This is a genomic window from Candidatus Nitrotoga sp. M5 (genome assembly GCF_927904885.1).
In the GTDB taxonomy this organism is placed as follows: Bacteria; Pseudomonadota; Gammaproteobacteria; order Burkholderiales; family Gallionellaceae; genus Nitrotoga.
This window is the reverse complement of record NZ_CAKMNW010000012.1, coordinates 1-43,165: the sequence shown is the minus strand read 5'-3', so window position 1 is coordinate 43,165 and position 43,165 is coordinate 1. Positions and strand designations below refer to the sequence as shown.

The following is a 43,165-nucleotide window of genomic DNA, read 5'->3' as shown; positions in this document are numbered from 1 at the left end:
GTGAATTTTATCAAAAGTGCTTCATGAGAATGGGTTTTTCGAGGTGCCCCTTATTAGTAATTTTCATTATATTCACTCCTTATAAATTTAATATTTGCAAAGCCTCATACTCCTCAATATTAGCTTGAAGCACAGCAAACGCAGCAAAATTCATGCCTATTATAAATTTTATTATATTAATCAATATTTAATTGATATATAGACTCCGACAAATCTAAGAATCATCTATAGAATTGTAAAGAATTTCGACATATAACTTGGCTATTATTAAGATTCATCTATAAAACTGTAAAATATTTCAACATATTGCCTGGCTATTTTACAGAGCACGCATACACATTTAATATCAGATAGTTAGTTCTATTTATATTTGTATACCACGTTTTCCCATCACCTCCATGTGCCGTCAGTTTAGTTACTCGTGAAAATTCAATACGTCAGATTAGCTTGGTAGTTTTGTCTTTCACTGCCTCAGGCTGTCTATCAACGGATGCGTGGCAGCAAGCAAACGTATTTAAGATCATCAAATGTCTGGTAACTATTTCCCATAGCTGTCTTTACGATTTCATGAATGGAATGGGCACGCTCATTGAATGCAAATATCATGCACCTGGCCACTTATTGATGCAACCACTTAAAGGTCTGCATACCTAGCACAGTCATCAGCAATGAGCCACCTAGATGAGCGGCAATAATTGCAACACTCCAGGCGTATTGCCCGCGAGCTAGCAAAGTGACGGTTTCAGCAGAGAAGGTAGAAAAGGTAGTTAATCCGCCAAGAAAACCAGTTATAACGAATAAACGCCATTCGGGCGGCAGCGCTGGTTGCTGTAAAAGAAACGCCACAGCAATGCCAATGAGATAGCCTCCGATCAGGTTTGCGCAAAGTGTACCTAACACCAGTTCTGGGAGAGCGGGATTAAGCCATAGTCCCAGCCCCCAGCGCAGCCATGCACCGATGGCTGCACCCAGGCCAACTGCTATGAAGGCATAGAGTGTCATGCTCGCAATCTCATTCTAATCGATAACACGGACTGGCGCGAAACCACCGCCCACTGTGCGGAAGTTGGTGGTTTGCCCTTGATACAAGCGCGTGGCAATAAGCTGCACCTGGCCATCATAAACATAGCAACGCACGTCAGATTTAAGCGCAACCGACTCCTCACCTTCAGGGCATACCATGCGTTCACCGGGAGGTGCCATGCGCTGGGCAATATAGCCACCCTCTAAGATTTCAGCGAGTACTCGCTTCGTAATATTGGCACCACGATAGGTGCCCTTGCCACCATAACCGGTGGCGGGTTTGAAGAACCACTGCTTGCGCTGCTGTCTCCATTCATCATGCGATTGTGCGTCCGCTAGCATAGTCTGCGGTATGCCCTTGCTTAAAGTGGCAATAGTCGTCTCTGCCACACCCATCCCGAGTAAGCTGTCTGGTGCAGTGAAGAGGGCAAGATTGCGCTTGTCTGCATATAACGCATAACCATGAGGGTGCGGCGTGAGTACTACCTGATTACGCTGATAAGCAGTACTTATAACACTGTGTTGTTGTAAGAAAAAATCGGTCAGACGGTTGTAAATCAGATCGACTTTGCGTTCATGGAGATAGAGGCCATCCGTACGCGCCTCCAGCTCAGACGGGTCTGCAATGAACGCTGCAATGCCCGCACGTTCAAATATTTTCTGCATCAGTACAAATTCAGGAAAATAATATTGTTCGAATGGCTGCTCATCCACGATGACGATGGTTTGCAACGGCGCATCGCCTCGCTCTAAACGCCATTCATTACGAAACATATCGAGAAAGACCTGCTCCAAATTGTCAATCGCCGCAGGCTTGCCCAGCGCAGCTACGTTACGCTGACTGTACAACTCTAACGCATTGAATAGGGCACCACCTGCGTTAGTGTTGATCTCAATGAGATGCGCACCTTCGGCATTTAGATGAAAGTCGTAGCCGAAAAAAACACCTTTGGCACGAGGGATATATTGAGCGATGGCTGGTGTGTACTGCAATACAGCATCGCGCCATACAGATAGCTTTACAACCTGGTTGATAGCCTCAATGACTGCGTGCATTTGTTCCATCTCTTTACTGGAAATAAACAAAGAGACGGCAGCGAACAGGTGGGGACAACGCGCATTGATATCCTGGTGCCAATCCTCGCCCTGCTCATGCAAGGTGTGTTCCAGCGCACTACGATCCACAATGGCCGAATGACAATCGTTGTTTTTTTCTTTGGCAGTTTCAATACTCACAGAATAATTTCACTTTCCTAGCCAGTATGTTACATATGGGGCCCACAATTTCAATTGCGCAGGAATCTAGCTTACAGGGGATTTTCGAAGGCGCTATGTTGTTATTGATACTCCGGTTAAGCAACAAGAGCATGCTAATTTTCGAATCGTCCGGGCTAAAGTGCCTCGAAAATTCCCGCAGCCCCCATGCCGGTACCAATACACATGGTAACCATGCCGTATTTCTGATTGCGCCTGCGCAACCCATGCAGCAAGGTAGCAGTGCGGATTGCGCCAGTGGCACCCAGTGGGTGGCCCAAGGCTATCGCCCCACCCAGTGGATTTACTTTAGCAGGATCTAGTGCGAGCTCTTGTATTACTGCCAGTGATTGCGCGGCAAAAGCTTCGTTGAGTTCGATCCAGCCGATGTCGTCCAATTGCAAACCGACTTGACGCAGCACACGCGGAATGGCTTCTTTCGGACCAATACCCATAATTTCTGGTGGCACACCCGCCACCGCAAAACCGAGAAATTTTCCTATAGGCGTTAAATTGTAACGCTTTAGTGCAGTCTCGCTGACCAGCAACACTGCACCCGCGCCATCCGACATCTGCGAACTATTGCCAGCGGTAACCGAGCCATACTTCGCAAACACAGTTTTGAGTTTAGCCAGTGCTTCCAGCGAAGTGTCGGCACGAGGGCCTTCATCTTGCTCCACCAAGCTTGTAAGCACGCTCGATTCACGACGTAATAAATCCGGAACATGGTTTTGAATTTGATACGGCGATATTTCTTCCTGAAATTCATTATTCGTAATAGCTTGCAAGGCGCGACGATGGCTTTCGTAAGCGAAGGCATCCTGTGCTTCCCGGCTTATCTCCCAGCGCTCTGCCACCTTTTCCGCAGTCACCCCCATACCAAAAGCGATGGCGACACTCTCATCGTGCGCAAAAATGGCAGGGTTCATCGCAATTTTATTCCCCGTCATCGGCACCATACTCATGCTCTCGGTACCTGCCGCTATCATCACGTCAGCTTCACCGAGACGAATTCGGTCTGCCGCAAGCGCTACAGCCTGCAATCCTGAAGCACAGAAGCGGTTAACGGTCAGGCCAGGCACAGAATTTGGCAAGCCCGCCAGCAGCAATGCAATTCGCGATACGTTCATACCCTGTTCAGCTTCCGGCATGGCACAGCCAGCGATGACATCGTCTACTGCGGCAGGGTCAAGTGAGGGACATTGTCCCATCACACTTTTAAGAACGTGCACCAGCAGATCGTCTGGTCGAGTATTGCGAAACATACCTCGCGGCGCCTTACCCACTGGGGTGCGAGTGGCGGCTACGATATAAGCTTCCTGAATTTGTTTAGACATAAGTTACTCCTTTTGACGACCACCTTTACCCTAGATTTAAGGAAGGTTGGATTAGGGCAGAAAGATTAATTCCGCAATGGCTTGCCATTTCTCAGCATGTACTCAATGCGTTTCTGCGTCTTGTCCATTGCCAGCAACTCAAGAAAATTGCGCCGCTCCAGATCAAGAAACCATTGCTCATCAACCAAGCTGCCAACTTCCAAGTCTCCACCACACATTACCTCGGCCACTCGGCAACCAATATTGTAATCATGCTCCGAGATTAATTCCCCTTCCAGCATGTTCACCATAGACGCCTTTAAGGAGGCAATGCCCGCCCTGCCCGCCACCGGAATCTGACGTTGTGTCATGGGTGGGCGATAGTCCGTGGCTATCAGTGCCAACGCTTCTTGTTTGGCTACATGCAGCAATTCAAAGTGATTCATCACGATGCGATCCGAGGCTCGCAAATAGCCCATCTCTCGCGCCAGCTCTGCGCTCTTGGATACTTCGCCCATGGCGATATTCTGAAAATAGCGGCGCAGGAACGGAAAAATATCAGCGCCTTTTGCTTCCGCCGCCGCGCGTTGCGCCATTTCTTTGCAGCCGCCTCCAGAAGGTAGCAGTCCAACGCCGACTTCTACCAGCCCAATATAACTTTCCATCACAGCAACAATGCGTGTGCAATGTATCGAAATTTCACAGCCTCCGCCCAGTGCGAGACCATCTACCGCTGCAATAGTTGGCACCTGCGCATATTTCAAGCGCTGTGAAACCCGTTGAAATTTGATGATAACGTCTTCTACACGCGGCACATTGCCGGTTGCCGCATTGACGATCTTGCTTAATCCACCGCCGCCCGCCACGGTGTATTTGACGCGCTGCATCGCGCCTTTAAACTTGCCGAATAAGCTACCGGGTTGTTCTTCGTCAACTGTTTGCACCCCCTGCATCAGCTGCAGTAAATCGGCACCGGCAGAAAATGTTGGTTCGGTCTGCCAAATAATCAGTGCAAGCCAATTTTCTTCGGCTTCGTCCAACGCGCGCAAAATGCCATCCAGCAAATCGCTACTGATAATATGCATCTTGGATTTAAAGCTCAGGATGGCAATATCGTTACCGGTGTGCCACATTCGTACCGTTTCGGTCTCGAAAATTGTTTCGCCATAGTGGGTTGTATCACCGAGCAATCGGTCTGGAAACGCCTGACGGCGGTATACCGGCAACGTAGAGCGGGTTTGATACTGATTACTGCCCGGCGAGTATGAGCCCTGTGCGCCATGAACCTCATTACGCGTTACATCAGTTACCCAGTCTGGTAAAGGTACTGACGACATTGCCCAACCCGCCGTAATATCCTCGTCAAGCCAAGCCACTACCTGTTGCCAACCTGCTGTCTGCCAAATTTCGAACGGTCCATTATCCCAGCCAAAACCCCAGCGCATGGCGAAATCCAGATCTCGCGCATTGTTGGCGATGCCTTCCAAATGTACTGCGCAATAATGAAACAAGTCACGAAACATCGCCCACAGAAACTGCGCTTGCGGACGACCGCTAGCATGCAAGGCGGCAAGTTTTTTCGCCCAATCATGTTCGCGTAGTATGTCTTTTACTTCATCATCAATTTTATCTTCCGACAGACGATATACCTGCAAATTCAGATCAAAAACATGAATTTTTTTATCCTCTTTCTGATACACACCGCGTTTGGCTTTCTGCCCCAGCGAGCCTTCCTCTATCAGCTTACCGAGCCAGTCCGGCAGCGTGAAATATGCGTGCCAAGGATCGTCTGCAAGATTATTGTGCATGGTGTCGACCACATGTGCGAACACGTCCAGCCCAACCACATCCAGTGTGCGGAAAGTAGCGCTTTTAGGGCGCCCCAGGTAGCGGCCGGTCAAGGCATCCACAGTATCGAAATTCAGCCCGAAGCCCTGCGCATGATGCATCGTAGCCAACAGAGAAAACACACCTATGCGGTTGGCAATAAAATTGGGCGTATCCTTGGCGCGCACCACGCCTTTGCCCAGCGTAGAGACAAGGAACGCTTCCAATCTGTCCAGCATCGTAGCATCGGTGTCGACACAGGAAATCAACTCAACCAGATGCATGTAGCGCGGCGGATTAAAGAAGTGAATTCCACAAAACCGATCACGCTGTGCTTTTGGAAACGCCTGAGCCAACTCGTTGATAGACAACCCAGAAGTGTTACTGGCGAAAATGCAATCTGCGCCAAGATAGGGTGCGACCTTGCGGTACAGATCTGACTTCCAGTCAATTCGCTCCGCAATCGCTTCTATTACCAGATCACAACCACGTAACAATTCGAGGTGTTGCTCGTAATTTGCAGGCTGAATACAGGTCAGCTTGGTGAGTGATGTCAATGGACTAGGTTCGAGCTTCTTCAAGCTTTCTAATGCTTTGGCTGCATTGCCATTTGGATCACCCTCTTTGGCAGGCAACTCGAATAGTAGCGTTTCCACATTGGCGTTGACCAGATGTGCGGCAATCTGTGCACCCATTACTCCTGCGCCCAATACAGCGACCCTACGTATATTAAAATTCTTAAGCATAATCCATTTCCAAAAATCAAATCAAAGAAGGCACGAGTCTTACATTTCCCGCTCGAGCTTTAAAAGCTATTTGAATACGTCTTAACCAACTTTGCTATCGATGCAGCAAAATAATGCACTCATTCGTCTGGTGGCACAACACGTGGCCTGCGGTCCTCCCCCACTGCGACATAGGTCAACAGAGCCTCAGTTACCTTGACACAGGTCGGTTTAATCGGATCGCGCTGCACAAACACCTCGACCTTGACGGTGAGGGAGGTGCGCCCTACTTTGACAAGTTCAGCATAAAAGCTCACCACGTCGCCCATAAACAACGGCTGTTTGAATACAAATGAATTTACCGCAACTGTCACCACGCGTCCGCGTGCACGAATGAGGGCGGGAATGCTTCCAGCGATGTCTACTTGCGCCATCACCCAACCGCCAAACACATCGCCGGTGTAATTACAGTCGGATGGCATGGCTACCATACGCAGTGTAGGTTCACGTTGTGGCAAGAGGAGCAACGCGGGCTCATCCATATTCAGGTCACCTCATACATTTCAAATTTGCGTAACAATACTGCATCACTCGAAAATATTTATCGCTAATATGGCAAACATATTGCCGCGTCTTGCTTAGACAATGAATTTTTTGAGGCACACTTCAATGCCCTTGATAAAGCTGTTCAATTTCTTTAGCAAAGCGCTCCACTACAAATTTACGTTTGACCTTCAGGGTGTGTGTCAACAGTCCGTTATCTACACTCCACGGATCGACCAGCAGTAATACCCGGTGAACATTGGCATACCCCGGAAATTCTTTCGTCTGATCTGCGATACGCTGCAATACCTGTTCCTCGAGATGGGCATTGCACAACGATTCCGGCAGTTTCGGACTCACCCCGGCTTCCTGTGCGAAGATTGCCCAGCCTGACGGATTAACTACTGCCAGCACGACAAGGTAGGGACGACCTTCGCCATACACCATTACCAAATCGAACAAACGATCACGCAGAATGGCCTGCTCCATGTCCGCCGAAGAAATTTTTTCACCGTTAGACATCACGATAATTTCTTTCAAACGCCCCGTGATAGTGATCTGTCCTGACTCACTAATAGAGGCAATATCGCCACTGTCCAACCAGCCATCCGCATCAATCATGGCACGAGTAGCCTCGGTATTATTCCAGTAACCTAACATTACATTCGGCCCTTTAATCAGCAATGTACCCTGTTCGCTGATGCGCACCTCCACACCCGGCAGAGGAAGACCGATACTGGATGGAAAATTGTTGTTCAAGCTATTAGCGCTAACAATCGGACTGGTCTCGGTCAAGCCATAGCCTTGCAAAATAGGCAAGCCAAGTGCAATAAATACTCGTGAGACTTCCAGCTGCAAGGCCGCTCCACCACACAAAGTCATACGGAGTCGTCCGCCCAAACGCGCCATAACCTTGTTTGCAACCAAGTGATAAAGCAGTGGCCATAGCAGTAATATTAGGTGCCAACCAGCACGTCCCTGGTCGTGCTCAAAACGGCGCCACCCTACATTGATCGCCAAAGCGAATAACTTGCGCCGCAATGGAGACGCTTCTTCCAGCTTGGCGCGAATCGCTCCGTAGATACGCTCGAAAATGCGAGGCACAGAAACCAAAATAGTTGGACGAATGATTTGCAAATCTTCCGACAACAACGAAACGGAACGCGCATAGGCAACCGTGGCACCTGCCATCACGCAGATGTAATAACCCACCGTCCGCTCAAAGGCATGAGAAAGCGGCAAAAAAGACAGCATAGTGTCCGTTCCGGCAACAGGGCCGACCAGTAAGGCTGCATGGGCGTCAAACAAAATATTGTAGTGCGACAGCATCACTCCCTTAGGACGGCCCGTCGTACCCGAGGTGTACATAATCGTGGCCAGAGCATCTCGCTCGTGCCCTCGTTCATCGACCAAAGTCGCATGCGCGGGCAGCCACTCTTCAGCACATAGCAAGCGTGCTTCATCATGTCCGACTATTTTGTCCAGGCTGATCATGCGCTGCATACATGGCAGTTGCGCACACACGCTGCGCAACTCTTGCCATTGTATTGAATTATTAAACAGCAGCACCTTTACACCTGCATCGTTGATGATATAGGCCACGCTATCCTGCCTATCCTCAGAGTATAGCGGCACTACAACAAGCCCGAGCGACAAGGCTGCCTGATCGAACAATACCCATTGTGGGCAGTTTGGCAACATGATGCCGACGCGGTCACCCGCTACCAACCCTTCACGCATCAGTGCTGCTTGCCATCGCGCCGCTTGATCGCGTGCCTGCACCCATGTCATTGATAGCCAGGAATTATTGGTCGAATCAAAGTATCGATAGGCAATGGCCTCAGGCGTACGTTTCACACGCTCAACAAACAACCCATGCAAAGTTATTGCCTGTTGCGGCGTAATAATGTGCTCTTGACTACCCGGCATGATTACCCCCACTATCATTCAAACTATACTCGCCCCCGCCATCAGGTACATCTAAACTCCAAATTACATCGCAATTTGGAGTTAATCAAAAATTTCGCTTACATATGAATAATATGCTTCGCTCAATTTTTTCTTGTGTTTAGCAGACTGTCGGATTTAAAGAAAATCTGCTGCAAATTGAACTGTACGGTGACTATTTTTCCGCTTTATTTTGCCATAGGACAACGATTACCCTGCAAAGTCGTCAAGTGAGAAAAGCAGACATTTCACCGCAAGATGAAAGTTCACAAAATATATCCTCGCGCAGCTTAAATATCGCTAAGATTCTTTAAGTTCGACAGGCTGCTAGTCTTGCTTAGAAATTTAATTATTAAAAGTGCCCACCAGTTGATCCGGTGCAAAATCATCCACCATAATGACCTTGCGTTGTAACGCATAGTCACGTTCCAGCATCCGAACTTCTTCAGCAGTGATAACCTTTTTGCGATGTGCTTCTGCAATACACATCAACTCGGTCAGAGCTGTGACCTGACCGGATTTTTGGGCCGCGTTCACTTTTGCATGCACGGCATCGCACTGCAACGTACTGTGTAACGCAGCTTCCAGTGCACCAACCGCATCATTCTCATCACGGGGCAAATACATACCCGCTGTGAGGCGGTCACGCACTGCACCTGGTTGCTGTAACAGCACTGACACTTGATGTCCCAGCTCATCCGATGGTGGTGTCAGATATTTTCCCCTCGGAAAAATAAGCATACGTAAAAGCAGTGCAGAAAAACGCCTGGGAAAGTTTTCCAGCACGCCGTCAAACGCGACCTGTATCCTGTATAGAGCATCTTGCAACGCCCAGTCCAGCAGCGGCAGATCATCAGTGGGACGGCCATCATCTTCAAAGCGTTTAAGTGTGGCCGAGCACAAGTATAACTGGCTCAGTATATCGCCCAGCCGGGCAGAAATTTTCTCGCGACGCTTAAGATTTCCACCTAGCACCAGCATTGACACATCTGCCGCCAGCGCAAATGCAGCAGAACATCGTGTCAATTCCTGATAATAACGTTGTGTTTCCTTGCCTGCGGGAACCGAAAGACCGCGTCCGCCAACAAGACCAAACAAACAAGCGCGCATCGCATTGCTCAAGGTAAAACTGATGTGGCCAAGCAGAGCAGCATCAAAACTGCATAGTGCACGCTGCGCATCACTATCTTGCGCTGCTTGAATTTCCTTAAGTACATAAGGGTGAGAACGAATCGCACCCTGCCCAAAAATGAGTAAGCTACGTGTCAAAACATTCGCGCCTTCAACTGTAATCGCGATGGGATTCTGCTGGTGGGCGCGCCCCAAGTAGTTGCTTGGTCCGAGGCAAATCGCCTTACCACCATGCACGTCCATCGCATCATTTACAACTGCGCGCGCCCGCTCGGTACAATGATACTTAACGATGGCAGAAATTACAGACGGTTTTTCACCCATGTCCACTGCTACTGCCGTTAGCGTGCGTGCCGCGTCCATCATATATGCGTTGCCGCCAATTCGCGTCAGTGCCTCTTCCACGCCTTCAAATTTACCAATAGGAAGCTTGAACTGTTTGCGCACTCGGCTATATGCACCACAAGTTCGCACCGCCAGTTTCACTCCACCCGTTGCACTGGCCGGCAACGAGATCGATCGCCCCGCTGCCAAGCATTCCATTAGCATGCGCCAGCCCTGCCCGATACGATCCACCCCTCCAATAATATACTCCATTGGGATGAACACATCCTGGCCCGAAGTGGGACCATTCTGAAATGCAGAGTTGAGTGGAAAATGACGGCGTCCTATCTGCACGCCTGGTGTATCAACAGGGATTAACGCAAGGGTAATACCGAGTTTTGTTCTCTCGTCAAGCAGTCCATCCGGATCATGCAACTTAAATGCGAGGCCAAGCAACGTCGCTACTGGTGCCAAAGTAATGTAACGTTTTTCCCACGTTACGCGCATACCGAGCACATTTGATTGCCCGTTAAATTTGTCGTAGCACACGATGCCATAATCAGGAATCGACCCTGCATCGGAGCCGGCTGATGGACCAGTCAAGGCAAAACACGGTACCTCTTTGCCCTGTGCCAATCTGCGCAGATATTTGTCTTTTTGCTTAGACGTGCCATAGCGCACGAGTAACTCAGCTGGGCCCAATGAATTCGGCACCATAACGGTTACGGATGCAGTAATGCTTCGCGAAGCAAGCTTAGCCACCACAGCAGAATGCGCCAGAGCAGAAAATCCCAGACCACCGTATTCTTTGGGAATAATCATGCCAAAAAATCCGTTGTCTTTAATGTATTGCCATACCTGCCGCGGCAAATCCTGACGCACATGTGTAATGTCCCAGTCATCCAACATGGCGCACAAAGTCTCGGTTTCATTATTGAGAAAGGCTTGCTCTGCTGCACTGAGTGTCGGCTTGGGATAATTTAATAACTTGCGCCAGTTCGGATGGCCACTGAAGAGATCACCGTCCCACCAGACTGTACCCGCATCAAGTGCCTCCTGCTCAGTTTGCGAAATATGTGGAAGTGTCTTGCGGAAAATTTTTAGAATTCGACTGCTCACCAACAGGCGACGCAGAAATGGAATGCCCAGCACCGCAACAATCACGGCCAGCGAAATAGTGGCAACTTGAAACAGATCAGCAGAAAGTTTGCTTTGGATAGCAATGATGAATACGAAGACTACAATCGCCAACAACCATCCCCAGATGGAGGATCGAAAAAAAGCCAACAAAACCATTACAGCCAGCATCACCAGCACAGTCAATATTACCATTACAATCCTTTATCTTGTTCTCAGAGAACCTCTAGCAGCCTGTCGGATCAAAGAATCGTAGCGAAAATTTAGCTGAATGATGGGTAGTTTTGCTAGCTTTCACCTTGCAGCGAAATGCCTGCTTATCCCACTTGACGATTTTGTAAGGCAATGGTTTATTTATTGCCATACAAATCAATGAAATAGGCACCGTTCAGCCAAATTTGCGGCTATTTCCTTTACGTCGTCCGACAAGCTGTCGGGCAAGACAGGAGATGAGTCAAAAAATTACTGCGCGCCATATAGTTTATATGTAGGCGATAATTTTTTCGCGTAACGCCGCATTGCGACGAAATGGATTAAGCAGGCAAGCCTCACAGCCGCGGCTCGCAAATGGGATTTTATAGTTGCCTTACATTAAGTGCGAAGCAGTTCAATCCTTCGATCCCGATTTGAATCTTAGTCCAAATTCGTAGCGATCATTCATCAATTTGTGCGTACTCTCGCTTCTTGTATGATTGAAATACTCGACAAGTTTCGTCACTTGAAGATTACCCCCATTATTCTCAATCATCGCAATCGCACACATCGATGCATCAGTTCCATTGTCGAGCCTGACTTCCACCGGTGCCTGACCGGTTGCATTGATCGTGACCACGCCGTTGGTAACTGCCCAATTCGGTGCACCTTCATAAATAAACGTGAATATCAAAATGCGTTTAATCTTATTGAACTGGTCACCGTTAATAAACAGATTTTCTCCGTCAGTGTTGGTACCGGAACGATCATCACCTTCCAGATGAACAAAAGGTGGATTGTTGAAATCCCCCCAACTTTTGCCGAGTGCCTGTACACAACCGGCAGTGCCATCAAGCATTTGATACATACACCCCAAATCCAGATCGATACCGCCGCTTGATCGAGACTGCGCATTGCCCATAATTTTATTGAGGAAGCTCGGCTTTTTAGGCTCAGTGCTAGGAAGCGATGCCTGATTCCAGTTCAGATTGACGCGGATGCGCCCAAATCCTTGACTACTGGCTTTTTCAAGCGAGACCTTGTCGCCGCGTTTTTCGAGTGTAATCTTGGAAAGAGACACTTTCTTTGGCTCGGGCGCAGGCGCTGGTGTCGGAGAACTCTCTGCCTCAACACCGCCGAAATGCTTCAAAAGCATGGACAATCCACCGTTGAATCCCTGACCAACTGCGCCAAAGCGCCACTGACCATCACGCTTATAGATTTCACCGATTATCATGGCTTTTTCATCCTGAAAATCGGAACCCGAAAACTTGAATACCGTACTACCGAGACGCATCGAACTCGAACCTAACTTACGCATCGTCCCTTCGCCACCAATAGATGCTGCAAAAACCAGCTTGTGAATCGATTCCGGTAACCGGGATACATCAGTTGCGAATACCGATTTTTCGCCGCTGATCTCCAGTGCCACTCCACCACCCGGACAGGATTTCTGATTGAAGAAAACCATGTATTTATCATCGGATAGTTTGTCATTGGCATCCAGACCGAAACAAGCAACATCGATATCCATACCCTGCGCCGCAATGTCCAGTACGATCGAAAATGCGCCCGTACATTCCATATCAGCCAACTTTCCCTTTTGTCCCCGTGTAAAATCAGTCATTATGTCAAAACCTTATGTTGGTTGAGTTTGTTGTAAATAAAAGCGGTGACTTCATTGATCTCGTCACCTGCATGATGTATACCAAAGGCTCGTGCCTGCTCGGCAATGCCATGCGCCCACGCCCGATGCGTGGCAACTTCACACATGGAATTATGCATTTTGAATACTGCCGGACTTGCTTCATCCATGATCCGTAATGCTACTTCGACATCGGTGCGTTGAACACGGTATTGTTGCTCAATCAACGCGATTTGGCTGGGATGAATTGCAGTTTTGCCAACCATGCCGTGTGCCAGATCTTCCTCCACTTCCTGCGCCAGCAGTTCCGGATTGTCCAGATGTTCAAACACCGGTGCAGTCAATACAAAACCGTAGGGGCGAAATATCGTTACCAGTTTTGAAATAACCGGCCCAAGCGGCGTCCTGTAAATGGTCATGTTACGTGGCCGCCGTATCCCCAACAGCGCCAACAAATCATTGCCACCGATGCGTAGCGCAAGAATGTAATCACGCACCCCCGGTTTTTCCAGGCATTGGAGAAACATCTTCATCTCTGATTCGTCAAAGACCTCGGCAGTCTCAAGTGTCGGCATCAACATGAAGCTGGTCTTCCGTACTAACCTGAAATAAGCATCAAAATTATGACGCGTTGTTTTGGGTAACACGAAGCCGGTCAACTTCTCCGAGCCAGGCATCTCCAGTACGCGCTTCATCACGTCTGGGTTGCGAACACGAACAAAACGTTCTGTGGTTGGCCGCTCAATCATCTGCTGGAGCACTAGCGATAAATTGAACAGCGAGTAACTGAGTTCACTGTCAGTAATTGCATCTTCGGTGCAAAAGATAACTGAGCGTAGATAACCGAGCAATTCGCCATCGGCTATCTGCTGCAAATCCTTATGCGTTGCAGGAACGTACAGCGAGGCGCCAAGCATTTTTTTGTTAGCCATCTAATGTACTCCTTATAAGCGACACAGCCTGGTAAGGAAGATCTGCATCCACAATCAGCGGGACAGATTTCTCTGTAGCGAGCACCTTTAAATGTGCGACGTCCAACGCATCGGGATCACGCAGAATCAACAGACGCGGCACCCTGCGCAACAACACGCGGGTCGCTTCACCGATACCGGGTTTTACAAGATTCACATCGACGATACCATGCAGCGCCATCGTTGTGTGAAGGAATTCGGCAGAAACAGCCGCTACTTTCGTGCGGTCTATCGGCATCGCTTCTGGTATGCCATTACGATCAGCTTGTGCGATACCATCAGCAATCAATCCATCTGCAAATTCGCGCGACTGATCGTACGGTTCGAACTCGTCGTAATAAACACAGCCATGAAAATCACCTGGCCCAACGGATTCGTTCAGAACCGAACGGCTTACCAAGCCAGATACAGTTGCATTCAAAATGCTGGATGGAATCAGGTAGTCGGCGCACGACGCCGCACAAGTTGCGGATCCAGCGAGATCTGACAACACGTACAAACCGCTATCGATCGCAACACCATTACGTTGATTGAAATCACCCACTGCCTGCTCGAGCACGCGTGAAATCACGCCTTTACCTGTCCAGCCATCAATGAACACAATAGACTCTGGTGCATGGCCCAAGTTCAGAATATGGTGCAGCGCCACTTCGTCGATACCGCGGTCTCGAATAATGGACACCGAAAAGTGGGCAACTTGCCGACCTATCACTCTGCGTAACAGATGCTTGAGAATGACACCAACCGGCGTCCCTGCACGCACCAACGACACCAAAGTAATGGGGCCAGCACGCCGCGCAGCGATTAACGCCGCTAGCGACAAACAATCCTGTGCCATCCGTTTGCAATTAGCGGCGTAGGCATCCTTGAATATCTTCAGGTAGCGCTCTGACGGCAACAATTCCGGCGACAACATTTCACTGTAGTGACGCGCACCTGACTGAATCAAATCCTCCTTGTGCGCAATATCGACAAACGGTGGCTGCACTAGACGCTTCAGCAAAAAAACAACATCGTCATGCCGATAACTTCCGTAAAAGCTCATAGTGCTGCCACCGTCAGTGCAGCGAGTTGGCTTCTGCTCGGAACAATCGCGTAGTCGCATGCGGCCATGAAACGCGCATCCGATTCACTGTCGCCCATGCCCAGAGTCATAATCTCGCCATGTTCAACTTCCAGTCGCTTGCGCAAGTACTCTACGGCGCGCGCCTTGTTCAAGGTTTTTGGCAAGACCGCTAGATTGTTCCCATTGCGGTGGATGAAAAAATCCTTGCCGGCAGTCGCAATCCAGGGAGTGACTGCCTCGCGTTCTATTTGCTCGAGGCGTTCAGCTTTTTTTTCAGGATCCTTGACCACTATATAGAAAGGGATCGAACAATCTTCAATCAGGCGTGCACGACCATTCATACCTGCGCTTTCCGAGTACTCGTCAATAACCTGCATCGCTTCTCTCAAACCGGCCTGAACACGCTCCATGTCCATTCGCATCGTTTCAAGCCAAATGGCATCGACTGTTCCGCCTGGCTCCAGTATGACGCCACCATAATCAATAATGGCATAACTGGAAAACGGTAAATCCACTCTACTTAAAGCATCACGATTACGCGCTGTCGCCGGAATTAGCGTCATTTCACGGTGCATCAGTTCAAAAAAAGCACGCTGACGAGAGGTTGTGAACGAGCAAGCCGCCCCATTTTTCAGATACGCAACAGGACGCAAATCTTCTTCCTTCAAACATTTGCCTGGCGTTTGAAACAGGGTGTCATCAAGGTCAACGAACAGGAATTTCTTCAATATTATTCTCAGATAAAAAATGAAACAGCCGACCGCCGACGATGTGCGCGAGCTCATGTAACGCTGCGTTAGCCGGCGTCTCGTGGCAAATAAAGACGTGATCATACTGGCCGGGTGCAACGTTATAAATAAAATTCGCTACACCTTCTCCATAATTGTCTGGAAAGGTCAACACATGGCTGACGGCATCCCCTTTCAAAATGGGAGAACGGGTCGTCGATTGCAGCACGACATTGACGCCCAGTTGCTCAAGTCCAAGCCCCAACAGAAAAGCCATGTGCATGAATTCGCCAGTGCCCAATACTAGTACCCGCTCGTCAGGGCAAATTGTAGCGATCAGACGGCCGGCCAAATCGATCGGCACGGATAGTGAACGATCCACGCCCAGTCTGCCGAATGAAGCGCTTGCGCCGCGATCGGCATGTTCTTCGAACAACTGGGCCTCACCGGCCGCCGAACGCTGAAATTCGCTGGCGGTAAATGTATATTCTCCGCTGAGCACAGCGCTAATCGTTACATCAATACCGAATCGCTGGGACAACGCGTCATTGGCTGCCGGGCCCATAAAGTTGGTGATTGTCGCCAGATGAACGCGTTCTATCGACGAATTGAGTGCGCAGCACGTTGCAGTCAAATTCAGAAAAGTGTTGCCGGTACTGGCTTCATCATCGACCAACACCAGCGAGCGTGCGTTAAGAAAAAGATCCTGTAAAGCAGAATCAGCCGGCATATGCAGAAACTGCCGCGGCGCGTGGCTATGTGCTTCTTCAAACTCGATGATCGGTGTGTCGCCAACTTGGTAGCGCGATGTATGCAAAAAAAGTGCTGCACGACCCGGATTCGCGGCCTTGTACGATTCAAAAACGCCCTGCCCCAATCCGATCGCTGTTTCTGCCATGGCGATGAAAACCACTGGGCCCGGCAAATCTACTGGCACCTTCGCAGCTAGATCAACATGAATTTTGCGCATCAGTTGCGGCGTTACCGGCCAATGCTTGCCTAATACCTTACTGAGAAAAAGAAAACCGCGCTTGGCGTTTGCACGTGCAGCAAAACCAATCAAATCATCCAGGCTAAACTGACCAGTGTCGGCCTTAACCTCCATCAGACCGGTCGGCAACATGACGGTTCGCATTTCTGCTGGTAACAATTGCGACTGTTGGATTGCTGCGCTCACTTAAGCTCCATTGCTCGCGCTAGTTCTGCAACGCGTATACCGGCACGGATTGGCGGTATACGCAGACCGTCGAAACCGCGATCGAATCCAACCAAAGCCAGATACGGCAGATTGGGGCCGGCAAGGCACGCCATTGCAAGACCGCCTGACATGCGAGGATTAATCTCCAGCAGACAAATTCCATTTTGGCCTTCACGGAATTGAATATTGAATACACCGTTCAATCCATAGGTGGAGGTAAGTTGTCTTGTGCTTTCCAGAATGTCATCACGCAGCTCGATCATTTGCCCCTGACCGGCCATTTTGGCTTTCTTACGAGGAACCGCGCAAATCAGCCGCCCATTATCACCAACGCAATCAACACTGTATTCGTGCCCATCCAAATACTCCATTACCAGCATTGTACGGAAGCCATTCATTGTGGCAAATCCACGCCTCAGATCATCCAGGCCGATGTGGTACTGAATCCCATCAAGCAACAACTGCGCGCTGGAACGCTCTTCATCGACCACGCTGAAGCCAAGGCCATACACAGATACCGAAGGCTTGACGCACAACTTTTTATGCGCATCTCTTAGTTCACGGTAGGCGGCATCGAATTGTTCGACATCTTCAACTACGCGGAACGCAGCAGGCGGTGCGAGCTTTAAATCAACCGATTGATAAAAAAGTGCTTTGTCATGCAGTAGATGCAACACTTCCTGCAACGCCGCACACAATACTCGAGTACCTTGCGTCGCAAATTGTTCACGTGCTGCGCTGACCAGACTTGCTTCCTTGCCGGGCACAAAAATGTCGATGTTGTTCGCGCGGCAGAAATGAAGACACCAGTCCAGATAGTCTTTGCCTTTCAATCCACTGGGTTCAATGGATGATTCGTGCGCAAAGAAAAAACCCGGAGCATGCGGATTGGTGTTGCTACACACAATATGATAGTCACCAACAACATCAGCCTCACGAATGAGGCTGATTGCAGCGGCAACGGATGAAAATGTTTTATTAAACCAGACTCGCTGCATGAACTAACTTATAAGTGCGGCGTAATTTGCGGCATCAGTTCAGCAAAAGTGCGGCCATTGCCAATTTCGCCGATGGCATGCATTTTCCATTCGCCATTATGACGATAAATCTTGGCCATGATTTGCGCGTTATGAGATCCCAAAGCAGACAAATTGAATCGCGCAACTTCCATGTTGTTGCTTGCATTAACGATGCGACAGGTTGCATTCTCAATTTGAGAGAAATTTTGACCAGTAAAACTATTGACCGTAAACACCAAACTCTTTACGTTCTCTGGAACTTGCGTCAAGTCAACAATTATTTGCTCATCATCACCGTCTCCTTCGCCAGTGCGATTGTCGCCAGTGTGGGTCACCGAACCATCATTTGATTTCAACTGCCGAAACCATACTGCGTCGGTCTGAGTGCCCTGCTGGTCAAACATAATGCAAGATGCATCGAGATCGACATCCTGCGACTTACTGCCAAAGCCTAAGAAACCTTTTGACTTTATTGCATCCCAACCAAGCCCCATGATGATTTTATTTAATTTAACGCCAGCCTCTTTATCAAGGGATATTTTTTGACCTTTTTCCAGATTAATCGCCATACAGCTCTCCTTAAGAATAATTGAATTGTTGCTTGCCTGAAACCAGTTCAAACTATGCGATTCTTCTGCATCTCAAAATGGCATGCCGACACTGAAGATTAGCCCTCACGGGACACAAAATTACGATCATGATCAATGATCCGTCCGATTTACAAAACCATGAAAAATTTCAAGGCCTATCCTATAAACTACTCATAGTTAGCGCGCCGTAATATTTTTCTTACACAAATATTGAAGAGGCGTCCTGTGTTACAACTTACAAACTTTTTCGCGCCTTTTGTACTTTTAATAAAAAGCACTTTCCACCATTAGCAATGACAACATCGGATGCTTATTTTCTCAACAGTGCGGCAAATGAACTAGGATTGCGCGAACATATATACACCTTGCCCGAGCCACTGAAGCGAAGTACGACACCTTCTCCGCTGGTGACGCTATTGACCAAATTGCCTACCATGCCGCCGATGCCACCGCCGCCGCTACCACCATCGCCAGTGGTGACTGAAATTACATATTGCAAAGTGCTGTCCCAACAAACGACGTGGGAATTATCAATGATTACATCCTTACCGGGCACGACATCGAGTTGAAACATCGAACCGAAGCCAGATACGACAACCTGGCCATTACCGGAAGTTTCCATCACGAAGAAACCGCCTGACTGTGCAAACAGCGCATTTCCGATATTTTGCTTACGTACCTTCATCTCAGTGCCCGATGTAGCAGCCACAAACGCACCATCATTGAGTAAATACTGGCACTTTCCAACATCGATGATTTCCATCGCGCCAGGTAGTGCTGGTGATAACAGGCAATCGCCATCGCCACGTACCGCTTCGATGTGTTGCTGGAAGAACGATTCACCATTAGCAAAACGTCTCATTAAGGCACTGCCAATACCACCGTTCATACGTCCTTTGAGGTCCAGCGCAGCTTCCATCATCACCATCGCGCCAGATTCGCAATAGATCTTGTCACCCTTGGTCATCGCAACGTGCAGAAACGGATCAACATCGCCGGTTGAAGTGAACACTGTCATGTCGTGAATCCTATAAACTATAAAGAAGGAGGAAGTTATATGTGCGGCGACCCCGTTTATTAAGAGTCGCCACACTGGGCATCAGCTCATAAGAACAAAGATGCTTCATACTTGATACTTGATACTACACAAACCGATATAAATATAAGTATCAAAAAGAAGGATGGGCACGATAAAACTGTGCCCATCCAACAATTTGTTATCTACGCGAAAGTCCCTGAGGATATATTACGCGCTAATGCCGAATGACCGTGCCAAAGGGCCGAGACCACCTGCAAAGCCTTGTCCGACCGCCTTAAATTTCCATTCTGCACCAGCGCGATAGATCTCGCCAAAGATCATCGCCGTTTCAGTAGAGCTGTCTTCCGACAAGTCGTAGCGCGCGATTTCTTTGTCGCCATTGGCATCGAGACAGCGGATATAAGCATTGGCGACCATTCCGAAGTTTTGCTTGCGTGTTTCAGCATCGTGGATCGTGACGCCTATCGAGATTTTGTTGATATCAGCCGGAACTTTCGATAACTCAATCATGATTTTCTCGTCGTCACCTTCACCTTCACCACTTTTATTATCTCCTGCGTGAGTGACAGAGCCGTCGGCTGATTTTAGATTGTTGTAAAAAATGAAGTCAGCGTCTGATCGGGCTTTACCATCCGCCTTAAGTAAGAATGCGCTACCGTCAAGATCGAACTCTGTACCGTCAGTTGCACGAGGATCCCAGCCGAGTCCAATCACCATTTTGGTAAGAGATGGCGCTTCTTTACTCAGATTAACGTTACCGCCTTTTTGTAGACTAATTGCCATTAAATGTGCTCCTTAATTAAAGTTAACAACCGTGGTGACATTGTTACCGTACATACACGTCGTGATGAATTGCCAGCGCACGCAGGACGTCCGCATAGCCTTACACTACTGCCTTAAATTGCCTTTTTCGCTATTTTAACGATAGATCTCGCCGAAGACCAGCAACGCTTAAGCTGCTCAACCAGCATTTCGCTTCTACCTAGACAGTTATCGTTGTGATGCAAACATTGAAAACTGAGCATTCTCGATTTTTTCGTCCAAACATAAATTATTTAACTGGTTCTACTGCCGCATTTTGATTTCGATTGTAGCGAACTGATGACCATAAAGACAAGCCAATGAAAGCCACACCGGACAAGCCGGTGAACCATTCCGAAATATGAAATTTGACGCTTACCAGCATAATGAGCGCCAAGATACCGATCGCGTAGTGCGCACCATGCTCCAAATAAACGAACTCATCTAATGTGCCCTTACGCACCAGAAAGACTGTCATCGAACGTACGAACATGGCACCAATTGCCAAACCTAACATGATGATAACCACATCACTAGTGATTGCAAAGGCGCCTATAACGCCATCAAAACTGAACGACGCATCTAACACCTCCAAGTATAGAAAGCCGCCTATACTACCGCGCTTAACCACGTCGCCGACGCTCGGATCACCCACTTCATTCTCCAACAGGCCACTGAGGAAACTAACGGACAAATATACTGCGATACCACCGACACCTGCCATCAGTACCGACAGTTTCTGTGCTTCAGGAACCAATGACATACAGCCGAACACAGCTAGTAGAGTCAACAAATTAGACAGACCTTCAGTGCCGTGCGCGCCAAGCTTTTCCTCAATCCAGCCCAACCAATGCAACTCTTTATCCTGATCAAATAAAAAATTGAGGAATACCAAAAGTAAAAAGGATCCACCGAAAGTAGCAACTTGCGCATGAGTATCAGTCAAATGCTTTGAATACTCTTCGGGTGTATTCAAGGCCAGACTCATCACATCAACCAATCCCAGACCAGTTGCAATAGATACAATCAGAATAGGGAATACCAAACGCATACCAAATACCGCGACAATTATCCCGACCGTCAAGAACATTTTTTGCCAGAAAGCATCCCAATTGCGCAACACAGATGCATTCACGACTGCGTTATCGAAAGAAAGTGAAATCTCCATGATAGACAAAACACTCGCGATAAATAATGCCTGACCTGCGCCTGCCAGACCACCGATACTGTAACCCCACCATGTCGCGAGGACGAGCAGAACAAACGTAACTACAAATGACACCCTGAAATGCTTCATATTTGATTTCTTAACCGGAACTGTTGAAATTGACACGCACGAAATTTAAATTCGTCCTGCCCGCAAACTACTATGAATACGTCATGAATGATCACGACGTGTGAAAAATATGAGTATGTTATCTGCATACATATCGTGCATGCCTCCTGTTATATTGACACCTCCAACCATGAATGTTTCATATACATGGCCAAGTATAACCTTTTAGCCAGAATTTTGCATAAAACTAAAGGCAAATAACAAAATAACTATATGATTAATATTGTTTAAAAATAAAACTCAAAAAAAATGTTGACTGCTCATACACGCCTTACTGCTAATTCCATCCAGAACAACTCCGGTTTCCTCTTTCTACTGACGAATCGGCCTACTTTGACTTCACAGAAAGGGAAATATCCCATATTTACAGCGCGATCGCGCCGCTTTATCTCGACGCACCTTGATGGAGCAATACGGCTTTGAGGTGCTGATGTGCTACATAGTTCCAAACCAGACGCACATGATGCCTTTCTGGCAGAAGAAATTAAAGTTTGTCTGGCAACTTGTCGAACTTAAAGAATCATCTCGTAAATTGAGCGGAACGAAGGATAATTTTGCGAGCTTTTACCTTGCGGAGAAATGCCGGCTTACACCATTTGAAGTTTGATGATTGTCCAAGGTAGATAGTCATTCTATTGCCAAAAAATGCAGCGAAATAGTCACCGCTCAGCTCAGTTTTCAGCCGATTACTTTTAAGTCGAACAGGGCTGCCTGATTAAAATTAATTGGCCGTCAAAATAAATATAGGTGCGTTAAAATCGTGGTAATGGACTTGATAATATAGGTTTTGCAATTGAACTGTTGTTAAGTCATCCCGAAATCGCCAGGTTATTTCTTTGCCACCCGCTAAATTTATTGTGTACTCGAATGCTGGTTATAATACTTGCCTGTATGTATTTCCGTAACAAAGGCGGGGGCAATTTTTTAACAGGCCCTGAGTATAGTATTTTGGAAAAAATGTACGTTACACTTATTCAGTATGAGCACAACGATTCCTTCCAGCAAACTCAAGATTGGCATGTACGTCTCTGACCTTGATCGACCTTGGCTTGATACACCATTCCTGCTTCAGGGGTTACTGATCGAAAACGTTGAACAGATCGGACAATTACAAGAGTACTGTAAATTCGTTGTAATTGATTGGGACAGATCTGCTCAAGAACTTCAAGCAGCTGAACCTGCCTCTGATAGTAAAGCAAAGCTAGAAAGATTAAATTCCATCACACCATCCATCAGCCGCAATCATACTCCCGTCAGCACTGGCCATACTTCTATCGTCGACTATTCTGCACCTGAATCAATTAAGAAAAAGCTAGCTGACGTACAAGCCCCTGTCGACCTGAAAATTAAAGACGCATCGTCAGAAACCAATATTAAAGTGGGGTTACTGGGCTCGTTATTCGCTAAAACAAAAAAATTCTTAAAAATAAAAAATAATCCAAAAGATGAATATGAGACTAAAAAACATACTGTTGGCTCCGATCCAAATCCTGCAATAACTGAACTACATCTTGCTGATGTTAAGCGACCTGCCTTTGTTCCTGATAGCGTCGAATTAACGATTTACAACAATGTCAGACCTGTCGAGGAGGAGTTTGCTCCAGCCGATAATGCTTATACACTTACAGAAAAGGTGCTGCATGGCCTTGTTCAAGACCTGCAATCCGACAAAAACCTTGACATAGCAGAAGTGGAAATCGTGATTCAGGAAGTAGTAGGCAGTATGGTGCGAAATCCTAATGCGCTGATGTTGATCATGCAATTACGTCAACAGGATACTGTTAGTTATGGGTTCGGGCTCCAAACAGCCGTTTATCTGATTGCGCTGGGTCGACATATAGGTTTACCTAAAGATTTTCTCGAGCGCCTGGGTATCACCGGATTGTTGCTCGACATTGGAAACATAAAGTTGCCGAGCGAACTGCTACAAAAGAATGACCAGCTGACACTAGATGAATTTGAAATAGTTAAAAGCCACGTACGCTTGGGCCTTGAAATACTTAAAGAGACGCCTGATCTGCATAACGACATTTTAGAAGGTATCGCCCAACACCATGAGCGAGAAAACGGGAGCGGCTACCCTGCAGGAATATCTAAAGGTGACATCTGCCTGTTCGGGCGAATGGCTGCAATCGTAAATTCATTTACCGCGCTGACCAATACACGTACTCATAGCAAAGCCGTGTCAGCCTATGAGGCATTGAAAAGTATAAGCACTATGAGTGGTGAATATTACCTTGACTCAATGGTCGAGCAATTCATCCAAACAATCGGCATTTTCCCGGTTGGCTCCTTGGTCGAGCTGTCCTCTGGTGAAGTCGCCGTCGTTATCAGCCAGAGCAAGGTACGCCGACTTAAACCACGTGTACTGATAATTAGTGACTCAAACAAAAGTCCGGTGCCGCATCCCGCTACATTAGATTTACTTTGTCAGCCCGAAATGACAGCAGCAATTCATATTCTACGCGGCCTGCCAACTGGCGCTTACGACCTTGCTGTTCGAGAGTACTACCTTGCATGATCGACCACAGCCCTCATCCGACGCATCAATTTAACGCTACGCCGACACAGCACCAGTTAACTCACATTCAACTGGTTAATTTCCTGCGTAATAAAATCGCTAAGGGCGAATCCAGCGCATCAGCCGTTCTAATTATGAAGTTAAGGCGCGCCAAACGGCTGGACGCCATCATTGGCGACACTTCTGCACAATCAATCACAAATTACACCGATCAACGCCTTGATACTCTGTTGCGGGACGCTGATCGCTACGCACACTTTTCTGACGAACAGATATGTCTTGTTTTGCCTGACCTTGCCAATAATGCTCAAAGTATCCTGGCAGCGATCAAAATTCTTTCAGAATTGTATAAGCCATTTATTGCCAATAATTATCCAGTCACGCTGCGCCCATATATCGGCATCGCCAACTTTCCAGAACTTGGCCATGATGCAGGTCAATTATTAATGTATGCCGACATCGCATCAGACATCGCCGCAACCAATGAACAGGGATACCACGTCTATCAGCCTGAAGATCAAATTGCGACAGACGCTTATTGCGGTCTCGACATTGAACTTGGTAATGCCATCAAAGCGAACGAATTGCATGTTCACTACCAGCCGCAAATCAATATTCAAACCGGTCGTTGTGTCTCCATTGAGGCTCTAGTGCGTTGGACAGCGTCAGGTCAACGTGCGATCAATCCAAGCACATTGATCAAAATTGCAGAGAATGCAGGCCTGATTAACACTTTAACTCTATGGATTCTTAATACGGCACTGCGCCATACAGCCGTTTTTTTGAAAGCTGGCATAGATATAGGAATAAGCGTCAATCTTCCGCCTAAAATGCTCGAAGACAAGGAGCTTCCACAAATAATCCAGCAAACACTCGACCTTTGGGGCGTACCCGCAGCGAACCTTACGCTTGAGATCACGGAGAGTTTAATAATTAATAATTTTGAATCCTCCATCGCAATGTTATTAAGACTAAGAGAACTTGGCGTTTGCCTGGCAATCGACGATTTCGGCACCGGCTATTCATCGCTAGCGTACATTAAGCGCTTTCCAGTGCAGGAACTAAAGATTGATATACTTTTCATTCGAAACATACATAAATCACGCGAGGACAAACATCTCGTCCGTACCATTATTGATTTAGCCAAAAATTTCAACCTGACCACAGTGGCAGAAGGGGTGGAAGATCAGGAAACATTCGACCTGTTACGCGACCTTGGCTGCGATCTGGTGCAGGGCTTTCTATACAGCCGCGCTCTGTCTGACATAGATTTTGTCAATTGGTATCGTCATCACACTTGAAAGTCTGTGATAAAGCTATGATTATATTGATCGTTTTTTATAGAAGGGGGCGAGTTTGCGAAGGGCCAGAGTGGGGTTTTACAGTCTCTTCGTTTGCCGCACGGCCGCATTCCAAGTTAAAATGGAGGGCTTGATAGCGTAACTGGACACTCACCGATGTAACCCTTCTTCTCGCGAGTAATTCGTACATCCATTCATTCGCAGGGGGCCAAAGCATAGTTGAGTCTTTCTGCCTTCTTTCTCAGGGTCAAATTTTCCTTTTTTGTTGTTCCACTAACCAAAAAGCGCCCTTGCATTTGATTGCCTTTTCCCACTGCCGTCCCTTGGTCGGCATCGATAACGGAACATAATTTACGATGAATTCCATACGACAGGACTGGTTCTCCAATGTCCGAAATGATTTGCTGGCGGGTCTCGTGGTCGCGCTGGCCCTCATCCCAGAAGCTATTGCCTTCTCGATCATTGCAGGGGTTGATCCTAAAGTCGGACTCTATGCATCCTTCTGTATTGCCGCCGTAATCGCCTTCGCCGGTGGGCGTCCCGGCATGATTTCTGCCGCAACCGGTGCGATGGCCTTGGTCATGGTGATGTTGGTCAAGGACCATGGTCTGCAGTATCTGCTGGCCGCTACCGTGCTGACTGGCATGCTTCAGATTATTGCAGGCTGGTTGAAGCTCGGTGCCTTGATGCGCTTTGTCTCGCGTTCAGTTATCACCGGCTTCGTCAATGCGCTGGCCATCCTTATTTTTTTGGCGCAGTTGCCCGAGTTAACCAATGTTAGCTGGCACGTTTATGCGATGACGGCGGCTGGGTTGGCCATCATCTACCTGTTCCCTTACATCACGAAAACTGTACCATCGCCGTTGGTTGCCATCGTCGTGCTGACCGCTGTAGCAATTGGCCTGGGTCTGGATATACGCACTGTCGGCGATATGGGGCGACTACCAGACAGCCTGCCGATATTTCTGTTGCCTGATGTGCCACTGAATTTCGAGACGCTACAGATTATTTTTCCTGTCTCCGCAACGCTGGCGGTAGTCGGCCTGCTCGAATCCATGATGACTGCCTCTATCGTCGACGATCTGACCGACACATCAAGCAACAAAAATCGCGAGTGCGTCGGCCAGGGCGTAGCCAACATAGCCTCAGGCTTTCTTGGCGGCATGGCAGGCTGCGCGATGATCGGCCAGTCGGTAATCAACGTAAAGTCGGGGGGCCGCGGAAGACTATCAACACTGGTTGCAGGTGTATTTTTGTTAATCATGGTAGTGTTCATTGGCGACTTGGTGGCTCTTATTCCGATGGCGGCATTGGTTGCCGTGATGATCATGGTATCCATCGGCACCTTCAATTGGGAATCCATCCGTAACATACGTGAACACCCCAGAAGTTCTAGTGTGGTGATGCTGGCCACTGTGGTAGTCACCGTAGCCACGCACGATTTGGCCAAGGGTGTGCTCACTGGCGTTTTACTGTCGGGCTTTTTCTTCGCGCACAAGGTCAGCCAAGTATTCCTCGTCCGCTCGAAATCAGAAGGGGAAGGTCGTGTTCGTACCTACACGATAACAGGCCAGGTATTTTTCGCCTCAGCCGATCGTTTCATCAATTCGTTCGATTTCCGGGAAGTCATCGAAATGGTTCGCATCGATGTAAGCCGCGCGCATTTTTGGGACATTACAGCGATCAGCGCACTGGACAAGGTGGTTATCAAGTTTCGTCGTGAAGGCACCGAGGTGGAGGTAATTGGCCTGAACGAGGCGAGTAAAATGTTAGTCGACAAATTATCAGTACACGACAAGGATGGCGCCGAAGAAACACTGACGAGCCACTGAGAAGGAGCCGCACCATGAAGATCGAAAACAAAATCCTCGCCTGCGTGGACCAATCGCATTTTGCCGACTATGTAGCCGATTATGCCGCATGGGCCGCACAACGCATGAATGCGCCGCTGGAGTTCTTGCACGTCATTGACCGCCATCCCGAAATTTCTACCGGCAATGACCACAGCGGAGCGATTGGCTTCGATGCCCAAGAGCACCTGCTAAACGAACTGTCCAACGAAGATGCGTCACGCAGCAAGGCTGCTCGTGAGCAAGGACGACTATTCCTTAACCGTCTGCGGGAACGCGCCATCGCTGCAGGTGTCGAGTCGCCCGACGTTCGGCAACGGCACGGAAATTTAGTAGAGACGATGACAGAGCAAGAGAACGGTGTTCGCCTCTTTGTTTTAGGCCGACGAGGCCAGTCGGCTGAGCACACACAACGTGACTTGGGCCGTAATGTCGAGCGTGTGGTGCGTAGCTTACACAAGCCCATTCTCACTATCACTGAAAATTTCACCGAACCCCGTCGGGTCATGATCGCCTTTGATGGTGGTATCGTGACTCGACGAGGCATCGAGATGGTCGCTGCCAGTCCATTATTCAAAGGGTTGCCAATACACCTTTTGATGTCCGGCAAAGAAAGTCAGGAAGCAGCCAAACAACTCGAATGGGCCAAGAAAACGATAAATTCGGCAGGCTTTGATATCAAGGCTGCACTGATCCCGGGTGACGCCGAAAGCATCATTGCCAAAACGGTGAGCGAGCAAAACATCGACATCCTCATCATGGGGGCATACAGCCACTCGCCGCTGCGTAGCCTGCTGCTTGGCAGCAAGACATCGGATATGTTGCGCGCCGCGAAAATTCCAACATTGCTGCTGCGCTGATACATGAGATGACTCATGAGGCTTTACCCCAGATAATCCATTAGACCTGATTCGTGCGATGACTTCGCATTCCCCCCTTTGAAAAAGGGGGGCTAGGGGGGATTTGAGCATTGCAGGGACACAAAAATCCCCCTCAAACCCCCCTTTTTCAAAGGGGGAGGCTGGTTAAATTGCCTAATGGATTATCCGGGTTTACACGATATATATCTAACCCTCTTGCTAGGGACATGAAGGTGGATACGACTCTGACGCGCTATTAAATGTTAAATGTCTCTAACCGCTATATTCGCAGCGTGCTTCGAATCACCTGACGCCCATCCAGCCATTGCAAATTCACCCACACAAGCAAACCAGATTTATTTTTAAACGTGTTTATAAATAGGCGTGGCTTGACACCTAGTTATTTCTTTAGATTAGGCGTAATCTACATCTTACGACTCGCATCCATTTGTTCTGATGCGTGTTCCCTGATCACAAACTATACAAGGAGCCTAGCCATGAAGAAATTTATTGCTATATTCTTATTACTGTGTGGTACAGCACAAGCCGATCCCTTTGCCAAGGGTCATCCTGAAGCGGGTAAAGAAGTATTCGACAAATATAAATGTAACAGTTGCCACGACGGCATGATGGGCGGTAACGGCAATGACATCTTTACGCGCCCCAACAGCAAGGTGAAGGATCCGCAGCAACTAGCGGAAGTAGTTGTAGTATGCATTCGTAATGTACGTGCTAATTTTTCCTCACAGGTTACCCCACAGGAAAAACTAGACCTTTCGGCCTATCTCAACAAGAATTTCTATAAGTTCAAGTGAGCACTTTGACAACTGCCTTTGATTTTGCAAATAAAAAATGCAAACTTTTTATAGCAACTCAACTAAACTCTTTTGCTGCGCCTGTATATGTCGAGGAGCCATAGCGGGCCAGTAAGCCTTAAATACTGGGCTAGCAATTCATGACGTCATGGGGTAAGGATTGAACACCAATCCAAAATTCATGACTTTTAGTTCCATGAAGAATGCCATGCCTACCTGATAATCCATCACAGTTGATGGAAAGCGAGCTAGGCAGCGGGGAAAATCATTACCCTGAGGATGGCAGGACATCTGTGAGCACCTGGAGACCGAAATTGGACCTGCCAGTTTTTTGTGTGATTGACTGCCTATAAGCTCATGGCTATGTTGCGCAACCTAACTATCCCACTGTTAATCCTGACCTGTACAGCCAGCCTTATTTGGTGGGCCTTCCCTGAGAGGCTGTCAACGGCACGCACCTTGGGAATTGTCTTAGGCTGGGCTGGATGCAGCCTTCTGCTTGTCAGTCTGTTATTGATGCTTCGGGAAACCTGGCTGGCCCAGTGGCTAGGTGGACTGGAAAGGATGTACCAATGGCATCACTGGACTGGCACGACTGCTTATGTTCTGCTACTGGCCCACCCTCTAATACTCGCTGCCGATGCCTGGCCGAATTCTCGACTGTTGGCATGGCAGACGCTTTCTCCATTCAATCAAGGCTGGCCAATATGGTCTGGTTGGCTGTCGTTACTGCTCCTGATGTCTGGGTTGGCTGCCACCTTTATATTGCGCATTCCCTATCAGATTTGGCGCTGGCTCCATTTCGGGCTGGGGATAGGTGTGCTTCTCGGTTTGGTTCACCTTACTTTACTCGGTATCAGTGAACCCGTTCTGCCAATTTTAGCTCTTGCCATCTCATTCTTGGGGTGGCGTCTTATTCGGGATGACTTCGGTGTGGCTGCGCGGCCATATGTCGTGGGATCGGTAAAGTCAGTGGCCGAAGACATAGTCGAAATTTCGCTGAAGCCTCTGGCAGAGCCTACTGTCATAACGCCGGGCCAATTTATTCTGGTCGCCTTCTTTACGGGGCAGAAATTTTGTGGTCGCGGGGAATTCCATCCATTCACTGTCAGCTCGGTTAGTGCCGATCATGAGATATGCATAGCGGTCAAAGCCCTAGGTGATTGTACGCGGCACATCCAGTCTATCGAGCCCGGCACGCTGGCACGTATGCATGGCGCATTTGGAACTTTTCTAGCCGATCGGCCGCCGAAGCCGCAACTCTGGGTTGCCGGCGGCATCGGAATTATTCCTTTCCTGGCGTTGCTGCGAACTGGCCCTGTAGATCAGCCGACGATGCTCCTCTATCTTTATCGAACCGAGGTTGATGCAGCATTTTTACATGAACTCCGAACCCTTGCCAATCTGGATCAGCAGCTTTCCCTGAAGGCATTGGCTACCGGCGACGAAGCGCCGGATCTCAAGTCCCTTCTCGATACTCAAGGGCTTGCAAAGTATGAGTGCTATCTGTGCGGCCCGCCGGCCATGGTTGCAGCACTTAGAAAATATCTACACAACCGAGACGTTACGCCCCAACAAATTCATTTTGAGAAATTTGAGTTTCGATAATGCGCCTACTCTACATATTTGCTACGCTTATTTTTTGGCTACTGGTGGCAGCTTTCTGGGCCGGAAGCCTGTGGTTACCACCTGCTGAAAAAAGCGCCGCTATTGCTGTTGGTAAATCGATTTCACCGACTGAATTGGCCAAACATAGCACACCAGAAAACTGCTGGGTGGCTATTCGCGGTAATGTCTATGATTTAAGCGCTTATTTGCCCAAACATCCATCGCAGCCAGATATCCTTCCTTCCTGGTGTGGTAAGGAAGCGACCGAAGCCTATAACACCAAGACCAAAGGGCGTCCGCACTCCATCTATGCTGACGAATTACTGATCAAATACCAAATCGGAATATTGGCTTCTGGAAAATCTTGATGGCTGCTCTCCGCTAGCAGGCGGTATCCCAATACAGGTCGATTTATTTAAAATAATCGCATAGTGGGAATATCACCTTTATCCAATACAGACATACTGTCCTACGATCGCAAGCCAGAAAAAATAACGATAATAGGTCGAATATCGCTTGATCAGTACCTATAAATAATGGTATCGAGTTGACAAATAAAGCAAAATATTTCTATAAATTCATTATTAATCAAGCCATTTGACAAATATTATCTCTATTATTTAAGTGGTTGCCTACGCATATTTTGATGCCTGTCACGGAAAGTCAGGAAGCGGCAAAACAACTCGAATGTGCGAGGAAAATACTAGATTCGTCAGGCTTTGATGCTTAAATTTTACTGTTCTAGGGTGACGCCGAGAGCATCGCTACCAAAACGGTAAGCTAGCAAAACATCGACATCCTCATCATGGTAGGTACAGACACTCGCTGTTGAGCAGCCTCTTGCTGGGCAGCAAGGTACAGATATATTGCGCTCCGCAAAGACTCCAACGCTGCTGCGCTGCATCATGGGGCAAGACAAGTGGCTCGAACGGAAGAGTGGAAACCCTTCTGTTGCTCACAGAGGTATCGTTGTTTACCTTTCAGAGCAAAGCTATCGTCAAGCAACCGCACATTAATAATGATTCGAACTTGCAATTAATAAGTCGATTTAAACCTCTAATGATTATAGTCACAATGCCGATAATAAATTCTTGTCGAGCATAGGCTCTATGCACCCATAACATCTTATTACTTAAATGGGAGAAGCAAAATAGCCGACCTCTATTCAATTTTAAATGCCTGAGAAATAACAAATGGCCATAATCCTACCTGCGCTACACTCCAAGAATTTAAAACTGACATCTGGTGAGCGGCGTTTTGGCACTTGCCTATTACGCAATCTTGAGGATGACTATCATTGCTGGGTAGACGTACCAGTCGGGCCTAAGCAACGTCGCCCTGATTTCGTCGTGCTCCATCCCAGCCGAGGCATCTTGGTGCTTGAAGTGAAAGATTGGAAATTACAGACGATTAAACAGATGGATAGACTCACTACCGAAATACACACGGATCGCGGCCTGAAAACTGTAATCAACCCGCTTGAACAGGCACGCGCATGTGCAATTGAAATCAAAGAACTTCTTGAACGTGACCCGCTATTAGTGAAACAGGAGCAAGGACAGTATCACGGACATTTGCTATTACCGTGGGGTTTCGGCGTCGTTTTCACCAACATCACACGCAAGCAGTTTGAGGCGGCAGAACTGGATCAGGCTATCCCTGGAGACAAAGTGATTTGCCAAGACGAAATGACAGAATTGGTTGATGCCGAGGTATTTCAAAAAAGTCTGTGGGGAATGTTCACATATAGTTTCGGTGGCATACTTTCCTTAGCGCGGATTGATCGGGTGCGCTGGCATCTATTCCCTGAAATTCGAATTCAACAAGGCTGTTTATTCAATGCAGCCAGTGATGGGGCAGACCCGCATCAATCCATCGCCAAGGTTTTACCTGATATGGTCAAGATCATGGATATAGAGCAGGAGAAGCTTGCCCGTAATCTGGGTGCAGGGCACCGCATCATTCATGGCGTTGCTGGCTCCGGCAAGACATTGATCCTAGCTTATCGTGCCATGTGTTTAGACAAACTCGGCCTCGCCAAACCCATTCTAGTGCTCTGTTACAGCAAGACTCTAGCGGCAAAATTCAAGCAACTATTGACTGAAAAAGGTGCGGGAGATCGCGTGCATGTGCGCCACTTTCACGGTTGGTGCAAGGATATGTGTGACCTCTATCAACTTAATTTGGCCGATGAGCGAGATCAAAAGGTTTGGGAGCAGCAGGTTACAGCCGTAATTCAGGGTTGCGAAAAAGGCCGTGTTCCACTCGCTCAGTATGCAGCAGTGTTGATAGACGAAGGACAAGATTTCAAACCAGAGTGGTTCAAACTACTTGTGCAGATGATTGACCCAGAGACCAACTCACTTTTACTGATGTACGATGATGTACAAAACATATACGGCGGGAGCAAACGGCAAGCATTCACTTGGGCTAGTGTCGGAGTCAATGCATCAGGACGCAGTACAATTCTGAAGGTGAATTATAGAAATACTATAGAGGCTATCGATTTTTCATATAAGTTTGTTTCATCTTATCTCGACCAAACCAGTGAAACTGAGGATATCCCACTTGTGCATCCAAAATACGGTGGTAGAAAAGGAGCAAGGCCAGAAGTGCATCGCTTAGCAAACAGTGCGAAAGAGCTAGAATATGTTGCTTCATGGCTAAAACAATGCGCCAAAGCTGGCAATTCATATTGCCAAATGGCTGTGCTGTGCCGATTCAAGTTTCAGGTGAAAAAAATTTGTGAGGGGCTTACTAAGAAAGGTATAGCCGTGGACTCATGTCAATTCAATGGCCAGCGCACCAAAGAATTCGACACTACTAAGGATACCATTAAAGTGTTAACCATACACTCTAGTAAGGGGTTGGAATTCAATAGTGTCGTGATACCAGATTTAGGTTGTATGCCATATACAAAGACTACTCCTCAAGAAGAAGCCCGTTTGCTCTATGTAGCCCTTACGCGTTCAACGGAAAGCTTATTGATAACTTATCACAACGAAAGTCAGTTTACAAAGCAATGCGAGGCAATTCATCAACGTAAGGAACAATCATCATCTAATTATCAGGGTGTTTGTGCTTAATTTCGGCCGGAGATTTAGCAAGTTTACATCATGCATCATGAAGACTGAAGTTCTGGTTAAAATACTCCTCAAAACAAGTTGATTGACTAATTAAGGAGCGAAATTCCGCATTGAGCATACACGCAATGGCAAACTGATTTCCTTTGCAATTTTTGCGTCTTGGTGTTTGCCAGACATGGGAAGCTTTAAATACATACAAATTGCACTATGATTCCAAGGGACAGGACACTTATGATGTGTTTCTCCCTCCTCCATAATCTCGTTTGGAATAACGCAACGGTTCGCGTACGTCGTTATGCTCATTCACTAAGCGTGATGGCTGCTTTAGTGCCATCTCCAATGTTGCAAACGTAATCCATGTCCACGTTCCTTTATAGGCAGGGATGCTCCTATAACTGCTCGGTTTTTCCCCAATATCGTACTTTACCTCACCACTTGAAACAGCCTGTTTCATTCAAAAGCATTGCAGCCAAAGGTCGATCACTGCACCAACTCCTCGTTCGAAATACATTCCTCATTCAGGCTCACACAGATTGGGATAGAGGAATTTTGCCAGTCGATTCATTTAATAGTATTATCACTGGGTATTAGTAGTTCAATAGCCGTAGTAAATATCATCGATACAAAACACATAAGCATGAAACCGACATGCGCATGTGTAAAATCACGTAGCATTCGATAATTATTGGCGTTAGTATCGCCGTATTGGTGTTATGCAACAGGTTATTGATCAACTTGAAAGAATTGGCGGGCCTCCTCGCATTGCAAGGTGGTGAACCTGGTCAGGTCCGGAAGGAAGCAGCCATATCCATTACTGCAAGTGCCGAGGGCAAGGCTCGCCTCCTTATTCGAAGCTGGAGTGGCAATGAAACAGATCTATTTACTGATCGGTGCGATATTGTTAAATGGGAATGTGTGGGCCATAGATGGTGTTTCCGCTGAAATTGGTAAAGGCGATGAGGACACCAATATGGCACGTATCGGTGCGCAGTGGAATTGGGACAAGAAGTGGTTTACTGATGGTAACTGGTTAGTGAGCGGCTATTGGGAAGCTTCAGTTGGGCGTTGGAATGGCCGAAACAGTGCGGACAATAACCACAACATTACTGATGTCGGCTTTACTCCAGTGTTTCGTCTGCAACAAAAAACATTGTCTGGCTTGGCACCATATCTGGAAGCAGGGATTGGAGTTCATCTAATTTCTGATACACATATCAATGCCGAACGTAGATTCAGTACTGCTTTTCAATTCGGCGATCATTTAGGCGCAGGCCTGAGGTTTGGTGATCGACAACAGTTCGATTTGAGTTATCGTTTTCAGCATCTATCTAATGGTTCAATCAAGCGACCGAACCCAGGCATAAATTTTAGTCAAATCCGCCTTGCCTACCATTTTTGAGATATCGTAAATTTTGTCAGTAACTTCCGTTCTAGCGCGCAAATGGCGACCCAAGACCTTTGCGCAATTGGTGGGGCAGCAGCATGTCGTGCAGGCGCTAAGTAATGCGCTGATACAGAACCGTTTGCATCATGCCTATTTGTTCACTGGCACGCGCGGCGTGGGTAAAACCACTATCGCGCGCATTTTTGCAAAATCGCTGAATTGTGCCATCGGCATTACCGCCACACCCTGTGGAATTTGTAATGCTTGCACGGAAATAGATAGTGGACGATTTGTTGATCTCATTGAATTGGATGCAGCGTCGAATACAGGCATTGATAATATGCGTGATGTACTGGATAACGCGCAATATATGCCAACATTGGGGCGCTACAAGGTTTATTTGATTGACGAAGTGCATATGCTTTCCAAAGCGGCTTTTAACTCGATGTTAAAAACATTGGAAGAACCACCCGCGCACGTCAAATTTATTCTTGCCACCACTGACCCGCAAAAAATCCCCGTCACGGTATTATCGCGCTGCTTGCAATTTAATCTTAAACAATTGCCGCCGGCGTTAATCGTCACACACTTAGAATATATACTGGGGCAGGAAGGCATCACATTTGACATCGCTGCGTTGACATTGCTTGCGCGTGCAGCACAGGGCAGTATGCGCGATGCGCTAAGCCTGCTCGACCAAGCTATTGCTTATTCTGATTCCAGAATCGAGGAGTCAACGGTCTGTAATATGTTAGGCTCCATTGACCAAAGTTACCTGTATGACCTGTTGCAAACTTTGCTGTTACGGGACGGAGCCGGTTTGCTGCGTATTGCTGACGAAATGCAAAGTCGCAGCTTGGCATTTGATGTTGCCTTGCAGGACTTAGCGACGTTATTGCATCGTATTGCTCTGGCACAGACAGTGCCAGAGGCCATTACAGAAGATGAGCCGGAGCGAGTGCGCTTACTTGAACTGGCAAAGAGTTTTAACGCAGAGGAAATTCAATTGTATTATCAGATTGCCATACACGGGCGTAATGAAATTGATCTTGCCCCTGATGAATATGCTGGTTTTACCATGACATTGCTGCGCATGTTGGCATTTAGGCCAGCTGGCGCCAAAGCGGCTTCAGAACAGCCCACAACTGAAGTATCAGAGCCGTCGACAGCTAACGCCACATCTATTCCGGCACCAAAACAACAATTGCAAACTATTGAAACTATTTCACAGTCAGTCAACCCAATAGTAACCACCTCTATGGTTATAGATTGGGGTACATTACTGACGCAACTGAAAGTGCAAGGTATGGCGCGCGAATTGGCGAAGCATTGCACACTGGAAAATTTTGTTGATGGGCGATTAACTTTAATTTTAGCGCCTCAACACAAACACTTATTGACCAATAAAATGGCTCAGGACAAGTTGCAGACTGCCCTTGCCGACCATTTCGTCCAACCAGTACGATTAGTGGTTATGCCAGGTGAAAACAATATGCCCACACCAGCCGCAGTTGAGCAAAAATTGAAACAAACACTTCAACAACAAGCTGTTGAAGGCATTACACAAGATCCATTCGTACGTGAGGCACAGACACAGTTGGACGCACAAATTCTTGAAGAAACTATTAAACCAATACAATAAGCCAAGGAGGGTAGATACATGATGAAGGGCGGATTGGCCGGGATGATGAAACAGGCCCAGCAAATGCAAGAGAACATGAAGAAGGCGCAGGACGAGCTAGCTACAATTGAGGTGGAAGGTCAAGCTGGTTCCGGCATGGTGAAAGTCGTTATGACCTGTGCACATGATGTTCGCCGCGTGATGTTGGATAGCAGCTTGTTATCAGATGACAAAGATATGCTGGAAGATTTGATCGCGGCGGCAATGAATGATGCTGTGAAGCAAGCTGCTGCAGTCTCCCAACAAAAAATGAGTGGTTTCTCAGCAGGAATGAATTTGCCACCCGGCATGAGTTTACCGTTCTGAACACCCTAATGTCTTTAGCACTTGGATGAACACGCCTACCAGTCTGGAAGAAATGATAGCCGCCTTGCGCTGTCTCCCCGGTGTTGGACCGAAATCTGCGCAACGCATGGCGTATCACCTGTTGCAACGCGACAAACCAGGTGCATTACGGTTGGCACAAGCGCTTGGCCATGCTGTAGAAAGTATCCATCATTGTGCCAAATGTAATAATTTTTCTGAAGAAGAAATTTGCGCCTTATGCCGTTCGTCGAAGCGTGATGCTAGTCTACTGTGCGTGGTGGAGATGCCAGCAGATTTGCTAATGATGGAGCAGGCGCAGTGCTATCGGGGCATGTATTTTGTACTAATGGGGCGGCTTTCTCCGCTGGATGGCATCGGCCCGCGTGAATTGCATCTGGACCGGCTTGTAAAGCGGGCACAAGACAAAACATGTGAAGTTATACTCGCCACAAATTTCACCGTAGAAGGTGATGCCACTGCACACTACATTACGATCTTGCTATCCGCTCAGGGCATAAAAGTGTCGCGTATCGCGCGTGGGCTGCCAGTAGGTGGAGAGTTGGAACATGTGGATAGTGGCACACTGGCGCAAGCCGTGCTTGAAAGACGAGAGGTAACAGGATGAACGAACAGGCAAAGCAATCAGCACAACATGGCGAACGCTTACAGAAAGTGTTGGCGCAAGTTGGCTTGGGTTCTCGTCGTACTATGGAAGTATGGATTTCCGCTGGGCGCATAACGGTGAACGGAGAAGTGGCGACACTTGGTATGCGTGTAACCGAGGACGATGTAGTACGTGCTGATAAGCGCATTGTTCACTTTAAAACAAATAGCGATAGTTTGCCGCGTGTTTTGCTGTATCACAAACAAGAAGGAGAGATTGTTAGTCGCGATGATCCGGAAAAGCGTGTCAACGTGTTCGATAAATTACCTAAGTTGCAAGGCATGAAATGGATCGCCATTGGACGGCTCGATTACAATACCAGTGGACTGTTGATTTTTACTACCTCTGGTGATTTGGCTAACCGTCTAATGCACCCGCGCTTTGAGGTGGAACGCGAGTACGCTGTGCGCGTGCAGGGCCGCATGACCGATGAGCAGATGCAGCAGATGGTGAACGATGGAATCACCTTGGAGGATGGTCTTGTGAAATTTGAAAGGCTGACTGATGAAGGCGGTGAGGGCTACAACCATTGGTATCGCTTGATGCTGAAAGAAGGACGCAATCGCGTTGTGCGTCGCACCTTCGATGCCTTAGGCTTGCCAATCAGCCGTTTAATACGCGTGCGGTTCGGTCTTGTTAACCTGCCGCCTCGCTTAAAGCGAGGCGAATTGGCAGAGCTTGGCACAGGAGAGGTGAATCAAGTTCTTGACTGGGTGAGCATGGAATCGAAACCTGTCGCTGACAAAGTAACTGAATCGACTAGAAGCATGACTGGAAAATTAAATAACAGGATTGTGGATGCAGACCATAAAAACAAAAAATCTGGCACTGGCATGAAAGCGGCTCCAAGTGGCAAGGGAGACGCACGTCGTAGCGCAACGCAGCATAAAAATAAAGTGCGCCCTTGAAATAGACGTCAAGCCTGATTATTCATTGCAGATATTTCGAGTTGCCAAGCAATAACCATGCAACGGCAATTTAATCTTCGACCCTCTATTTACTTCACAATCGTATTGGTTACGTCGCATGGCATTGCGCTCGCAGTTCTGGCCCCATTGGCTTTACCTATATGGACAAGGATATTGCTGGCCCTGCTTGTGTTAACCAGCCTGCTATATCACGTATGGCACGATGCCTGGTTATTAGCGCTATCCTCTAACCATACACTGCTACTGGACGGAGACTTAGTCCAATTGATTACACGCAATGGGGATCAAGTAACTGCAAAAGTATTGACCGATAGTCTGGTTACTCCATTTATCACCGTACTAAATGTGTTGCCGCAAGGAGAATACTTAGCGCGCAGCGTCATCATCCTGCCGGACAGCCTGGATACTGAATCTTTCCGGCAGTTACGTGTGTGGCTCAGGTGGGGGAGTTAGTTTTCAAAGTATACACTGGCCTACTTTTAGCTAGTAATCTGTCGAACTTTACAATTCTTAGAAAAAATTTATCTGAGCAAGGATAGATTTTGCAAGCTTTCACCTTACGGTGAAATGCCTGATCCCACTTGACGATCTTGCAGGGTAGTTTCATTACCCAATAAAAAAGCGGCGAAATAGTCACCGCTCAGTTAAATTTACAGTTGATTTCATTAAAGTCCGACAGGCTGTTAATTCAGCAACCCATCCTAAAAGATGGAAAGACCAACGCAAGACTGACATCCTGACACTAGCAACTAGCACCCTATAACTCCATTATTTATGGCAAGTCATCTAGACGTACATTACAGGGATGTATTATTTAAAAACTTGCCATATTTATTGAAGAAGACTTTTTATTCAACATTTCATTTTTTATTATTTGCTATCCACTCATTTGCTCGTCGCTGCGCTTCTTCAACTGCGGATGGTGTCAAGTACGATTCAGCAACCTCTAGCCCATCTTTTGCATTTTCGTCACCATCTACGGCAGCAATGCTAAACCATTTATATGCCTCAATAAAATCCTGTTGAACATCATTGTCGGGTGTATGGACTTCCCCTAAAAGCAATAGTCCTACCTTGAATTGAGCTGCCACATCACCCTGCTCTGCAGCTTTACTCAACCAAAATATAGCTTGCTTATAGTCTCGTGGAACGCCATCACCGTTCGAGTACATAAATCCTATCGTATACTGTGCTTCCGCATCTCCTTGCTTTGCGGCCATAATGAACCAATTTGCAGCCTTCTCGTAGTCCTGTTCAACACCCTGACCTTGTTCATACATATACCCGAGATTACTTTGTGCTAGTACGTTCCCTTGTTCAGCAGACTTGGTCCACCAAGCCACAGCCTGTTGGTCATCTTTTGTGATGCCTTGGCCACCTTCGTACATGACTCCTAAATAGAATTGTGCCTCAGCGTGTCCTTGCTCCGCGATTTTCTTGAATAACTCTGCTGCTTTGGTGTAATCCTTGTTAGCGACAAACTTCATACCTTCTTCAAAGTCTACGGCCAAATCCGGATGTGTTAGCGCTACCATATTACGCCTATCACTTTTAACATCTGCATAATTTTCTCTCTATACAACAGTGAGCAATCTTAAAAACAAATACTTATATTTTTAATGAAATTACCTGCCCACACGCAGCTGCATGACGCTGCCTCCCCTTCTCTCGCTAAATTTTCTTATATTCATAACGTGCCATCACTGACCGTCACATTCTGCCGTTTGATGTCCGATAATAAATCGACTAACGCACCCCTACCATTATAAAACACAAAGCGCTCAAATTAGCCATGTCATCAGCTCAGAATCTTCCAATTCAGAACGGAGTCTGAACGGATAAATTTTTATTGAGCAAAGATTGTCAGAACAAAATCCATCCACAAATTTTATGACACATGCAGAATTATCAAATGTGCATACATGCATTAACTGCTGATGCGTAACCTCTGTCTCAAATAAGCGGGCAGTGCGCACATCTATTCGTGCGATAGCACCACGACCCTGCTAGCCGACTAGGGTTTAACCTTGATATCTCAGCTCTTTGTTACGAGGCCGGATACAAGAAATATTTCCATAGCGTTGGTGAGTCAGCCGAGGTCGTCCAACAAATGTTTAGATCGTGGCTCGCTTCTCGATCACGATTTCACCTTAATGGATATTGTGCTTTGCAGCAACAAATCGAATATACAATACTCCGAGAACTGCAGAAATTAATGAAGCTACCAGAATAGATGATTTTGCACTTTGGAGATGTACTGGTTGGGAATCAAAGCCCAACGTAGCAATAAATGTGGACATAGTAAAACCTATCCCGGCTATGAGTGAGACGCCAATAATATGATGAAGATTGATACCGACAGGTAAACAACCTATTTTGTAGCGCAGGCCAAGCCAGCATGCACCGGTAATGCCGATACATTTTCCGAGAACAAGGCCAGAAATAATTCCCAATCCGATTGGTTGTTGAAGGCTTTCAATAAATGTAGTAGAGCTGAAAGGAACGCCAGCATTGGTTAGCACAAATAAAGGTAAGATAAGTAGTGCGACTGGTAGCGCCAGTGCATCTTCCCAGCGACGCAGCGGTGTGCTGGCACGTTCTGCACAATCACGTACCTCTAGCACCTGTTCATGATCCGTACGACTGCCGAGAACATCGACAGGTTCTGATTTTTCCTGAATTGAGTTGATGATTCCCTTCGCTTTAACAAGCAATTTTTCCGAGGTCAACTTTGGACGAGCTGGTACAGTTACAGCAATTGCGACACCGGCAAATGTAGGGTGAACACCAGATTTGAGCATCATCCACCAGGTTGCTATTCCGACGATAATATAAAAATACGGCTGACGTATACCTGCGTAATTGCCTAAGGCCAGAAATGCAATAAGAGTAAATGAGCTCACTAGATGCACTATAGATAAATCCTGAGTATAAAATATTGCAATAACCAATATAGCTCCGACATCATCCACGATAGCGAGGCCCACGAGAAAAGCTAATAATCCGCCAGGGATATGTTTTCTTATGATAGTGAGAACGCCCAAAGCGAACGCGGTATCGGTTGCCAATGGGATACCCCATCCAATCTGTGAATCAAGTGACCAGTTGAATAACGAATAGATAGCCGCTGGGCAAGCCATTCCACCGGCGGCACAAAGAATTAACATGCGTCGATTTTCTGGAAGTGCGAGATCTCCGGCAAGTATTTCTCGTTTGATCTCAAGTCCAAGGAGGAAAAAAAATACAACCATTAACCCATCGTTGATGATGTGTTTGAGTGAAGCATGCAGGCTAAAATCACCCAGAAAGAATCCAATCGATGTATGTGTCAGATTCTGGTAGGTCGAATAATAATCTGAGTTAGCCCACCACAGGGCCAAGATAGTAGCTAGCAGAAGGAACCAGCTGGTTGTTCTCTGCGCACGGATAAAGTTTGAAAAAGGATCGCGTATATTTTCAAGTCCACGTTGCAACAAATTATTTGAATCATCAATCATATTTTTAAGCCATTATTCACCGTTAACCCACATCGAAATCAGCGATTTTGTTCTGAATTAACACTGAGTAGCTTGGCGTTTAATTGCATGTAATAGCGTGATTGCCGTGCAGTAATTCCCTTGTCATAAACATGTTTCTAGCAGCAAAGCGACTGAGTTAATTGGCTGAAATAGAAGCAGAATTTTTTACCGCCGAGTACAGCGATTTGATATTCGCAGTCGGATAAATGACTTCTACTTCTCTATTTTTCCAATTATTTTGTATAAGCAAAAGTAACGAAAATTTTCATTAATTTTTGGGCGATTTTAAAAACTCATCATTCCCGCGAAAATGGAAATGACAAATTTTCGAATTTAAGAATTTCACTTATGGCAACATCTGGATGATCAACGATTCAAATGCTATTGCACTACTTTGGACTGGGATATTCAGGCTCTGCTAACCATATCAGCTGCTTGCTGAGAAGGCAATCAAGCAAGAATATCGAGTTGACGAATGAAGCAGAAAAGCCTGTAAATTTATTATCAACCCAGTGAATTTTTCAACACTCTTTTAGGTAATAGAATAACTATTGCCCTGCTAAATCGTCAAGCCGGGTAAGCAGGCATTTCACTGCAAGGTAAAAGCTTGCAGAAGCTACCCTAAACCAGCTCAATTTCCACTACGAAAATGTAAGTCCGACATGCCCCCAAGAATGTTGGGTATCGATCACGTTGGCAGCAATCTATCACTTAACATGGACAACATGAAACACACTCGTTTAGGAGTAGAATATCGAACAGATGCTTTTCAAACTGCTGACAATAAAAACATATCGGATAAACTTATTTTATTTCATATAACTTAACAT

The 43,165-nt window shown here is 47.2% G+C and carries 33 protein-coding genes and 1 other RNA gene; 15 read left to right on the top strand and 19 right to left on the bottom strand.

Features of this window, described 5'->3' with window-relative positions; genetic code table 11:
• Nucleotides 1–618: 618 nt before the first annotated feature.
• The 17 genes from crcB to MJ770_RS04490 form a co-directional block, all read right to left on the bottom strand.
• Nucleotides 619–1,002: a fluoride efflux transporter CrcB gene (gene crcB, locus MJ770_RS04570; RefSeq protein WP_239250422.1), complete on the bottom strand. Its 384-nt coding sequence runs from the start codon at nt 1,000–1,002 to the stop codon at nt 619–621.
• A gap of 15 nt (nt 1,003–1,017) precedes the next feature.
• The gene (locus tag MJ770_RS04565) at nt 1,018–2,259 is read right to left on the bottom strand and encodes a hypothetical protein (protein WP_239250421.1); all 1,242 of its coding nucleotides are present in this window, start codon (nt 2,257–2,259) and stop codon (nt 1,018–1,020) included.
• Nucleotides 2,260–2,414: 155 nt separating this feature from the next.
• Entirely contained in the window at nt 2,415–3,614 is a 1,200-nt protein-coding gene (locus MJ770_RS04560; protein ID WP_239250420.1) for an acetyl-CoA C-acyltransferase, read from the bottom strand.
• 65 nt (nt 3,615–3,679) lie between these two features.
• Complete coding sequence (locus MJ770_RS04555) at nt 3,680–6,166, bottom strand: 3-hydroxyacyl-CoA dehydrogenase/enoyl-CoA hydratase family protein (RefSeq protein WP_239250419.1); 2,487 nt, start codon at nt 6,164–6,166, stop codon at nt 3,680–3,682.
• A gap of 119 nt (nt 6,167–6,285) precedes the next feature.
• Nucleotides 6,286–6,687, bottom strand: a complete 402-nt coding sequence (locus MJ770_RS04550; protein WP_239250418.1) for an acyl-CoA thioesterase — start codon at nt 6,685–6,687, stop codon at nt 6,286–6,288.
• Nucleotides 6,688–6,811: 124 nt separating this feature from the next.
• Nucleotides 6,812–8,617 (bottom strand): AMP-dependent synthetase/ligase, encoded by a 1,806-nt coding sequence (locus MJ770_RS04545; protein WP_239250417.1) that lies wholly within the window; start codon nt 8,615–8,617, stop codon nt 6,812–6,814.
• 363 nt (nt 8,618–8,980) lie between these two features.
• Complete coding sequence (locus MJ770_RS04540) at nt 8,981–11,422, bottom strand: acyl-CoA dehydrogenase (RefSeq protein WP_239250416.1); 2,442 nt, start codon at nt 11,420–11,422, stop codon at nt 8,981–8,983.
• Between the two features lie 412 nt (nt 11,423–11,834).
• On the bottom strand, nt 11,835–13,046 hold the full coding sequence (locus MJ770_RS04535; protein WP_239250415.1) for a TerD family protein: 1,212 nt from the start codon (nt 13,044–13,046) through the stop codon (nt 11,835–11,837).
• Nucleotides 13,046–13,996 carry an HpcH/HpaI aldolase/citrate lyase family protein gene (locus tag MJ770_RS04530; RefSeq protein WP_239250414.1) on the bottom strand — a complete coding sequence of 317 codons (951 nt, stop codon included), beginning with the start codon at nt 13,994–13,996 and terminating at the stop codon, nt 13,046–13,048. The genes MJ770_RS04535 and MJ770_RS04530 overlap by 1 nt, the downstream gene beginning before the upstream one ends.
• Complete coding sequence (locus MJ770_RS04525; RefSeq protein WP_239250413.1) at nt 13,989–15,080, bottom strand: cysteine protease StiP family protein; 1,092 nt, start codon at nt 15,078–15,080, stop codon at nt 13,989–13,991. Before MJ770_RS04525 ends, MJ770_RS04530 begins: the two co-directional genes overlap by 8 nt.
• Nucleotides 15,077–15,829, bottom strand: coding sequence for an HAD hydrolase family protein (locus tag MJ770_RS04520; RefSeq protein WP_239250412.1), 753 nt, complete (start codon nt 15,827–15,829; stop codon nt 15,077–15,079). Before MJ770_RS04520 ends, MJ770_RS04525 begins: the two co-directional genes overlap by 4 nt.
• On the bottom strand, nt 15,807–17,006 hold the full coding sequence (locus tag MJ770_RS04515) for a phosphoribosyltransferase domain-containing protein (RefSeq protein WP_239250411.1): 1,200 nt from the start codon (nt 17,004–17,006) through the stop codon (nt 15,807–15,809). The genes MJ770_RS04520 and MJ770_RS04515 overlap by 23 nt, the downstream gene beginning before the upstream one ends.
• Entirely contained in the window at nt 17,003–18,025 is a 1,023-nt protein-coding gene (locus MJ770_RS04510) for an ATP-grasp domain-containing protein (protein ID WP_239250410.1), read from the bottom strand. The genes MJ770_RS04515 and MJ770_RS04510 overlap by 4 nt, the downstream gene beginning before the upstream one ends.
• A gap of 8 nt (nt 18,026–18,033) precedes the next feature.
• Nucleotides 18,034–18,615 carry a TerD family protein gene (locus MJ770_RS04505; RefSeq protein WP_239250409.1) on the bottom strand — a complete coding sequence of 194 codons (582 nt, stop codon included), beginning with the start codon at nt 18,613–18,615 and terminating at the stop codon, nt 18,034–18,036.
• 331 nt (nt 18,616–18,946) lie between these two features.
• Nucleotides 18,947–19,654 (bottom strand): TIGR00266 family protein, encoded by a 708-nt coding sequence (locus MJ770_RS04500; protein WP_239250408.1) that lies wholly within the window; start codon nt 19,652–19,654, stop codon nt 18,947–18,949.
• A gap of 228 nt (nt 19,655–19,882) precedes the next feature.
• The gene (locus MJ770_RS04495; RefSeq protein ID WP_239250407.1) at nt 19,883–20,458 is read right to left on the bottom strand and encodes a TerD family protein; all 576 of its coding nucleotides are present in this window, start codon (nt 20,456–20,458) and stop codon (nt 19,883–19,885) included.
• Between the two features lie 268 nt (nt 20,459–20,726).
• Complete coding sequence (locus MJ770_RS04490) at nt 20,727–21,773, bottom strand: DUF475 domain-containing protein (protein WP_239250406.1); 1,047 nt, start codon at nt 21,771–21,773, stop codon at nt 20,727–20,729.
• Nucleotides 21,774–22,791: 1,018 nt separating this feature from the next.
• On the opposite strand from MJ770_RS04490, the gene MJ770_RS04485 reads away from it, so the two are divergent.
• The 15 genes from MJ770_RS04485 (at nt 22,792) to MJ770_RS04415 (ending at nt 39,270) form a co-directional block, all read left to right on the top strand.
• Nucleotides 22,792–24,333 carry an HD-GYP domain-containing protein gene (locus MJ770_RS04485; RefSeq protein WP_239250405.1) on the top strand — a complete coding sequence of 514 codons (1,542 nt, stop codon included), beginning with the start codon at nt 22,792–22,794 and terminating at the stop codon, nt 24,331–24,333.
• Nucleotides 24,330–25,634, top strand: a complete 1,305-nt coding sequence (locus MJ770_RS04480; protein WP_239250404.1) for a putative bifunctional diguanylate cyclase/phosphodiesterase — start codon at nt 24,330–24,332, stop codon at nt 25,632–25,634. Before MJ770_RS04485 ends, MJ770_RS04480 begins: the two co-directional genes overlap by 4 nt.
• Before the next feature lie 356 nt (nt 25,635–25,990).
• Nucleotides 25,991–27,466 (top strand): SulP family inorganic anion transporter, encoded by a 1,476-nt coding sequence (locus MJ770_RS04475; protein ID WP_239250403.1) that lies wholly within the window; start codon nt 25,991–25,993, stop codon nt 27,464–27,466.
• A gap of 14 nt (nt 27,467–27,480) precedes the next feature.
• On the top strand, nt 27,481–28,344 hold the full coding sequence (locus tag MJ770_RS04470) for a universal stress protein (protein WP_239250402.1): 864 nt from the start codon (nt 27,481–27,483) through the stop codon (nt 28,342–28,344).
• A gap of 497 nt (nt 28,345–28,841) precedes the next feature.
• Nucleotides 28,842–29,159, top strand: a complete 318-nt coding sequence (locus MJ770_RS04465; RefSeq protein ID WP_239250401.1) for a c-type cytochrome — start codon at nt 28,842–28,844, stop codon at nt 29,157–29,159.
• A 363-nt stretch (nt 29,160–29,522) separates the two neighbouring features.
• Nucleotides 29,523–30,767, top strand: a complete 1,245-nt coding sequence (locus tag MJ770_RS04460; RefSeq protein WP_239250400.1) for a ferric reductase-like transmembrane domain-containing protein — start codon at nt 29,523–29,525, stop codon at nt 30,765–30,767.
• Nucleotides 30,767–31,135 (top strand): cytochrome b5 domain-containing protein, encoded by a 369-nt coding sequence (locus MJ770_RS04455; protein ID WP_239250399.1) that lies wholly within the window; start codon nt 30,767–30,769, stop codon nt 31,133–31,135. The genes MJ770_RS04460 and MJ770_RS04455 overlap by 1 nt, the downstream gene beginning before the upstream one ends.
• An 825-nt stretch (nt 31,136–31,960) precedes the next feature.
• On the top strand, nt 31,961–33,853 hold the full coding sequence (locus MJ770_RS04450) for a 3'-5' exonuclease (protein WP_239250398.1): 1,893 nt from the start codon (nt 31,961–31,963) through the stop codon (nt 33,851–33,853).
• A 746-nt stretch (nt 33,854–34,599) separates the two neighbouring features.
• Nucleotides 34,600–34,697, top strand: an RNA gene (gene ffs / locus MJ770_RS04445) — signal recognition particle sRNA small type.
• A gap of 21 nt (nt 34,698–34,718) precedes the next feature.
• On the top strand, nt 34,719–35,252 hold the full coding sequence (locus MJ770_RS04440; protein WP_239250397.1) for an acyloxyacyl hydrolase: 534 nt from the start codon (nt 34,719–34,721) through the stop codon (nt 35,250–35,252).
• 13 nt (nt 35,253–35,265) lie between these two features.
• Nucleotides 35,266–36,879 carry a DNA polymerase III subunit gamma/tau gene (gene dnaX / locus MJ770_RS04435; protein ID WP_239250396.1) on the top strand — a complete coding sequence of 538 codons (1,614 nt, stop codon included), beginning with the start codon at nt 35,266–35,268 and terminating at the stop codon, nt 36,877–36,879.
• An 18-nt stretch (nt 36,880–36,897) separates the two neighbouring features.
• A complete protein-coding gene (locus tag MJ770_RS04430; RefSeq protein WP_239250395.1) occupies nt 36,898–37,224 on the top strand; it encodes a YbaB/EbfC family nucleoid-associated protein in 327 nt (108 codons plus the stop codon).
• Nucleotides 37,225–37,249: 25 nt separating this feature from the next.
• Nucleotides 37,250–37,849, top strand: a complete 600-nt coding sequence (gene recR / locus MJ770_RS04425) for a recombination mediator RecR (RefSeq protein WP_239250394.1) — start codon at nt 37,250–37,252, stop codon at nt 37,847–37,849.
• Nucleotides 37,846–38,796, top strand: a complete 951-nt coding sequence (locus tag MJ770_RS04420) for a pseudouridine synthase (protein ID WP_239250393.1) — start codon at nt 37,846–37,848, stop codon at nt 38,794–38,796. Before recR ends, MJ770_RS04420 begins: the two co-directional genes overlap by 4 nt.
• A 57-nt stretch (nt 38,797–38,853) precedes the next feature.
• Complete coding sequence (locus tag MJ770_RS04415; RefSeq protein WP_239250392.1) at nt 38,854–39,270, top strand: protein YgfX; 417 nt, start codon at nt 38,854–38,856, stop codon at nt 39,268–39,270.
• Between the two features lie 407 nt (nt 39,271–39,677).
• Here the strand turns inward: MJ770_RS04415 and MJ770_RS04410 are convergent, their stop codons facing one another.
• Both MJ770_RS04410 and nhaA read right to left on the bottom strand, forming a co-directional pair.
• A complete protein-coding gene (locus tag MJ770_RS04410) occupies nt 39,678–40,352 on the bottom strand; it encodes a tetratricopeptide repeat protein (RefSeq protein ID WP_239250391.1) in 675 nt (224 codons plus the stop codon).
• A gap of 615 nt (nt 40,353–40,967) precedes the next feature.
• Nucleotides 40,968–42,314, bottom strand: coding sequence for a Na+/H+ antiporter NhaA (gene nhaA / locus MJ770_RS04405; RefSeq protein ID WP_239250390.1), 1,347 nt, complete (start codon nt 42,312–42,314; stop codon nt 40,968–40,970).
• Nucleotides 42,315–43,165 lie beyond the last annotated feature (851 nt).

Excerpts from the sequence above, each read along its gene's own strand:
- MJ770_RS04410 (WP_239250391.1), bottom strand. The coding sequence starts at position 40,352 with ATGGTAGCGCTAACACATCCGGATTTGGCCGTAGACTTTGAAGAAGGT.
- MJ770_RS04490 (WP_239250406.1), bottom strand. The coding sequence starts at position 21,773 with ATGAAGCATTTCAGGGTGTCATTTGTAGTTACGTTTGTTCTGCTCGTC.
- MJ770_RS04560 (WP_239250420.1), bottom strand. The coding sequence starts at position 3,614 with ATGTCTAAACAAATTCAGGAAGCTTATATCGTAGCCGCCACTCGCACC.
- crcB (WP_239250422.1), bottom strand. The coding sequence starts at position 1,002 with ATGACACTCTATGCCTTCATAGCAGTTGGCCTGGGTGCAGCCATCGGT.
- MJ770_RS04420 (WP_239250393.1), top strand. The coding sequence starts at position 37,846 with ATGAACGAACAGGCAAAGCAATCAGCACAACATGGCGAACGCTTACAG.
- MJ770_RS04550 (WP_239250418.1), bottom strand. The coding sequence starts at position 6,687 with ATGGATGAGCCCGCGTTGCTCCTCTTGCCACAACGTGAACCTACACTG.
- MJ770_RS04465 (WP_239250401.1), top strand. The coding sequence starts at position 28,842 with ATGAAGAAATTTATTGCTATATTCTTATTACTGTGTGGTACAGCACAA.
- MJ770_RS04545 (WP_239250417.1), bottom strand. The coding sequence starts at position 8,617 with ATGCCGGGTAGTCAAGAGCACATTATTACGCCGCAACAGGCAATAACT.
- MJ770_RS04475 (WP_239250403.1), top strand. The coding sequence starts at position 25,991 with ATGAATTCCATACGACAGGACTGGTTCTCCAATGTCCGAAATGATTTG.
- MJ770_RS04470 (WP_239250402.1), top strand. The coding sequence starts at position 27,481 with ATGAAGATCGAAAACAAAATCCTCGCCTGCGTGGACCAATCGCATTTT.
- MJ770_RS04530 (WP_239250414.1), bottom strand. The coding sequence starts at position 13,996 with ATGGCTAACAAAAAAATGCTTGGCGCCTCGCTGTACGTTCCTGCAACG.
- MJ770_RS04455 (WP_239250399.1), top strand. The coding sequence starts at position 30,767 with ATGCGCCTACTCTACATATTTGCTACGCTTATTTTTTGGCTACTGGTG.
- MJ770_RS04525 (WP_239250413.1), bottom strand. The coding sequence starts at position 15,080 with ATGAGCTTTTACGGAAGTTATCGGCATGACGATGTTGTTTTTTTGCTG.
- recR (WP_239250394.1), top strand. The coding sequence starts at position 37,250 with ATGAACACGCCTACCAGTCTGGAAGAAATGATAGCCGCCTTGCGCTGT.
- MJ770_RS04450 (WP_239250398.1), top strand. The coding sequence starts at position 31,961 with ATGGCCATAATCCTACCTGCGCTACACTCCAAGAATTTAAAACTGACA.
- MJ770_RS04485 (WP_239250405.1), top strand. The coding sequence starts at position 22,792 with ATGAGCACAACGATTCCTTCCAGCAAACTCAAGATTGGCATGTACGTC.
- MJ770_RS04505 (WP_239250409.1), bottom strand. The coding sequence starts at position 18,615 with ATGGCGATTAATCTGGAAAAAGGTCAAAAAATATCCCTTGATAAAGAG.
- MJ770_RS04480 (WP_239250404.1), top strand. The coding sequence starts at position 24,330 with ATGATCGACCACAGCCCTCATCCGACGCATCAATTTAACGCTACGCCG.
- nhaA (WP_239250390.1), bottom strand. The coding sequence starts at position 42,314 with ATGATTGATGATTCAAATAATTTGTTGCAACGTGGACTTGAAAATATA.
- MJ770_RS04495 (WP_239250407.1), bottom strand. The coding sequence starts at position 20,458 with ATGGCAATTAGTCTACAAAAAGGCGGTAACGTTAATCTGAGTAAAGAA.
- MJ770_RS04500 (WP_239250408.1), bottom strand. The coding sequence starts at position 19,654 with ATGACAGTGTTCACTTCAACCGGCGATGTTGATCCGTTTCTGCACGTT.
- MJ770_RS04440 (WP_239250397.1), top strand. The coding sequence starts at position 34,719 with ATGAAACAGATCTATTTACTGATCGGTGCGATATTGTTAAATGGGAAT.
- MJ770_RS04460 (WP_239250400.1), top strand. The coding sequence starts at position 29,523 with ATGTTGCGCAACCTAACTATCCCACTGTTAATCCTGACCTGTACAGCC.
- MJ770_RS04535 (WP_239250415.1), bottom strand. The coding sequence starts at position 13,046 with ATGACTGATTTTACACGGGGACAAAAGGGAAAGTTGGCTGATATGGAA.
- MJ770_RS04430 (WP_239250395.1), top strand. The coding sequence starts at position 36,898 with ATGATGAAGGGCGGATTGGCCGGGATGATGAAACAGGCCCAGCAAATG.
- MJ770_RS04415 (WP_239250392.1), top strand. The coding sequence starts at position 38,854 with ATGCAACGGCAATTTAATCTTCGACCCTCTATTTACTTCACAATCGTA.
- MJ770_RS04540 (WP_239250416.1), bottom strand. The coding sequence starts at position 11,422 with ATGGTAATATTGACTGTGCTGGTGATGCTGGCTGTAATGGTTTTGTTG.
- MJ770_RS04555 (WP_239250419.1), bottom strand. The coding sequence starts at position 6,166 with ATGCTTAAGAATTTTAATATACGTAGGGTCGCTGTATTGGGCGCAGGA.
- MJ770_RS04510 (WP_239250410.1), bottom strand. The coding sequence starts at position 18,025 with ATGCAGCGAGTCTGGTTTAATAAAACATTTTCATCCGTTGCCGCTGCA.